Below are 57,671 nucleotides of genomic sequence, written 5' to 3' on the forward strand. Positions count from 1 at the left end.
TCCGCAACGAGCACTGGGACCCGAAGACCGACAGCGTCAGAAAGGCCTACCCCGACAAGTTCGTCGTGGTCATGGGCCTCAAGGGCGGCCAGATCGACGACCGGATCATCGCCGGCGAGGGCGCCGACGCCTCCGCCGTCCAGTACATGGACATGCGCCCCGAGAGCGCCCCCAAGGTGCTGCCGAAGCCGGAGGTCAAGGCGCGCCTGCTCGCCGAGTCCCAGGGCTGTACCGAGATGCTCTACCTGAACAACTCCCGCGCGCCGTTCAACGACCCCAAGGTCCGCGAGGCCATGCAGTACGCCGTCGACAAGGAGGCGGTGATCACCGCGGGCGGCGGCCCGGCGCTCAACGAGGTCGCCACCGCCTACCTGCCCCCGGCGCTCTCCGGCGGCAAGCAGGCCGACACCCTGAAGATCGCCCCGGCGGGAGACCCGGCCAAGGCCAAGGAACTCCTCAAGGCCGCGGGCAAGGAGTCCCTCAAGGTCTCCCTCGCCGTCTCCACCGGAGACAAGGGCAAGGCCGAGGCCATCCAGCAGGGCCTGTCCCGTGTCGGCATCGAGGTCGTCGTCGACACCATCGACCCCGGTGCGTACTACGACGTCATCGGCGACCTCTCCACCACCCCCGACATGACGCTCACCGGCTGGTGCCCCGACTACCCCTCCGGCTCCACCTGGATCCCCTTCGTCTTCGACGGACGCACCATCAAGGAGAAGGGCAACCAGGGCAACAACAGCCAGTTCCGCGACGAGGCCACCATGAAGCGGATCGACGAGATCAACGCCATGGCCGACGCCAAGCAGGCCAACCAGGCCTGGATCGACCTCGACGCCGAGATCATGAAGAAGTCCCCGGCCGTCCCGGTGCTTCTGGAGCGCAAGCCGCTGCTCGTCGGCCCCAACATCGCGGGCGCCTACGGCCACCCCGTGTGGACCGGAACCATCGACTACGGCACGGTCGGTCTCAAGGACCCCTCGAAGAGCCAGGGCTGAGGGATACGGACCCCGACACCATGACCACCACCGCACCCGGCGCCGGAGGCGAGGCCGCCAAGACCCCGACCCCGGCCCCGGCCCCGGCCCCGGCTCCGGGTCGGCCCCCGGCCCCCGGCGCCGCCGAGGACGGTCCCGCCGCGGCGGCGGCCACCGGCAGCAGCCCCTGGCAGCTCGCCCGGCGCGAGCTGCGCCGCCGCCCCGCCGTCCGCGTCAGCCTCGGCGTCGTCCTCCTCTTCGTCCTGATGGCCGTCACCGCCCCCTGGCTGGGCGCGCTCGGCGGCTGGTCCCCCCAGGAGTTCGACAAGAGCGCCATCGACCCCTACCTCGGCGGCCAGCCCCTCGGCTCCCTCGGCGGGATCAGCCCCGACCACTGGCTCGGCGTCGAACCCGTCACCGGCCGCGACCTGTTCGCACGCGTCGTCCACGGCGCCCAGGTCTCGCTCCTCATCGCCTTCGCCGCCACCGCCATCGTCGTCGTCGCGGGCACCGCCGCCGGGATCGCCGCGGGCTACTTCGGCGGCCGCACCGACACGGTCCTGTCCCGCCTCATGGACCTGACCATGTCCTTCCCCTCCCTCATCTTCATGATCGCGATGCTGTCGGTGGCCAAGGACGTCAACAGGATCGTGCTCATGACCGCCGTCATCGGCCTCTTCGGCTGGCCCGGCGTCGCCCGCGTCGTCCGCGGCCAGACCCTCTCCCTCAAACACCGCGAGTACGTGGACGCCGCCCGCGTCGGCGGCGCCGGCTCCTGGCGGATCCTGACCCGCGACATCCTCCCGGGCGTCTCGGGCCCGGTCATCGCCTACACCACCCTGCTCATCCCCGGCATGATCAGCACCGAGGCCGCGCTCAGCTACCTCGGCGTGGGCGTCCGCCCGCCGACCCCGTCCTGGGGGCAGATGATCGCCGAGTCCGTCGCCTTCTACGAGACCGACCCCATGTACTTCGTCATCCCGAGCACCTTCCTCTTCCTCGCGGTACTCGCCTTCACCCTGCTCGGCGACGCCCTGCGCGACATCCTCGACCCGAGGGGCGGCCGCAGTTGATCCTCTACCTCGCGCGCCGGCTGCTCGCCCTCGCGGGCGTCCTGCTCGCCATCGCCGCCGTCACCTTCCTCATCTTCTACGTCCTGCCCACCGACGCGGCCGCGGCCGCCTGCGGCAAGACCTGCAGCGCCGAACGGCTGGCCGACGTACGCGCGTACCTGGGCCTCGACCGGCCGGTCTGGCGGCAGTTCGCGGACTTCCTCACGGGCATCTTCACCGGCCGCACCCTCGGCACCGGCCAGTACGCCGTCCAGTGCGACTTCCCGTGCCTGGGTTACTCGTACGAGAACTCCCTGCCCGTGTGGGACCTGCTGATGGACCGCCTCCCGGTCTCCGCATCCCTCGCCGTCGGCGCCGCCGCGCTGTGGCTGCTCCTCGGCCTCGGCGCCGGGGTCACCGCCGCCCTGCGCAAGGACACCGCCACCGACAAGGCCCTGATGGTCGGCGCGGTCGCCGCCGCGTCACTGCCCGTCTACTTCACCTCCGTGATGCTCATCTACGGGGTCATCCGGGTCGCCGGGCTGCTGCCCTACCCCACCTACCAGGCCTTCACCGACAACCCGCTCGCCTGGGCGGCCAACCTGCTGCTGCCCTGGACCGCGCTCGCCCTGCTGTACGCGGCCATGTACGCCCGCCAGAGCCGCGGCTCGATGATCGAGGCGATGGCCGAGCCGTACATCCGTACCGCCCGCGCCAAGGGCATGCCCGAGCGCACGGTCGTCGTCAAGCACGGGCTGCGCTCCGGGATGACCCCCATCCTCACCATCTTCGGCATGGACCTCGGCGGGCTGCTCGCCGGCGCCGTCATCACCGAGTCCATCTTCGGACTCCCGGGCATCGGGCGGCTGTTCTACGGGGCCCTGGTCAGCTCGGACCAGCCGGTGGTCCTCGGGGTCACGCTGCTCGCCGCCTTCTTCATCGTCGTCGCCAACCTCGTCGTCGACCTCCTGTACGCCGTCATCGACCCGAGGGTGAGGTACTGATGGGCGCCCCCTTGCTGGAGGTGCGCGACCTGCGCGTCACCTTCGCCACCCCGCGCGGCCCCGTACGGGCCGTCGACTCGCTCGCCTTCACCGTCGAGGCCGGGCGCACCCTCGGTATCGTCGGCGAATCCGGATCCGGCAAGTCCGTCACCTCGCTCGCCGTCATGGGCCTGCACCGGGGCGCCGAGGTTGGCGGTTCCATCGCGCTCGCCGGGCAGGAGCTCACGGGCCTGTCCGAGAAGGAGCTGTCCCGGCTGCGCGGCCGGAAGATGGCCATGATCTTCCAGGACCCGCTGTCCAGCCTGCACCCCTACTACACGGTCGGCGAGCAGATCGCCGAGCACTTCCGCGTGCACTTCAAGGCCGGCCGGGCCGCGGCGCGCAAGCGGGCCGTCGACATGCTCGGCGAGGTCGGCATCCCGGAACCGGCCCGCCGGGCGGGGGAGTACCCGCACCAGTTCTCCGGCGGCATGCGCCAGCGCGCGATGATCGCCATGGCCCTGGCCTGCGAACCCGACCTGCTGATCGCCGACGAGCCCACCACGGCCCTCGACGTGACGGTGCAGGCGCAGATCCTGGAGCTCATCGCGCGGCTCCAGCAGGAGCGCGGCCTCGGCGTGGTGATGATCACCCACGACCTGGGGGTCGTCGCCCGCGTCGCCCACGAGGTGCTGGTCATGTACGGCGGCCGGGCCGCCGAACAGGCCGGTGTCGACGAGCTGTTCGCCGACCCGGCGCATCCGTACACCCGGGGGCTGCTCGACTCGCTGCCCCGGCTCGACGACGCCGACGACGAGCCGCTGCGGGCGATCCCCGGCTCCCCGCCCTCCCTGCTCACGCCCGCCCCGGGGTGCGCGTTCGCCCCCCGGTGCGGCCTCGCCGCCGCGGTCACCCCGGACCAGCGCAGCCGCTGCGCCGGCGAACGCCCCGAGCTGCGGCCCCGCGGCGGCGGCCCGCGCAGCGCCGCGTGCCATTTCGCGGGGGCCGGCGCCCCGGTGTCCGGCGCGGTGCCCGCCGCCGCGTCCGCCGCGTCCGCCGGGTCCCCGGCATCCGCACCGACCGCACCGACCGCACCGACCGCACCGACCGCTCCGGAGGCGACCCGATGACCGTAGAGGCCCGCCGCCCGGACACCGCCGCCCGGGCGGAGGGGGCCGGGACGGACCCGGCCCCGCCCGGGCCGCTGCTCTCCGTACGCGACCTGACCATGGCCTTCCCCGGCAGACGCTCCGCGTCCGGGCGCCGGGGGGCGCCCGTGCGCGCCGTCGACGGGGTCTCCTTCGACCTCGCGGCCGGCGAAACACTCGGCCTGGTCGGGGAGTCGGGCTGCGGGAAGTCCACCACCGGCCGGATGCTGGTGCGGCTGCTGGAGCCCACGTCCGGCGGCATCACCTTCGACGGACGCGACATCACGAGGCTGTCGCAGCGCGGGCTCCGCCCGCACCGGCGCCACCTCCAGATGGTCTTCCAGGACCCGCACTCCTCCCTCAACCCCCGCCAGACGGTGGCCCGGATCATCTCCGACCCGCTGCTCGTGCAGGGCTGGTCGGCCGCCGACGCACGCCGCCGGGCGGCCGAGCTGATGGACCTGGTCGGGCTGATCCCGGAGCACATCGACCGCTACCCGCACGAGTTCTCCGGCGGCCAGGCCCAGCGCATCGGGATCGCCCGCTCGCTGGCCACCAGCCCCCGGCTGATCGTCGCCGACGAACCGGTCTCCGCCCTCGACGTCTCCGTACAGGCGCAGATCGTCAACCTGATGGAGCGGCTGCGCCGCGAACTGGGCCTGGCGTACGTGTTCATCGCGCACGACCTGTCCGTGGTCAAACGCGTCAGCGACCGGGTCGCCGTCATGTACCTCGGCCGGATCGTCGAGATCGGCGAGAAACGCGCCCTGTACGAGAGCCCCCAGCACCCGTACACCCGGGCGCTGCTGTCCGCCGTACCGCTGCCGGACCCGGCGGCGGAGCGGCGGCGCGAGCGGATCGTGCTGCTCGGCGACCCGCCGAGCCCGGCCGCCCCGCCCCCGGGCTGTACGTTCCACCCGCGCTGCCCGAAGGCGCAGGACGTCTGCCGCACGGACCGCCCGCTGCTGCGGATCGCCGCCTCCCGCGAGGTGGCCTGCCACTTCCCCGGTGACTGACGGGGATCCAGGGGAAGAAGGAGGACCCCGGGCCGACACGATCGGCCCGGGGTCCTCCCGCTGTCCGGCCGGCTCCGCGCCGATGGCATGATCACGGCGTGACCAGCGAAACCACCCGGCCGGGCCCCGTGAAATTCGTCCTCTTCGACGTCGACGGCACGTTGATCGACGCGGTGGCGAACCAGCGCCGGGTCTGGGCGGCGTGGGCGCGGCGCCACGGACTCGACCCCGACGAGGTCCACCGCGTGGCGCTGCGGACCCGCCCCCTGGAGACCTTCGCCGAGGTGGCGCCCGGGCGGGACCCGCAGGCGTGCCTGGCGGCGCTGCACGAACTGGAGGACGAGGACGTACGCTCCGGCGTCTACGCCGCCTTCCCCGGCGCCCCCGAACTGCTGGCCGGCCTGCCCGCCGGGTGCTGGGCCCTGGTGACCTCGAACTACGAGCACCGGGTGCGCGGGCGGTTCGCCCGGACCGGCCTGCCGGTTCCGGGCGTGCTCGTGGACGCCGGGGCCGTGGCCGAGGGCAAGCCTTCGCCGGTCCCGTACCTGCTGGCGGCGGAGCGCCTCGGTGCCAGGCCGCAGGATTGCCTGGTCATCGAGGACGCGCCGTCCGGGGTCGAGTCCGGGCTGCGGGCCGGCATGACGGTGTGGGTGGTCAACACACCGGCCCCGGTGGACGGAGCGCACCGCCACTTCGCGAGCCTGCACGAGGCGGCGGCGGCGATCCTCGCCTTCGCGGCGGGATCGCCCACGGCATAGGGGGTGTCCCCCCGGACCTGTCCGGAACCGTGTCCGGGCGCGCCCCTCAGGCCAGTTCGCGGCGGAAGAACTCCAGCTCCAGCGCCGTGATCTTCTCCCGGGTCCCGTTCGGGGTCATGTGGGTGACCCCGGGGAGGGCCAGGAGCTGGTGGGGACGGCCCGCGTCGGTCAGCGCCCGCGAGAGCCGCAGGGTGTGCGAGGGGTGGACGTTGTCGTCGGCCAGACCCGTGATCAGCAGCAGCGGCCGGGCCAGGTTCGGGGCGTCGGGGACCAGTGAGTCCCGTTCGTAGACGTCCGGGTGGTCCTGGGGGAGGCCCAGGTACCGCTCCGTGTACGCCGTGTCGTACCGGCGGAAGTCGGTCGGCGCGGCTCCGGCGGCCGCCGCGTGGAAGACGTCCGGGCGGCGCAGCACCGCCATCGCGGAGAGGTACCCGCCGTACGACCAGCCGCGCACCCCGACCCGGCCGAGGTCCAGGTCGCGGTGGCGGGCGGCGAGCGCGTGCAGGGCCGCGACCTGGTCGTCCAGCGTGACCTCGGAGAACCCGCGGTACATGGCGTGCGTGAAGGAGGGGGACACGTACGGGGTTCCGCGGTTGTCGACGGTCACGACCGCGAAGCCCCGGTCGGCCCACCACTGGCGCTGCTGCCAGCGGCGCGGTTCGGCGGACACGTCCTGGTAGCCGGGGCCGCCGTAGCTGTCCATCAGCACGGGCAGCCGTCGGCCGGGGACGTGGCCGCGGGGGAGCACGAGCGCGGTGGGGATGCCGTGCTCGGTGACCCGCTCCAGTACGGGGACCACCCGGTGGGGCAGCGGAGCGGACAGGTCGCCGGGTGTGAACCGGCGCCCGTCGGCGGTGTGTACGGTCCGCCGGATCCCGTCGGCGTCGGCGCAGGTCAGCAGCAGGGCCCCGGCCGAGGCCTGGACGCCGTGCACCCCGGGTCCGTCGGCGAGCGGGGTCAGTTCCCCGGTGGCGGGGTCGAGGAGCAGCACCTGCTGCTCGGCGGGGTCGCGCTGCCCGGCCTCGATCAGCAGCCGGCCCTGGTGGAGCCCGGCCACCCTGCGGACCTGGATCCCGTTTCCGGTCAGCAGTTCCCCGTCCACGGCGAGGGCCCGGGCGGCGCCGCCGGGGGTGTCGGCTGCGGTGAGCATCCGTCCGTCGGCGAGCCGGGCCGGGGTGCCGGGCAGCAGCGGGTCGACCCAGTGGGGGTGCTCGGTGCGCGACAGCTCCCGGGTCCGGCCGGTGGCCGGGTCGGCGGTGAGCAGCAGCACGTTCTGCTGGAGCCGGTCCTGGACGGTCAGCAGGATCTCCGCCGGTGACTCCCAGCCGGCGTCGGATACGTACGGGTACGCCGCCGCGTCCCAGTCGAGCCGTACCCGGGGGCCGTCCGGGCCGAGGATCCACAGCTGGACCTCGGCGTTGGGGCCGCCCGCCTCGGGGTACGCGAAGTCCTCGGCCGGGAGCTCGGGGTGCGCGGGATCGGCGAAGTGGCGCCGCTGGAGGGCGGCTTCGTCCACGCGGGCGGCCAGCAGGGTCTCCCCGTCGGGGGACCACCAGTGTCCCCGGTCCCGGCCCAGCTCCTCGGCGGCGGCGAACTCCGCGAGGCCCCAGCGGGCCCCGTCGGCGGGGCTGATCCGGCCGCCGGGGTGGGTGTGGAGGGCGTCGCCGGTGACGTACGCGGTGCGGGAGCCGTCGGCGTCGAGGCGCGGGTCGAGGGCGGGCCCGGCGGCCGGGATCTCCTCGGCCGGCTGCGCCTTCCCCTCGGCGACACCCTCGCAGCTCACCCGGTACAGCCGGCCGTACAGCGGGAACACGGCGCTGCGGCCGTCGCCGGAGAGTGCGTACGAGCCGATCCCGGCGGCCACGAGCCGGGTCCGCTCCCGCAGCCGGCGCTCGGCGACCGGCAGGGCGCCCGGCTCGGGGGACAGCTCGCGGGGGTCGGCGAGCCGGATCTCGGCGCCGGTGGCGGTGTCCAGGACCCAGAGGCTGTCGAAGGCGTCGGTGGGGCCGGTGGAGCGGAGGAACCAGAGCAGCCGGCCGTCGTCCCCGAAGGAGAACGCGCGCGGGGCGCCGTACGTGAAGCGGCCGGTGCTCGCGGAGAGCCTGAGGAAGTCATCCATGATCGTAGTGTGTAATGTGAAATGGCACACTGTACATGTCATGCAGCCTAGGCCATTCGAGTGGTGTACCCCCCGCACCAGGTTTAGCGTCGAGAAGGTGGACGGGAACGCAACGCCGACCGGTAGCGGGACAGACGGCAAGGTCCGAGGAAGCGGCAACGGCCTCGCGCTGTTCGTCATCGCGTCCTGCCAGCTCATGGTCGTTCTCGACATCACCATCGTGAACATCGCGCTTCCGCACATCCAGACGGCCCTCGGCTTCTCCACCGAAAGCCTGTCCTGGGTCGTCAACGCCTACACCCTCACCTTCGGCGGACTCCTCCTCCTCGGCGGGCGCACCGGCGACATCCTCGGCCGCAAACGCGTGTTCATCTTCGGCATCCTGCTCTTCGGCCTGGCCTCACTGCTCGGCGGCCTCGCACAGAACGAAGGCCAGCTGATGGCCGCCCGGGCCCTGCAGGGCGTCGGCGGAGCCATCGCCTCCCCGACCGCCCTGGCCCTGATCACCACCACGTTCCGGGAAGGCCCGGCGCGCAACCGGGCGTTCGGCGTGTTCGCCGCCGTGTCGGCGGGCGGCGGCGCGATCGGACTGCTGGCCGGCGGCATCCTCGTCGAATGGCTGGACTGGCGCTGGGTGCTCTTCGTCAACGTCCCGATCGCCGTGGCCATCGCGGTGATGGCCGTGCGGGTCATCCGCGAGTCCGAACGCCACCCCGGACACTTCGACCTCGCCGGCGCACTGCTGTCCACCCTGGGCATGGTCGCCCTCGTCTACGGCTTCATCCGCGCCTCCCAGGAGGGCTGGACCGACCCCGTCACCCTCGGATCGTTCGGGGCGGCCGTGGTCCTGCTCCTGCTGTTCATCCTCAACGAGCGGCGCTCGCCGCAGCCGATCACCCCGCTGCACATGTTCGCCGACCGCAACCGGGCCGGCTCGTACGGCATCATGCTCTTCCTCGCCTGCGCGATGTTCGGCATGTTCTTCTTCCTGACCCTGTTCGTGCAGAACGTGCTGGGCTTCAGCCCGATCCAGGCCGGCCTCGCGTTCCTGCCGGTGAGCGCCGTCATCGCCGTCGGCGCCGGCATCACCTCCCAGCTGCTGCCCAAAGTCGGTCCGAAACCCTTCATGGTGGCGGGCGCCCTGTGCTCCGCGGCCGGCCTTGCCTGGCTGACGCAGACCGACGTCCACTCGACCTACCTCGGCAGCATCCTGGGCCCGGTGCTCGTGTTCAGCCTCGGCATGGGCATGCAGTTCGTCTCGCTGACCCTGATGGCCCTGTCCAACGTCGCCGACCGGGAGTCGGGCGCGGCGTCCGGACTGCTCAACACGACGCAGCAGGTGGGCGGATCGCTCGGCCTGTCGATCCTGGTCACGGTCTTCGGCACGGCCAGCCGCAACGAGGCCCACGACCAGGTCCCGGTCTTCCTGAGCCAGGCCAACCCGGCCCAGAAGGCCCTCTTCCTGCGCACCGGACAGCTCCCGGACCCGTGGGGCGACCAGGTGCTCAGCTCCGGCGTGAGCGCCGCGTTCATCGTCGCGGCCGGCTTCGCCCTGGTCGCGGCGCTCATCGCCCTGTTCGTGATCCAGGTCCGCCCCTCGGACCTGGAACGCCTCAAGGGGAACCACACGCCGGCTGCGGTCTGACGCCGCCGGCGGTCTTGCCGCCGGCCGGCCCCGGCGGCCGTCTGCCCCTCGGCGGCCGGCTACCCCTCGGTGCCGCTGATCCGGCAGCGGATCGGGCCGTCCGCCCGGAGGGTGATCCCGGCGGTGACGGGGACGTGCGTGTCCACGGCCTCGAACTCGTACGCGCGCAGGATCATCGCCAGCGCGATCACCGACTCCAGCATCGAGAAGTGCTGCCCGATGCAGGCGCGCGGGCCGCCGCCGAACGGGAACCAGGCGTAGCGGGGCCGGCCGGCCTCCGCCTCCGGAGTGAACCGGTCCGGGTCGAAGCGGTTTGGGTCGGGCCAGTGGCGGGGGTCCCGGTGGGTGACCCACGGGGCCAGGATCACGTCCGCGCCCGCCGGGATGGTCAGGCCGCCGACCTCGGTGGCCGCGACCGCGCTGCGGCCGATGACCGGGGCCGCCGGGTAGAGCCGCATCGCCTCCTTGAGGACCTGCGTGAGGTACGGGAGCCGGTCCAGGTCGGCGGCCTGCGGCGTACGGTCGCCCAGGACGCGGGAGATCTCCGCGCGGGCTCGCGCCTGCTGCTCGGGGTGGCGGGCCAGCAGGTGCAGCGAGAAGGCGAGCGAGGTGGCGGTCGTCTCGTGCCCGGCGAGCAGGAAGATCAGCACCTGGTCCCGCAGCTCGGCGGCGTCGAACTCGCCGTCGTCGGTGCTGGAGGCGGCGGCGAGCAGGCTGAGCAGATCCTCGCCCGCGGCCGCACCGCCGGCGCGCCGGGCGGCGATGATGGTGTCGCACGCCGCGTACAGCTCGTCCATCGCGGCGGCAGCCCGCTTGTTGCCCGGGGTGGGCCAGCTGCGCGGGAAGTTGGCGGGGGAGTAGCCGCGGCGCAGCACGTACTCCGTGATGACCGGAAAACACCGGTCGACGACGTCGACGGTGGCCTCGACGTCGGTGCCGAAGAGGATGCGGGCGACCGCGCGCAGGGCGAGCCGCATCATCTCCTCGCCGACGTCGACCACCGCGCCCGGGGCCTGCTCCCAGCCCGCGACGACGGCCCGGGTCTCGGCGGCGACGGCTCCGGCGTATCCGTCGACGCGGCGTTTGGTGAACAGCGGCTGGACGAGCCGCCGCTGGCGCAGGTAGTCCTCGTCCTGGCTGGTCAGCAGGCCGTTGCCGAAGGAGTCCCGGAGCTCCTGGTAGAAGGCGTTGTCCTTGCGGAAGTTGGCCGACTCCGAGGCCAGGACCTGCTGCGCGCCCTCGGCGGAGAACACGCCGTAGAGCTCGGCGCGCAGCCCGGGCGGGCCGGCGGTGATCCGTACGACGTCGCCGTGCCGGTGCCGGGCGCGCAGGTAGGTCCCGAGCGAGTCCGATTTCAGATCGAAGAGGGAGCCGAGCAGCGGCACCCCGCCGAGCGTCGGGACCTCCGTACCGCTTCCGGATCCCGTCCCTGTTTCCACTGCCATGGCCGCCCCCTCGACACCGTACCGACGCCCCCGATTCTGCCCGCCCGCCGCCCGCCGCGCCGAGCACGCCCGTCACGACCGGCGGGATCCGGCCGCCCGGCGGGCGCCGGCTACTTGTCGCAGGCGATCCCGTCCTTGTCCCGGTCGAGGGCCTCGCGGTACCCGGGTTGGCCGCGCCGCATGGGCGCCGCCCCCGCGGCCTTGGCGTCGGCGCAGCTCTTGTAGTAGGCGCTGCTGCTTCCGCCGACACCGCCGACACCGCCGGTGGAGCCGCCGTCAGTCGGGGGTGAGGTCTTCGGCTTCGGCTTCGGCGGGGCGGGGGTCTTGGAGGGGGAGAGGGCGCCGCCGGCCTTGTCCGGGCAGGCCTGGCCGGGCGCGGCGAGCGAGAGCTCGACGGTGGACGCCGGGTCCAGGGGAGCCCCGGCCGCCGGAGTCTGGAAGCAGACCGCCCAGCCTTCGTGGTAGGCGGCCAACGGCACGTCGGAGTAGGCGCTGCGCGCCTCGACGGGCTCGCCGACCAGCTTCTTGGCGGCGGCTTCGGCATCGGCGAACTTCTGCCCGACGAAGGAGGGCATGGCGGCCGCACTGGCAGAGGGCGAGGAGGCGCCGCCCGAACCGGCCCCCACCGCACCCGCCTTCGGCGCCGGACCCCCGCACCCGCTCCCGAGCGCCACCACCGCCCCCAGCACCGCTGCCACGGCAAACCCCCGGCGACGCACCATGAATGACCCCCCAAGATCAACACTTCGCGGAACCGCCGCAGCGTACGCAGTTCACCCACCCCGAACGAAGCACTTTCACGCCACCTTCGGGCCGTGTGCGCGATGTTCCGTGTGGGCGCCGGCGCTGCGCATGCGCTGCGTGGCATTGACCGGGGAGGCATCTCCTGGTGAGCGCTGAGCCTCCTCGCTCGACCGCATCGAGGTCCGGTGTCCACCACCCTGTTGCAGCACTAGGAGGTCTCCATGTAGGCGACGGTGCCCGCTCGGCGGGCCGCGTCGATCTCCTTGAGGCGGGCGAAGTTGCGGGGCGTCATGATGGCCTCCCACTCGGCCACGGTGTGGAGGCGGAACCCGGTGTGCTCGGCGGGGTCGAGGACGATGCCGCCGATCTGTTCGTCGGTGAGCGTGCCGCCGTCGAAGATGAACCCGATGTGGTTCGCGGGCCACTCCTCGCCCCGGTGCCGGATGAAGTGCGTGCCCAGCAGCTTCGGTTCCCCGCCGAAGGCGATGCCGGTCTCCTCCAGGCACTCCCGTACCGCGCACTGCCAAGGGGTCTCGCCGGGATCCATGTTCCCGCCGGGCCACTGCCACGCCTCGGTGGCGTACGAGGCCCGCAGCTGCACCGGCCGCCCCGCGGTGTCGGTGAAGTAGAGGCAGGCGTAACTGGTGGCCCGGGCAATGGTTTTGACGTACTCCACCATGGCTCAGGAGGTGCGCCGTACCTCGCTGCTCGGCTCCGTGGGCATGCTCCGGGTCCTCGGCGGCGTGTTCCGTGAACTCCGGGCGGGCGAGCACCCGGTCGAGCTCGACGATGTCACTGACTTCTTCAAGCGTCTCGACGCGCATATGGGCGCGCCGGTGCCTGAAACCAGCATCTGGCGTACCACCGCGGCTGACGTTGACTTCGAGCCGAACGCCGCTGCGCCGATCATGCGTACCCAGAACATCGTCCACCTGGTGAGCGTCATCACAGGCTGGTACAAGAAGGCCCCTGCCGCAATGTAGCTGTCGGTTCAACAGGGGCGCCGCTCCTCATGCGGACGGCCGGCGTCATTCCGCCGCGTGAGCGGTTCGCTCGGTCACGCGAGCACGGGATGCACGCCTTACGGCACTTCTACGCGTCCGCCCTGCTCGATGCGGGGGAGCCTCATGCCCGACAGTCAGGCGAGAGCGCGAAGGGCCGTCGACGGGGTCTTCCGCGGGGGCGGAGACACCGGCGACGGCCCACAGGCGGCCCAGGAGGACGGGATCCGTCCTGACCTGCGGCGTACTTAAATGTCGCGGAAGATTTCGATCTGGGCGCCTACCGAGTTGAGACGTTCCGCGAGTTCTTCGTAGCCGCGGTTGATGACGTAGACGTTGCGCAGGACCGAGGTGCCTTCGGCCGCCATCATCGCCAGGAGGACGACCACCGCCGGGCGCAGGGCCGGCGGGCACATCATCTCCGCCGCGCGCCAGCGCGTCGGGCCCTCGACCAGGACGCGGTGGGGGTCCAGGAGTTGGAGGCGGCCGCCGAGGCGGTTGAGGTCCGTCAGGTAGATGGCGCGGTTGTCGTACACCCAGTCGTGGATCAGCGTCTGGCCCTGGGCCGCGGCCGCGATGGCCGCGAAGAACGGGACGTTGTCGATGTTCAGCCCGGGGAACGGCATCGGGTGGATCTTGTCGATCGGGGCTTCGAGCTTCGACGGGCGGACCGTCAGGTCGACCAGGCGGGTACGGCCGTTGTCCGCCGTGTACTCCGCCGAGCGGTCGTGGTCGAGGCCCATCTCCTCCAGCACCGCGAGCTCGATCTCCATGAACTCGATCGGCACCCGGCGGATCGTCAGCTCCGACTCCGTGACCACCGCGGCGGCGACCAGGCTCATCGCCTCGACCGGGTCCTCGGAGGGGGAGTAGTCCACGTCCACGTCGATGTTCGGGACGCCGTGCACCGTGAGGGTCGTCGTGCCGATGCCGTCCACGCGCACGCCGAGTGCCTCCAGGAAGAAGCACAGGTCCTGGACCATGTAGTTGGAGGAGGCGTTGCGGATGACCGTGGCGCCGTCGTGCCGGGCGGCGGCCAGCAGTGCGTTCTCGGTGACCGTGTCCCCGCGCTCGGTCAGCACGATCGGGCGGCCGGGGGAGACGCCCGCCTCGACCTTCGCGTGGTAGATGCCCTCGGTCGCCGTGATGTCCAGGCCGAAGCGGCGCAGGGCGATCATGTGCGGCTCGATGGTGCGGGTGCCGAGGTCGCAGCCGCCGGCGTACGGCAGACGGAACTGGTCCATCCGGTGCAGCAGCGGGCCCAGGAACATGATGATGCTCCGGGTGCGGCGCGCCGCGTCCGCGTCCATGGCGTCCATGTCGAGGCGGGCCGGCGGGACGATCTCCAGGTCCACGCCCTCGTTGATCCAGCGGGTGCGGACGCCGATGGAGTTCAGGACTTCGAGGAGCCGGTAGACCTCCTCGATGCGGGCGACGCGGCGCAGCACCGTGCGGCCCTTGTTGAGCAGGGAGGCGCACAGCAGCGCCACGCAGGCGTTCTTGCTCGTCTTGACGTCGATGGCGCCGGACAGCCGGCGGCCGCCGACGACCCGCAGGTGCATCGGGCCGGCGTAGCCCAGAGAGACGATCTCGCTGTCGAGAGCTTCACCGATTCGGGCGATCATCTCAAGGCTGATGTTCTGATTGCCGCGCTCGATCCGGTTCACGGCGCTCTGGCTGGTGCCCAGTGCGTCCGCGAGCTGACTCTGTGTCCAGCCCCGGTGCTGCCGGGCGTCACGGATGAGCTTGCCGATGCGTACGAGGTAGTCGTCTGCCATGGATGCACCGTATCTCAGATATGAGATGGCTCCTGCGTCGGGTGTGGCAGACGGGTGTTACCGACCGTCAGATCCACTGATGGTCGGATCCACCCGACTCTCCGCGCATCATTTCAATTGCGGACATCTGCCTCTATTGAGGCGGTTAGTGGGCGCAATTGTGGTGGCGGCCGCCGTGCACCGCCGCGTACGTCGACGGGCGCGGTCCGGACACCGCCCGGGCCGCCCGCGCTGCCGCGGCCCGGCCCGCCGCCGAGTCCGCGTCGTGCACCACCCGGCCGCCGACCAGGGTCATCCGTACGCCGGTCCCGCTGATGTCGGCCACCGGACAACGGGTCACATCCCGGTCCAGCAGCACCAGGTCGGCCGCCTTGCCCGCCTCCACCGTCCCCGTCAGCCCCTCCTGCCTCAGCTGCCACGCCGTCCCGGCGGTGTGCATCCGCAGCACCGAACTGCGGCTCAGCCCCTCCAGTTCCCGGTACAGCTCGCCCGTCCCGTACGCGCCCTGCCGGTCGATCGCGGTCCGCAGCTGGTTCCACACCTGGAGCGCGTCCACCGGCCAGTCCGAGCCGCCGGTCAGCCGGGCCCCCGCCCGCTCCAGGCTGCGCGCCGGGTACATCCACCGGTGGCGCTCGGGCCCGATGTACGGAAGCAGCGCGTCCATCGTCCAGGTGTCCTGCGCCGCCCACTGGAGCTGCATGCACGCCGCGACGCCCAGTTGCGCGAAGCGCCGCAGGTCCGCCGGGTCCACGATCTGCAGGTGGGCGATCGCGTTGCGCGCGTCCCGCTGCCCGGTCACCCGGCGGGCGTACGCGTACCCGTCCAAAGCGGTCCGTACCGCCCGGTCTCCGAGTCCGTGGGCGTGCAGCTGCCAGCCGGCCTTGTTGAACGCGGCCGTCAGCCGGCCGTAGTCGGCCGCGGAGGTGTAGAGCTCGCCCCGGTTCGCCGTCGGCTTCCCGTTCCCGTCCAGGTACGGCTGCAGCAGCGCGGCCGTCTGCGCCGGGTACTCGATGACCCCGTCCAGGAACACCTTGACCATCCCGAACCGCAGGCCCCGTACCCCCTCGAACTCCTTGCGCAGCCCGCGCGCGTACGCCAGCGAGCCCGCCGGGTCCTTGGTCTGTCCGCCGTCGAGCCGGATCGCCGGCACGATCCGCTGCGGCAGCTTCCCGGCCGCGGCCAGGGCCTGGTACAGCTCCAGCTCGTGCCGCCCGACCAGGGCGTCCATCATCGTGGTGACCCCGGAGGCGGCCGCCAGCTCCAGCACCTTGGCGCAGGCCGCGACCAGTTCGGCCCGGGAGGGCTCCGGGATGTGCCGCTTCACCAGGTCCTGCGCGTCGTCCTTCAGGACACCCGTCGGCTGCCCGTCCGCCCCCTTCACGATCCGGCCGCCGACCGGGTCGGGCGTGGCCGCGGTGATCCCGGCGATGTCCAGGGCCCGCCGGTTGACCCAGAGGTTGTGCCCGTCGCCGCCGACCAGCGCGACCGGTCTGCGGGTGGCCAGCGCGTCCAGCATCGAGTGGTGCGGCACGCTCCCGGTCGGCAGCAGCCCGACCGGATTCCAGTCCTCCACCACCAGCCAGCGGTCCGGCTCCGCGTCCGCGCCCCCGGTGTCGGCGAGGAAGCCGGCCAGCAGCTCCCGCAGCTCGGGCAGCGTGGTCTCCGCCCCCTCCAGCGAGGGCCGCAGCGACCGGTCGCCGGCGCCCAGCGGGTGTACGTGACCGTCGTGGATGCCGCTCATCACCGTGTTCCCGCGGGCGTCGACGACCTCGGTGTCCCGCCCGATGTGCCGGCGCACCGCCGAGCCGCTCCCGGTGGCCAGGATCTTCCCGTCCCGCCCGACCGCGACCGCCTCGACCGGCGCCCCGCCGCCCGCGGCCCCGGTGAACACCCGGGCGCCGTGGATCACCAGGGCCGCCGAACCGCGCGAGCCGGATCCGGCTCCGGAGCCGGGCGAGGCGGCCGACGCGGGCGCCGCGCCCAGCAGGCCGGCCGCACCCGCCGCCCCGACGGCCCCGAGCAGGCCCCGCCGGGAGAGGGGTGAGGAGAAGGAAGCAGAGGTCATGGCCACTCCAAACGTCGGTGTGGCCAGGACACTGTTTGATTAACCCCTTAACCAGAACCCGCCGCCGCCGACGAAATCCGCACCGCCGTCCGTACGATGACCCCGTGCCCGGCCCCGGACCGACCATCGCCGACATCGCGCGCGCCGCGGAGGTGTCCACCGCGACCGTCTCGCACGCGCTGGGCGGCACCGGCCGCGTCGGCGAGTCCACCCGCCGCCGGGTCCGCGAGGTGGCGGCCGCCCTCGGCTACAGCGCCCGCCGCGGCCCCCGCACCCGTACGCTCGGCCTCGCCGTCACCACGTACGCGGGCTCCGCCTGGAACTACGTCGAGATCGCCTACTTCTCCCGGCTGCTGACCGCCGCCACCGCGGCCGCCCACGCCCGCGGCTACGCGCTCACCCTGCTGCCCGCCGACCGGGGCGCCGAGCCGCTGTGGCACACCCTCGCCGTCGACGGGATGCTGCTCCTCGACAGCCCGGCCGGCGATCCGGTGCTCCGCGCCCTGCGGGCCCGCGGCCTGCCGGTGGTCTTCGACGGCAGGCCCCCGGACCCGCGGCCCGGCGACGTGTGGGTGGACAACGACCACGAGGCCACCACCCGCGAGGTCCTCGACCACCTCGCGGCCGCCGGGGCCGCGCGGATCGCGCTGCACTCCGCGTACGGCCGCGAGTACTACACCGGGGCCGTCACCTCGGCCTACAGCCGCTGGTGCGCCGAGCGCGGGGTGGCCGAGCAGGTGGTCCCCTTCGACCCCGAGGACACCGCGGGCCACGCCTTCGACCCCGTCCTCGCCGGGCCCGGCCGCACCCGCCCCGACGCCGTGTACTGCGTGTACGACCCCGGCGGCCGCCAAGTGCTGGCCGCCGCCGCCCGGCACGGGCTGCGGATACCGCAGGAGCTGCTGCTCGTCTGCGCGAGCGAGGACCCCGCGTACGCGGGGGGCGACCCGCCGGTGAGCACCGTGACCCTGCGCCCGGAGGTGATCGGGGAGAGCGCCGTCGCCGCGCTGGTCGCGCTGCTGGAATCCCCGGAAGCGGCGGAGCCCGGCCAGCTGACCGTCCCGGCCGCGCTGACCGTACGTACGTCTTCCCGGCCGGCGCGCACGCCTTCCCGTTCGGCGCCGCGTACGGCTCCCCGCGCGGTTCCGGGCACGCCTTCGCTGTGATCTGGCCCATGCCGTGCATGACCAGGGCGCGGCAATGCACTAGAGTTATCTCGACATCGAGATATCTGCCGAAGGCGTACCGCAGCCGCCCCTGCTGGTAAGGCTCACCTAACTTAGCCTTACCTTAGCGGATTGGCCACAGGGCGTGGCGGCAGGATTGCGGTAAAACGCGCGAATTTCATGCATGAAGGAGACTGTCGTGTCGGCGAACAGCTTCGACGCCCGCAGCACGCTGCAGGTGGGCGACGAGTCGTACGAGATCTTCCGGCTGGACAAGGTTGAGGGCGCTGCCCGCCTTCCCTACAGCCTGAAGGTGCTGCTGGAGAACCTGCTCCGCACCGAGGACGGCGCGAACATCACCGCCGACCACATCCGGTCGCTCGGGAACTGGGACTCGCAGGCCCAGCCCAGCGAGGAGATCCAGTTCACGCCGGCCCGCGTGATCATGCAGGACTTCACCGGCGTTCCCTGCGTCGTGGACCTCGCCACCATGCGCGAGGCCGTGAAGGCCCTCGGCGGCGACCCGGCGAAGATCAACCCGCTCTCGCCCGCCGAGATGGTCATCGACCACTCGGTCATCGCCGACAAGTTCGGCACGAAGGACGCCTTCGCGCAGAACGTCGAGCTGGAGTACGGCCGCAACAAGGAGCGCTACCAGTTCCTGCGCTGGGGCCAGACCGCCTTCGACGACTTCAAGGTCGTCCCGCCGGGCACCGGCATCGTCCACCAGGTCAACATCGAGCACCTGGCCCGCACGGTCATGGTCCGGGGCGGCCAGGCGTACCCCGACACCCTCGTCGGCACCGACTCGCACACCACCATGGTCAACGGCCTGGGCGTGCTGGGCTGGGGCGTCGGCGGCATCGAGGCCGAGGCCGCGATGCTCGGCCAGCCGGTCTCCATGCTGATCCCGCGCGTCGTGGGCTTCAAGCTGACCGGCGAGCTGCCCACCGGCACCACCGCCACCGACCTCGTGCTGACCATCACCGAGATGCTCCGCAAGCACGGCGTCGTCGGCAAGTTCGTCGAGTTCTACGGTGAGGGCGTCGCCGCCACCTCGCTGGCGAACCGCGCCACCATCGGCAACATGTCGCCGGAGTTCGGCTCCACCGCCGCGATCTTCCCGATCGACGGCGAGACCCTGAAGTACCTGCGCCTGACCGGCCGCGACGCCCAGCAGGTCGCGCTCGTCGAGGCGTACGCCAAGGAGCAGGGCCTCTGGCTCGACCCGGCCGCCGAGCCGGACTTCTCCGAGAAGCTGGAGCTCGACCTCTCCACGGTCGTCCCCTCCATCGCCGGCCCGAAGCGCCCGCAGGACCGCATCATCCTGGCCAACGCCGCCGAGCAGTTCGCCGTGGACGTACGCAACTACGTCAGCGACGACGAGGAGGCCGGCAAGGAGTCCTTCCCGGCGTCCGACGCCCCGGCCGCCGTCAACGGCGTGCCGACCCGCCCGACCCAGGTCACCCTGGCCGACGGCACGTCCTTCGAGATCGACCACGGCGCCGTCACCGTCGCCGCGATCACCTCCTGCACCAACACCTCGAACCCCTACGTCATGGTCGCCGCGGCGCTCGTGGCCAAGAAGGCGGTCGAGAAGGGCCTGTCCCGCAAGCCGTGGGTCAAGACCACCCTGGCCCCGGGCTCGAAGGTCGTCACCGACTACTTCGACAAGGCCGGCCTGACCCCGTACCTCGACAAGATGGGCTTCAACCTCGTCGGGTACGGCTGCACCACCTGCATCGGCAACTCCGGTCCGCTGGACGAGGAGATCTCGAAGGCGATCAACGAGCACGACCTCGCGGTCACCTCGGTCCTCTCGGGCAACCGCAACTTCGAGGGCCGCATCAACCCCGACGTCAAGATGAACTACCTGGCCTCCCCGCCGCTGGTCGTCGCGTACGCCATCGCGGGCTCCATGAAGGTGGACGTCACCAAGGACGCCATCGGCATCGACACCGAGGGCAAGCCGGTCTTCCTCCAGGACATCTGGCCGTCCGAGGCCGAAGTCAACGACGTCGTGGCGAACGCCATCGGCGAGGACATGTTCAGCAAGTCCTACCAGGACGTCTTCGCGGGCGACGCCCAGTGGCAGGCGCTGTCGATCCCGACCGGCAACACCTTCGAGTGGGACCCGCAGTCCACCTACGTCCGCAAGCCCCCTTACTTCGAGGGCATGACGATGGAGACCACCCCGGTCTCCGACATCGCCGGCGCGCGCGTGCTGGCGAAGCTGGGCGACTCGGTCACCACCGACCACATCTCCCCGGCGGGTGCGATCAAGGCCGACACCCCGGCCGGCAAGTACCTCACCGAGCACGGCGTCGAGCGCCGCGACTTCAACTCGTACGGTTCCCGCCGCGGCAACCACGAGGTCATGATCCGCGGTACCTTCGCCAACATCCGCCTGCGCAACCAGATCGCGCCGGGCACCGAGGGCGGCTTCACCCGCGACTTCACGGTCGAGGGCGCGCCGGTCGCGTTCATCTACGACGCCTCCCAGAACTACCAGGCCGCCGGCATCCCGCTGGTCATCCTGGCGGGCAAGGAGTACGGCTCGGGCTCGTCCCGCGACTGGGCCGCCAAGGGCACCGCGCTGCTCGGCGTCAAGGCCGTCATCGCCGAGTCCTACGAGCGCATCCACCGCTCGAACCTGATCGGCATGGGCGTGCTCCCGCTGCAGTTCCCGGAGGGCGCCTCGGCGGCCGCGCTGGGCCTCACCGGCGAGGAGACCTTCTCCTTCACCGGTGTGGAGGAGCTGAACAACGGCACCACCCCGCGCACCGTCAAGGTCACCACCGACACCGGTGTGGAGTTCGACGCGGTCGTCCGCATCGACACCCCCGGTGAGGCGGACTACTACCGCAACGGCGGCATCATGCAGTACGTGCTCCGCAACCTCATCCGAGGCTGAGGGTCTTAGCACCACCAAAGGGCCGTATCCCCGTCAAGGGGATGCGGCCCTTTTCGCTTTTTCCGGCCGGGACCAGGTTTCGAGGAGGTCTCAACTCGGAAAAGCTGACGGACAACCGTGTGCATGATCTTGCTCACATGAACGGAAGTGGACTATACCTGTGCCTCGTCCGGATCATCGCGTTACGAGCGGCACCGGACCGGGGGATGGCGGGGACCTGCGGTGATGTCCGTATGTGCGGTGACCACGGGCATTCGTCGAGTCCCGACCTCCTTCACACTTCTGACGAAGGCGAGGACATGAGCATGGGATCCACTGGTGAGGGCATCGGCCGCCGTGACCTGATCAAGCGCTCCGCGGCACTGGGACTGATCTCGGTGCCCACGATGAGCTTCCTGTCCGCCTGCGCCTCCGGCGGCGAGGACACCTCCACGAAGGGGCCCGACAAGGGTGCGGTGACCAAGGAGAACCCGTTCGGCGTCGCCAAGGGCGGGAAGCTCGACGTCGTCGTCTTCAAGGGCGGGTTCGGCGACGACTACGCGAAGGCATGGGAAGCCGCCTTCGACAAGAAGTGGGGTACCACCAGCTCCCACCTGGGCACCCAGGAGATCGCCGCCAAGCTCCAGCCCCGCTTCAACGGAGGCAACCCGCCGGACGTCATCGACGACTCCGGCGCCCAGCAGATCAAGGTCGACGTCCTCGCCAAGGGCGGCCAGCTCGCCGAGCTCACCCCGGTGCTCGACGCACCCTCGCTCGACGACCCGGCCAAGAAGGTCCGGGACATGCTCATCCCCGGCACCGTCGAACAGGGCACCCAGGGTGGAAAGTTCGTCGCCCTCTACTACGTCTACACCGTGTTCGGCTTCTGGTACTCGGGCAAGCTCTTCAAGGAGAAGGGCTGGGCCGAGCCGAAGACCTGGGACGAGTTCCTGGACATCTGTACCAAGGCCAAGGCAGCAGGCATCGGCGGACTCGCCCACCAGGGCAAGTACCCGTACTACATCAACGTCGTCATCATGGACCTGATCGCCAAGAAGGGCGGTCTGGAGGCCATGAAGGCGATCGACAACCTGGAGCCGAACGCCTTCGAGGGCAACCCCGCCGCCCTCGCCGCCGTCGAGGCGGTGTACGAGGTCGTCGAGAAGGACCTGCTGATGGCCGGCACCAACGGCCTCACCCACACGGAGTCCCAGACCGCCTGGAATCAGTACAAGGCGGCCTTCATCCCCTCCGGCTCCTGGCTGGAGAACGAACAGCTCAAGCAGACCCCGGACGACTTCGACATGAAGTTCCTGCCGATGCCGACCCTCGCCGACAGCAAGCTGCCCTTCGAGGCCATCCGGGCCGGCGCCGGCGAGCCCTTCATCGTCCCGGAGAAGGCCGCCAACAAGGCCGGCGGCCTGGAGTTCCTGCGTTCGATGCTGTCCCGCGAATGGTCGACCCTCTTCGCCCAGCAGGCGAACTCCCTCACCGTGGTCAAGGACGGCGTCGACCCGAACGTCAAGCTTCGCCCGGGCACGGCGTCGGCCGTCGCGGCCGTCAAGACGGCCGGGACGAACACCTTCAGCTACCTGTACCCCGACTGGTACAGCGAGATGGACACCGAGATCCAGAACGCGTCCAATGAGCTGATGGCCAAGCGGATCCAGCCAAAGGAATGGATCAAGCGGGCCCAGGCTGCGGTAGACAAGGCTGCCAAGGACCCGAACGCCAAGAACAACCACCGCAGCTGACATCGTCCAAGGGGCGGACACCATGAGCCAAGTAGCCCAGGGCAAGGGAAGGATCGGCTTCATCGCCGGCTTCCTCGTCCTGCCGCTCGCGCTGTACCTGACTTTCGTCATCTGGCCGTACATTCAGACGTTCGGCTACTCCTTCACCAACTGGTCTGGACAGTCGCCCACGTTCGACTTCGTCGGCCTGGACAACTACTCCGCGCTGATGGAGGACGAGGTCTTCCGCGGAGCCCTGTGGCACAACCTGCTGCTCCTGGTGTTCGTCCCGACCATCACCATCCTGCTGGCCCTCTTCTTCGCCTTCATGGTGAACGCGGGAGGGCGCAGCGGGGCGGGCGGGGTCCGCGGCGTCCGCGGCTCCTCCGTCTACAAGATCGTCTACTTCTTCCCGCAGGTGCTGTCCCTCGCCATCCTCGCCGTGCTGTTCGGCGCGGTGTACCGCAGCGACGAGGGCGGCCTGCTGAACGGATTCCTCACCAAGCTGGGCCTGGTGGACCCGGCCCACCCCGTCGAATGGCTCAATCAGCCGAACCTCGTGCTGTGGTGCCTGCTCCTGGTGGTGGTCTGGCACGGAGTCGGCTTCTACCTGGTCCTCTTCTCGGCCGCCATGCAGTCCGTGCCCAAGGACATCTACGAGGCCGCCCTGCTCGACGGAGCCGGGCGCGCCCAGACCTTCCTCAGGGTCACGCTGCCCCTGCTGTGGGACTCCGTACAGACCTCCGCGGTCTACCTGGGCATTGCCGCCATGGACATGTTCGTACTGGTGTCGACCATGACTTCCGGCCAGTTCGGCGGCGGGCCCGACCACCACAGCGAGGTCATGGCCACGGTGCTGATGCGCAACTTCCTCTACTTCGGCAAGAGCGGCTACGCCTGCGCCATGGGAGTGGTCATGCTCGTCCTGACCATGATCCTCTCCGTCGTCACGCTGCGCGCCACCCGCCGCGAGCGCATCGAGTTCTGAGAGGAGCTCCCCGATGACTGCAGAGTCCACAGTGATCAAGGCGCCGGGCGAGGCCTCGGCCGAGCGGTCCGGCGACAGCGGCCACCCCGAGGAGGGTGCGAAGAGCGCCTCCGACGGCATGGTGCTGAACGTCTTCTCCCACGGGTTCCTCGCCGTCTGGGCGATACTGATCGTCCTGCCCCTGATCTGGCTGGCGCTCGGCTCGTTCAAGACCGACGCCCAGATCGGCGGCTCGGCCCTCAGCTGGCCGTCCAACTGGCACTTCGACGCCTTCTCCCGGGCCTGGGACAAGGGCATCGGCGACTACTTCGCCCACACGCTGATCGTGATGGTGTTCTCGGTCCCGCTGACCATGCTGCTCGGCTCGATGGCGGCGTACGTGCTGGCCCGCTACCCGTTCCCGGGGAACCGGCTCTTCTACTACTTCTTCGTCAGCGGGGCCATGTTCCCCGTGTTCCTGGCGCTCGTCCCGCTGTTCTTCATGGTCAAGCGCCTGGACATGCTCAACACGTACCAGGGTCTGATCCTGGTGTACGTCGCCTACTCGATGCCCTTCACCGTCTTCTTCATGCATTCGTTCTTCCGCACGCTGCCGACGGCCGTGCACGAGGCGGCGGTGATCGACGGGGCCTCCGACACCCGGATCTTCTTCCAGGTGATGCTGCCGATGGCCAAGCCCGGCCTGATCAGCGTCGGGATATTCAATGTCCTGGGCCAGTGGAACCAGTACATCCTGCCCTCCGTGCTGATGCAGCCGCAGACCGGATCGGACCCCGAGCGCTACATGCTCACCCAGGGCCTGATCCAGCTGCAGTACCAGATGGGGTACGAGACGGACCTGCCGGTGCTGTTCGCCGGCGTGACCATCGCGATGATCCCGATGCTGGTGGTCTACCTGTCCTTCCAGCGGCAGATCCAGGCCGGCCTGACCTCGGCCACCCTCAAGTAGCGCCCCGCTCATCCGGAGGAGGCCGACGGGTCGGGCACGACCGACCAGCTGACCGCCGAGACGGAGGGGTCGAGCGAGAGGTTGCTGACCGCTTCCTCCAGCATCCGGCCCCCTGCCGCCCCTTCGGCGGTCAGCAGCGCGGACACCGTCACCAGGCCGGCCTTCGGGCCGTCCTGGCTGCGGATCGAGCGCAGCGTGTAGCCCGGCCGGCCGAGCGCGTCGACCAGCCGGTGGCGGATGTGGGCCTCCTCCGCTTCCAGGCACACGGCCTCGAAGTGGAAGTCGGTGGCCACCTCCGCCCCGCCGCGCGGTTCGCGGTCGAGGCGCCGGCCCAGCGGGCGCAGCAGGAGGTTGGCCCCCACCACGCCCGCCGTGCCGAAGGCGGCCAGGACGAACATCCCGGTGCCGGCCAGGCAGCCCACGGCCGCCGAACACCACAGGGTGGCGGCCGTGTTCAAGCCCCGTACGCTCAGCCCGTCGCGCATGATCACTCCGGCGCCGAGGAAGCCGATGCCCGACACGATCTGGGCGGCGACCCGGGAGCCGTCGTACTGGACCTCCGAGACGGCGCCGATGAACCCGTACTGCGAGAGCAGCACGAACAGCGCCGCACCACCCGCCACCAGGGCGTTCGTCCGCAGTCCGGCCATCCGGGCGCGCCACTGCCGCTCCAGGCCGATCGCCGCTCCGAAGCCGAGCGCGGCGGCCAGGTGTCCGGCCATTTCCCATTCGTTGAGCAGCATCGGCTCTCCCCCCTCCTCTGCGATGCCGTCTACAGCCAGGTGCCGAATGTGCGGATGTACAGGGTCTTCAGGAGCTGCGTGAGCGTGCAGTACGCCAGCAGCACGCCGATCAGCCACGGGAAGTAGCCCGCCGGCAGGGGCACGAAGCCCAGTGAGGCGGCCAGCGGCGAGAAGGGCAGGTACAGCCCGGTCAGCACCGCGAGCACGGTCATCACCATCACCGGCCAGGAGGCGCGGGACTGGATGAAGGGGATCTTCCGGGTACGGATCATGTGGACGATCAGGGTCTGCGAGAGCAGCCCCTCGATGAACCAGCCGGACTGGAACAGCGCTTGGTGCGCCTCGCTGTTGGCCGCGAACACGTTCCACATGATCACGAACATCGCGATGTCGAAGATCGAGCTGATCGGGCCGATGCAGACCATGAACCGGCCGATGCCCTTGGCGTCCCAGTTGCGGGGCTTGCGGAGGTACTCCTCGTCCATCCGGTCCCACGGCGTGGCCAGCTGGGCGATGTCGTAGACCAGGTTCTGCACCAGCAGCATGATCGCGAGCATCGGCTGGAAGGGGATGAACGCGCTCGCCACCAGGACCGAGAAGACGTTGCCGAAGTTCGACGAGGCCGTCATCTTGACGTACTTGATCGTGTTGCCGAAGGTGGTCCGGCCCTGGATCACGCCCTGCTCCAGGACGGTCAGGTCCTTCTCCAGCAGGATGATGTCCGCCGATTCCTTGGCGATGTCGACCGCGGTGTCGACGGAGATGCCGACATCGGCGTCGCGCAGCGCGGCGGCGTCGTTGATGCCGTCCCCGAGGAAGCCGACGGTGTGCCCCTCGGCCTGCAGGGCCCGTACGATGCGGGCCTTCTGGACCGGGTTCACCTTGGCGAAGACCGTCGTACGGGCGGCCAGCGCGCGCAGCGCCGTGTCGTCGAGGGGGTCGATCTCGGTGCCGAGCACCACGTGCCCGACGTCGATGCCGACGTCCGCGCAGACCCGGGCGGCCACGAGGCCGTTGTCGCCGGTAACGACCTTGACCGCGATGCCCTTGTCGGCCAGGGCCTGCAGGGCCCGGGCGGCGTCGGCCTTCGGCGGGTCGAGGAAGGCGAGGAAGCCGACCAGGGTCAGCCGGTCCTCGTCCGCGACGGAGTAGGTCTCGCGCGGGGTGCTCATCGTGCGGGTGGCGACGGCGAGGACGCGCAGGCCCTGGCGGTTGTTCTCCTCGGCGATGCGGGTGACGTGGGCGCGCAGCTGCGCGGTGAGCTCGACCTTCTCGCCGCGGTCCCGCATGTGGGTGCACAGGTCCAGGACCTCTTCCACCGCGCCCTTGGTGATCATGACGTGCTCGGGGCGGCCGACCTCTCCCACGATGCTGTTGCGGTCCAGGACCACGGACATCCGGCGGCGGGCGAAGTCGAAGGGGATCTCGTCGACCATCGAGAACCGTGCGTCGACGACAACCTCCTCGGCCTCGTCCACGCGGTTGATGACCGCCTGGTCCATCAGGTTCTTCAGGCCGGTCTGGAAGTGCGCGTTGAGGTACCCGTACTCCAGGACCTCGTCGTCCTCGTTGCCGTGCACGTCCAGGTAGCGGTCCAGGACGATCCGGTCCTCGGTGAGGGTGCCGGTCTTGTCCGTGCAGAGGACGTCCATGGCGCCCAGGTTCTGGATCGCGTTGAGGCGCTTGACGACGACCTTGTGCCTCGACATGGCGACCGCGCCGCGCGCCAGGTTGGCGGAGACGACCATCGGCAGCATCTCGGGGGTCAGGCCGACGGCGACGGCGATGCCGAAGAGGAAGGCCTCGTCCCAGTCGCCCTTGGTGAGACCGTTGATCGCGAACACGACCGGGACCATGACCAGCATGAAGCGGATCAGCAGGAAGCTGACCTTGCGCACGCCGTTGTCGAAGTTGGTCTGCGGGCGCTCGCCGACCAGTGAGCCGGCCATCGAGCCGAAGTAGGTGTCGGCGCCGGTGGCGACGACCACGCCGGTGGCCGTGCCGGAGGTGACCGACGTGCCCATCAGGCAGAGGTTGTCGGCCTCGACCGGGTCGGCGGTCTCGAACTGGCCCCGGTCGTCCGTACGCGTGTCGGCCTTGGCGACCGGCAAGGACTCCCCGGACAGCGCGGCCTGGCCGACCATCAGGTCCTTGGAGGTGATGAGCCGCAGGTCGGCCGGGATCAGGTCGCCGGCGGCCAGCTTCACCACGTCGCCCGGGACCACCTGGTCCATGGGCACCTCGAAGGTGGTCGGCGCCGAGCCGCTGCCGGCCCGGCGCTGCACCGCGCAGGTGGTGGTGACGAGCTTCTTCAGCGCGTCGGCGGCCCGGCCGGAGCGGAACTCCTGCCAGAAGCGCAGCAGCCCGCTGATCCCCACCATCACGGAGAGGATGACGACGCCCGGATCGGCCGGGTCCTGCCACCACATGACGGCGGCGAGGAAGACGAGGACGCCGATGAAGGGGTTCCAGAACGCCTTCGCCAGCTGGAACCACCAGCGCGGGGCACGCTCGTGGGCGACGACGTTGGCGCCGTGCCGCTCCAGGCGCAGGGCCGCCTCGGCGTGCGTGAGGCCGCTGCGGGTGGCGCTGAGCTCCTGGAGGACTTGTACGCCGGGTCGGGCGCTGAAGCCCGTGAGCTGCTCGCCGGCGAGCCGGGTACGGGTCTCCAGCTCCGCGGCCTTGCGCTCGCGGCGGCCCTTGCCCGGCGGTGCGAGCTTGGTCGGGGTACGGGGGGTGAGCATGGTCATGACGAGTACCTCCCTCCACGGCGTCCGGGCAGCACGAAGCCGCGCGGTCACGTGGAGTGATCATGGGTCGGCGCAGGACGGCGCGAATGGCCGTCGGGCACGCCGATGGGCATGGATGACGCATGCCGGGCGGGGGCGCCGGGGCATGCGGAAAGAAAGGAAGGGGGAGAAGAATGAAGAGATCAGCTGATCAGGTCAGCCGACGAGAGCGCTGCAAGGACTTCGATCGGGACTCATCCCGAACACCTCCTTGCGTAGCGCCGTCATCACGGGGCACCCGATCCGGCCGGAAAGCCGCAGAGAACCGGTTGCCTCAGCGACCGTAACACGATCCAGAGGGATGTCTCTCATACTTATGACCGGTAGTGGCCGATTCGTTCCGTGTCAGCCTCTTGACGTCTGGAGGGCCAAAGGCTCGACTTAAGGTTCACAAGTTGGAGAGACGCCGGGGTCTCGGAGCACCAAGCCGCGACCGCCGGCTCGGGGGGCGACGGTCAGCCGTCGCTAATGGGCAGGAGTGGATGAGTCGTGCAGACTCCCGGATCGCAGTCTTCACTGCACCGCGCGAATCTCGAACGGGTCGTGCGGGCGGTGCGGCTCGCGGGTTCGCTGACCCAGGCGGAGATCGCCCGGTCCACCGGACTGTCGGCGGCCACGGTCTCCAACATCGTCCGAGAGCTCAAGGACGGTGGGACCGTCGAGGTCACGGACACCTCGGCCGGCGGCCGGCGGGCGCGCAGCGTCTCGCTCAGCGGTGACGCGGGCATCGTGATCGGCGTGGACTTCGGCCACACCCACCTGCGGGTGGCCGTCGGCAACCTCGCCCACCAGGTCCTGGCCGAGGAGTCGGCCCCGCTGGACGTGGACGCCTCCTGGGCGGACGGCTTCGACCGGGCCGAAGCCCTGGTCGGAGAGCTGATCGCGGGCATCGGGGTGGGCCTGGAGAAGGTCATCGGCGTCGGGCTCGGCGTGCCCGGCCCCATCGACGTGGAGTCCGGGACCCTGGGCTCCACCGCGATCCTGCCGGGCTGGGCCGGCATCAACCCGCGCCAGGAGCTCTCGCAGCGCCTCGGCGTGCCCGTGTACGTGGACAACGACGCCAACCTCGGAGCGCTCGGGGAGCTGGTGTGGGGGAGCGGCCGGGGGGTCAAGGACCTCGCGTACATCAAGGTGGCGAGCGGCGTCGGCGCCGGCCTCGTGATCAACGGGCAGATCTACCGGGGGCCCGGCGGCACCGCCGGCGAGATCGGGCACATCACCCTGGACGAGTCCGGCCCGGTCTGCCGCTGCGGCAACCGCGGCTGCCTGGAGACCTTCGCGGCGGCCCGGTACGTACTGCCGCTGCTGCAGAGCACGCACGGGCCCGAGCTCACCATGGAGCGCGTGGTCGAACTGGCCCGGGAGGGCGACCCGGGCTGCCGGCGCGTGATCGCCGACGTGGGCCGCCATGTGGGTAGTGGTGTCGCGAACCTGTGCAACGTCCTCAACCCCAGCCGCGTGGTGCTCGGCGGTTCGCTGGCGGAGGCCGGTGAACTGATCCTGGCCCCCATACGAGAGTCCGTGGGGCGGTACGCGATCCCCAGCGCGGCACGCCAACTCTCCGTGCTCACCGGGTCGTTGGGCGGCCGGGCCGAGGTGCTGGGCGCACTGGCCCTGGTGCTGAGCGAGATGGGCGATTCGACCCTTCTGGCCGGTTCACCGACCCTCAAGCTCTTGCCTTCAGTTAGATAACGGATGGCACCGTTGTCATCTCGTTAAGGATTCACTCCTTGACGGCAAACTGCGGCCGAGGTTGACTCACGTCCACCTCGGCCGCAATGTTGCGGCCTCGTCAGGGAGGTTCAGGAAATGAACACGCGTATGCGCAGAGCCGCCGTTGCCGTTGCCGCCACCGCCATGGCCGCTTCCCTTGCCGCCTGTGGCAGCGCCAAGGAGGCCGGCGAGAAGCCGAAGGAGTCCGGCTCCGCCGCCGCGGGTGGCGCGATCAAGATCGGTCTGCTCCTGCCGGAGAACCAGACCGCGCGTTACGAGAAGTTCGACAAGCCGCTCTTCGAGAAGAAGGTCGCCGAACTCACCGGCGGCAAGGGCGAGGTGGTCTACGCCAACGCCAAGCAGGACGCGACCACGCAGAACTCCCAGGTCGACACGATGATCACCAACAAGGTGAACGTCCTCGTCGTCGACGCGGTGGACTCCAAGGCCATCGCCGGCTCGGTCAAGAAGGCCAAGGAGGCGGGCATCCCCGTCGTGGCCTACGACCGCCTCGCCGAGGGCCCGATCGACGCCTACACCTCCTTCGACAACGAAGAGGTCGGCAAGGTTCAGGGCAAGGCCCTGCTGGAAGCCCTGGGCGACAAGGCCGGATCCGGCCAGATCGTCATGATGAACGGTTCGGTCACCGACCCGAACGCCGCCCTCTTCAAGAAGGGTGCGCACTCCGTCCTCGATGGCAAGGTGACCATCGGCAAGGAGTACGACACCAAGGAGTGGAAGCCGGAGAACGCCAACACCAACATGGCGGGTGCGATCTCCGCGCTGGGCAAGGACAAGATCGTCGGCGTCTACTCCGCCAACGACGGCATGGCCGGCGGCATCATCACCGCCCTCAAGGCCGCAGGCATGGACCCGCTGCCCCCGGTCACCGGCCAGGACGCGGAACTCGCCGGCGTGCAGCGCATCGTCGCGGGCGAGCAGTTCATGAGCGTCTACAAGCCGTACGCCCCCGAGGCCGAGGCCGCCGCGAAGATGGCCGTCGCGCTCGCCAAGGGCGAGAAGCTCGACGGTGTCACCACCTCCAAGGTCGACAGCCCCACCACCAAGGGCATCCCGTCGGTCCTGGTCCCCGTCGTCTCGCTGACGAAGAGCAACATCAAGGACACTGTCATCAAGGACGGTGTCTACACGGCCGACGAGATCTGCACCGACAAGTACGCGGCCGCCTGCACCACCCTCGGCCTGAAGTAGGCCCTCCGGGCCCACCCGGGCCCCCCGGGCCTCACCCAGGCCCCGTCGTCCCGCCGGCCGGAGGCCCGCACCCGCGGCCTCCGGACACCGGGACCCCCGCGCCTGCCCGGCGCCCCGCCCCCTCCTTCCCCGCCACCCGCGGGGCGCCGGGCAGAAACGATTTCCCCCACCCCACCCCGCTCCTGCACTTATTGCACGACATCCCCGCCGGTCAGGCGGCGAAGGAGATGGTTCATGTGTCCGCTGCGCCCGTGCTGGCGTTGCGAGGGGTCTCGAAGCGATTCGGTGCCGTCCAGGCGCTCACCGACGTAGAGCTCGAGATCCATTCCGGCGAGGTGGTCGCCCTGGTCGGCGACAACGGCGCCGGCAAGTCCACGCTCGTCAAGACGATCGCCGGCGTCCACCCCATCGATGACGGAGTCATCGAGTGGGAGGGCAAGCCGGTCTCGATCAGCAAGCCCCACGACGCCCAGAACCTGGGCATCGCGACGGTCTACCAGGACCTCGCGCTGTGCGACAACATCGATGTCGTCGGCAACCTGTTCCTGGGTCGCGAGCTCAAGCGACGCGGTGTCCTGGACGAGGTGGAGATGGAGCGCCGCGCCCGCGAGCTCCTGACCACCCTGTCCATCCGGATCCCCAGTGTCCGCATCCCCATCGCCTCGCTCTCGGGCGGTCAGCGCCAGACCGTGGCGATCGCCCGTTCGATGCTCGGCGAGCCCAAGCTCGTCATCCTCGACGAGCCCACGGCGGCCCTCGGCGTCGAGCAGACCGCACAGGTCCTCGACCTGGTGGAGCGGCTGCGCGAGCGCGGCCACGCCGTCATCCTCATCAGCCACAACATGGCCGATGTGAAGGCCGTCGCCGACAAGGTGGCGGTCCTGCGGCTGGGCCGCAACAACGGCGTCTTCAACGTCAAGGACACGTCGCAGGAAGAGATCATCTCCGCCATCACGGGTGCCACGGACAACGCCGTGACCCGCCGCGCGGCCCGCACCGGGGAGGCCGGCAAGTGAGCACCGAACACCACACCTCGGCGGAAGAAGTGGCCAAGCTGGCCAACCCGTCCGCCCCGGCGGACGCCATTCCCGCGGTGGACCCGCGCCTGCTCGTGCGCGAGCAGGGCCTGTCCGGCTACGTGAGCGAGTTCGGCCGCAAGATGAAGGCCGGCGACCTGGGCTCCGTCCCGGTCGTCATCGGCCTGATCGTCATCTGCGGCATCTTCCAGGGGCTGAACGCGAACTTCCTGTCCCCGGAGAACCTGACCAACATCGCGATCACGATGGTCGCCACCGGCATGATGGCCGTGGGCATCATCTTCGTGCTCCTGCTCGGCGAGATCGACCTCTCGGTCGGCTCCGTCAGCGGTGTCTCGGGCGCCCTCTTCGCCGTCCTGGCCGTCACCCACGGGGTCAACCAGTGGGTGGCGATCCTGACGGCGGTCGCCGCCGGTGCCCTGATCGGCGCAATCCACGGCTTCTTCTTCGCCAGGATCGGCGCACCGGCCTTCGCGGTCACCCTGTCGGGCCTGCTCTTCTGGTCCGGCGCCATGCTGCAGATCCTCGGCAGCAACGGCACGATCAACATCGACCCCGACGGTCCGGTGGGCCAGCTCACCACGTACTTCTTCACGGACGTGGCGGCCGGCTACGCCCTCGCCGCGGTCGCGGTGATCGGGTACTTCCTGGCCAGCTACTTCGACAACCGGCGCCGCGAGGCCGCGGGGGTCCCGTCCCGCCCGGTGAGCGAGATCGCCCTGCGCACGGGCCTGCTGGCCCTGTTCACGTTCGGTCCCGCCGCGGTGTTCAACCAGTACAAGGGCCTCCCGCTCGCGGTGGTGCTCTTCGTGCTCGTGCTGGTCGGCACGGACTTCCTCCTGCGCCGTACCTCGTTCGGCCGCAGCATCTTCGCGCTCGGCGGCAGTGTCGAGGCCTCCCGGCGCGCGGGCATCAACGTCACCGGGATCCGCATCACGGTCTTCGCCATCGCGGGCACCTTCGCCGCCGTCGGCGGACTGTTCTGGGCCTCCAAGATCGCGGCGGCCAACCAGAGCGCCGGCGCCGGCGACCTGCTGATGAACGTGATCGCGGCGGCCGTGATCGGCGGCACCAGCCTCTTCGGTGGCCGGGGCCGGACCTGGAACGCCCTCCTCGGCGTCATGGTCATCACCTCGATCCAGTACGGTCTGGCTCTCCAGGGCATCGCCACCCCGATCCAGTACATGATCACCGGTGCGGTGCTGCTGGCCACCGTGGTGATCGACTCGGTCACCCGCAAGACCCAGAAGACGGCCGGACGCGCCTGACGCCGCGCCCGACGCGGTAAGAACGGTCACAGTGCCCGGCGCCACTTCGTGTGGCGCCGGGCATCCGTGCGTACATATGTGCGTACGACTGTGCGGATATACGCCCGTTTGGGATGTGTGACCGAGCGGTGGCGTGTAGATGTATGACAAAGGCGTGACCCACCAGGGACGGCCCGATGACCACCGCCGCGAGCGGAACATTAGACTCGACAGACCAGCAAGCAACTGCAAGGAGGCACGGGTGCTGCTGACCCGCATCAAGGGACCGCGCGATCTGGACCGGCTCAGCCAGGAGGAGCTCGAACAGCTCGCCGCCGAGATCAGGTCCTTCCTCGTCGACGCCGTCTCCAAGACCGGCGGGCACCTCGGCCCCAACCTCGGGGTGGTCGAACTGACGATCGCCCTGCACCGGGTCTTCGACTCGCCCAAGGACAAGGTCCTCTTCGACACCGGCCACCAGGCCTACGTCCACAAGCTGCTCACGGGCCGCCAGGACTTCGGCGGCCTGCGCAGCAAGGGCGGCCTGTCCGGCTACCCCTCGCGCGCCGAGTCCGACCACGACGTCATCGAGAACTCGCACGCCTCCACCGTCCTGGGCTGGGCCGACGGCCTGGCCAAGGCCAACGAGGTGCTCGGCCGCGAGGACCACCACGTCGCCGCCGTCATCGGCGACGGCGCGCTGACCGGCGGCATGGCCTGGGAGGCGCTGAACAACATCGCCGCCGCCAAGGACCGCCCGCTGGTCATCGTGGTCAACGACAACGAGCGCTCGTACGGCCCCACCATCGGCGGCCTCGCGAACCACCTGGCCACCCTGCGCACCACGGACGGCTACGAGCGCTTCCTGGCCCGCGGCAAGGAGCTCCTGGAGCGCACCCCGGTCGTCGGGAAGCCGCTCTTCGAGACCCTGCACGGCGCCAAGAAGGGCCTCAAGGACTTCATCGCCCCGCAGGGCATGTTCGAGGACCTGGGCCTGAAGTACATCGGCCCGATCAACGGCCACGACATCGAGGCCCTGGAGTCCGCCCTGCAGCGCGCCAAGCGCTTCAGCGGCCCGGTCATCGTGCACTGCCTCACCCAGAAGGGCCGCGGCTACACCCCGGCCCTGGAGCACGAGGCGGACCGCTTCCACGCGGTGGGCGTCATCCACCCGGACACCGGCCTGCCGGTCAAGACCGCCGCCGCCAGCTGGACCTCCGTCTTCGCCGACGAGATGGTCAAGCTCGGCCACGAGCGGGCGGACATCGTCGGCATCACCGCCGCGATGCTCCACCCGGTCGGCCTCAACAAGTTCGCCGAGGCCTTCCCGGACCGGATCTACGACGTCGGCATCGCCGAGCAGCACGCCGCCACCTCGGCGGCGGGCCTGGCCACCGGCGGCGTCCACCCGGTCTTCGCGGTCTACGCCACCTTCCTCAACCGCGCCTTCGACCAGGTCCTGATGGACGTCGCCCTGCACAAGTGCGGGGTCACCTTCGTCCTGGACCGCGCCGGTGTGACCGGCGACGACGGGGCCTCCCACAACGGCATGTGGGACATGTCCATCCTCCAGGTCGTCCCGGGCCTGCGCCTGGCCGCCCCGCGCGACGCCGAGCAGCTGCGCGCCCAGCTGCGCGAGGCCGTCGAGGTCAAGGACGCCCCGACCGTCGTGCGCTACTCCAAGGGCGTCGTCGGCCCGGCCGTCCCGGCCGTCGGCCGGATCGGCGGCATGGACGTACTGCGCGCCCCGGGCGCCGAGGTCACCCGTCCGGACGTACTGCTCGTCTCGGTCGGCGCGCTCGCCCCGATGTGCCTGGAGATCGCCGACCTGCTCGACAAGCAGGGCATCTCCACGACCGTCGTCGACCCCCGCTGGGTCAAGCCCGTGGACGAGGCCCTGGCCCCGCTCGCGGAGCGGCACCGCGTGGTCGTCACCGTCGAGGACAACGGCCGCACCGGCGGTGTGGGCTCCGCCGTCGCGCAGGCCCTGCGCGACGCGGGCGTCGACGTACCGCTGCGCGACTTCGGCATCCCGCAGCGCTTCCTCGACCACGCGCTGCGCAAGGAGATCATGGCCGAGATCGGTCTGACCGCTCCGGACATCGCCCGGCAGGTCACCGGGCTGGTCGCCAAGCTGGACGGGCGCTACGACAGCGAGCCGGCCGCCGCCGTCGACTAGCTCCGGCCGCATCCGGTCACGACCGATCGCGCGGTTGCACGTCACGGGCCGGGAGATCACCCTTGAAGGGTGGGCCTCCCGGCCCGTTCGTGTGCGTCGTCACCTGTCGGAGGTGCGTCGGTGAGCAAGGACCTGAACAGCGTCTTCCGCACCAAGACGGTGGAGCAGTCCATCCGTGACACGGAGGAGCCGGAACACGCGCTCCGGAAGTCGCTCTCCGCCTGGGACCTGACGGTTTTCGGTGTGGGTGTCATCATCGGCACCGGCATCTTCGTCCTCACGGGCATCGCGGCCCGGAACAACGCCGGACCCGCCACGTCCCTCGCCTTCGTGGCGGCGGGCATCGTCTGCGCTCTCGCGGCGCTCTGCTACGCCGAGTTCGCGTCCACCGTTCCGGTGGCCGGATCGGCGTACACCTTCTCGTACGCATCGATCGGTGAGCTGCCGGCCTGGATCATCGGCTGGGACCTGGTGCTGGAGTTCGCGCTCGGCACCGCCGTCGTCGCCGTCGGCTGGTCCGGCTACGTGCGCCACCTGATGCACACCAATCTGGGCTGGGACCTGCCCACCGCGCTGTCCGGACCGGACGCGGGAGGAAGCTTCGACCTGCTGGCCTTCCTGCTGATCCTGGTGCTGACCGCGATCCTGGTCGCCGGGACGAAGCTCTCGGCGCGCATCACAGCGATCGTGGTCGCCATCAAGGTGTTCGTGGTCCTGCTGGTCATCATCGCGGGCCTGTTCTTCATCAAGGCCGACAACTACTCGCCGTTCATCCCCCCGGCCCAGCCGCAGGAGGCGGGCAACGGCCTGCACGCGCCCTTGGTCCAGCTGCTGTTCGGCTACGCGCCCACCAACTTCGGCGTCATGGGCATCTTCACCGCGGCCTCCCTCATCTTCTTCGCCTTCATCGGCTTCGACGTCGTGGCCACGGCGGCCGAGGAGACCAAGAACCCGCAGCGCGACATGCCGCGCGGCATCCTCGGCTCGCTGCTGATCTGCACCTTCCTCTACGTCGCCGTGACGCTGGTGGTCACCGGCATGCAGAAGTACTCGGAGATGTCGCCGACCGCGCCACTCGCCGAAGCGTTCAAGTCGGTGAACCAGCCGTTCTTCTCCGGCGCGATCAGCCTCGGGGCGGCCGTCGGCCTGATCACCGTGTGCATGATCCTGCTGCTCGGCCAGACCCGCGTGTTCTTCGCGATGAGCCGTGACGGACTCCTGCCGCGCGTCTTCTCCGTCACGCACCCCAAGTACCGCACCCCCTACCGGGCGACCCTCCTGCTCGGCGGGATCATCGCCGTCGTCGCGGGCTTCACCAGCCTGGAGAAGCTCGCGGAACTGGTGAACATCGGCACCCTGTTCGCCTTCGTGCTCGTCGCCCTCGGCGTGATCATCCTGCGCCGGACCCGCCCCGACCTGCACCGGGCCTTCCGCTGCCCGGGGGTGCCGGCGATCCCGATCCTGTCGATCGCGGCCTCGTTCTGGCTGATGCTCAACCTGCCGGCCGAGACCTGGATCCGCTTCGGCATCTGGATGGTCATCGGCTTCGTCGTCTACTTCCTCTACGGCCGCAGCCACAGCCGCCTCGGCCGGGAAGGCGTGGACGCGAAGTACTAGCCCGCACGGCCCTCCGAGCGGCCGGAACACCGTCCGGTCGATGGGCCGGCGCACGAATGACGGGCCGTACGGGAGGCTCTCCCGTACGGCCCGCTCGTCGTGCGGCGCGCGCTGTCAGCCCTTGGCGGGGGAGTTCTTGGCCTCCGCCGGGATCTTCTGGTCGGTGCGCAGCGCTTCCCAGAGCGTGCCCGCCTGCGGTTCCGCGACGATCACGCGGTTCGGGTCCACCTTGTCGTAGGCGACCGGCAGCATGATCGTCTCCATGGTGTCCGGGTCCACGCCCTTCATGCTCTGGGCGAAGTCGGCCAGGGAGGTGAGGGAGGCCAGGTCGGAGTCGGTCGTCAGCGACTTCGTACCGGCGTCGGCCAGCTTGTAGAGCCGGGCCGGGTTGCCGAGGGCGTCCTGCTTCTTGATCTCCGACAGCATCGCCATCATGAACTTCTGCTGGAGGCCTATGCGCCCGAGGTCGCTGCCGTCCCCGTAGCCGTAGCGGGTACGGACGAACTTGAGCGAGTCGGTGCCGTTCAGCCGGTGCGTGCCCGCGTCGAGCTTGAGCCCGCCCTTCGCCCCGCTCATCGGCTTGTCCAGGGTGACGGTGACCCCGCCGAGCGCGTCCACCAGCCCCTTGAACCCGGCGAAGTCGACCTCGACGAAGTGGTCCACGCGGATGCCGGACATCTGCTCCACGGTCTTGACCACGCAGGCCGGACCGGCCAGCGAGTAGACCGAGTTGAACATGACCCGGTTCGCCGCCTTGACGGTCTTGCCGTCGCCGTCCTTGCATTCGGGCCGGCTGATCAGGGTGTCGCGCGGGATGCTCACCGCGGTGGCCTTGGACCGGCCCTCGGGTATGTGCACCAGCATGGCGGTGTCCGAGCGGGCCCCGCTCACATCGCCGTGGTCGAGGTCCCCGTTGGCCCCGGCGCGTGAGTCGGAGCCGAGTACGAGGACGTTCTGCGCGCCCGCGACCACCTTCTTCGGGCGGTTGTCGCCGATGGCCTGGTCGAGGTCGACGCTGTCGATGTTGCCGTTGAGGTGGCTGTACGCCCACCAGCCGCCGCCGGCGGCGGCGAGGATGAGCAGGGCCACCGTCAGCAGCACGATCCGCAGGGCACGCTTGCCGCCGCGCCGCCGCCTGCGCCGGGAGGGAGGAGAGGTGGCAGAGGGCAGGTCGGTCATGGAAGCAGGGCCCTTCTATTATCGATGGGGTGCATCATAAGACACACTTTCGAGTGGCTGATTCTTTCCGGTGAAGAACGCAGCCGCTTGACCAGGACATTCTCGGCAGAAGGGTGAAGAGCGGCGTGGTCCGAGGCAAAAGCGGAATACGGGGCGCCAGTTCCGTTCGCGCGGCGCAGGACGCACCCCCGGGCGGACCAGGCTCCCGCCGTAGCTCGCCACCGGCCGGAAACTGGCTGTTCATGGGCGGCGGCCGCCTGACGGCCTACGCCTGCACCCCGCACGGCCTGGTGCGCTGGACCGAGGCCGCGGCGCCCCATACGGGGTGGACCGGCCCGGACACGTTCGAGATCGAGGGCTGGACGGGCCCCGCCGCGATGGCGCAGAGCTCCGAGGGGTACGTGCACTTCGTCGCCCTGCGGGCGGCCCAGGACGGCTCGGGGCGGCCGGAAATCATCGTCTCCACCCAGTTCCAGCCGGGACGCCCCATGACCGAATGGCACAGCCTCGGCGTCCCCGGGCTGCGCGGCGGCCCCGCCGACGACCGGCTCGCCGGCCCGCCGCGCATCGCCGTCAACCAGCGCTCCGGCTCCACGCACGTCCTGGTCTCGATGCGCCACGGCGGCGTCCTGCGCCGCAGCCGCAACGCCGAGGGCGCGTGGGGCGGTTGGAAGCAGGTGGCCCCGGAACCGTACGGGAGCGGGGTGACCCCGCTGATGCCCGCCGGCGGCCAGCTGGAGATGCTCGTCCTCGGGCCGGCCGGCGCGGACCGGTGGTCGGGCATCGGCCAGGGCCGCTTCGCGCTCGCGGACCGCATCCCCACGCCGGTCGTCCCCGGCAGCCCCGCCGTCTGCGAGACGGGCCCGCGCCGGGTGACGTACTTCTGGCGCTATCCGGGCGACGGCTCGCTCGTCGCCTGGCGGGCCGCCCGACAGGGCGTCCAAGGCGGCCTGATGGGCCTCGGCGGCGCGGGCGGCCGCGGAGCCCCGGGCGTCGTACGGGCAGCCGTCGGCGGCTACGACTGCACGGTGCTCGCGCAGAGCGGAGCCGAGGGCGACATCGAACTCACCGCCTACGTCACCGAGAACGAGGGCTACGGCACGTGGTGGGCCTCCCTCGGCGGCCACGGCGCCTACGCCCCCCAGGTGGCGGTCGACGCGGCGGGCCGCATCGTCGTGGCCGCCTTCGACACGGACGGCGCACTGATCTGCACCCGCCAGGACACCACCCAGCAGGGGCTGGTGTTCGGCCCCTGGGAGGCCGCCTGAGGCCTGGAGCCTCAGGCCTGCCGCGGCAGCGGCGTCCGCCGGGACACCTCGATGGTGAGACCGCCGGACTCCGTGTAGTACGGGGTGGCCGCCAGCTCCATGCCCCGCGCGTCCGGCGCCGATCCGATCGGCACCGGCATCCGGGCGGTGGTGTCCAGATCTGCGGCCCGCTTCGGTCCGAGCCGCACCTCCTGCGTGACGCCCTCGAACCCGACCGCGAGGTACACGTCCCAGGTGCCGGGCTCCAGCGGCCAGCCGCTGGAGGTCTGCGCCAGGTTGACCCGGGCCGAGAACCGGCCCATCGCCCGGGGCTTGCCCTTGGCGTTGGCCAGCGTGTCGTCGCGGCGGGCCGTCACCGCGTAGCTCTCCCGCGCGCCGCTCGTCCGCTCCCGCAGCACGACCCGGGTGGTGCGGTCCTTCGTCGACAGCTGCTCGTAGAAGGCGAAGCCGTCCAGCGTCAGCATCGGCCCGTCCCACCGGGCCTTCTGCAGCTGGTGGGTGACCGTCATGTCACCGGTGATGTCGAACAGTTCGTCCGGCAGGACGACCTGCGGATCGCGGAAGAACGGCAGCGTCGTGAACACCCGCCCGTTCTCCACCGTCTTGCGCACCACCGGCCGGTCCTTGTCCGCCTCGAAGGCGGCGATCCGCTGCGCCTCGGCGAAACGGCCCTGCGCGAGCAGGGCGAACCGTACGGCGATCATGCGCGGCAGCAGCGCCAGCGCGCCCGGGGAGGCCTGGGCGCGCAGCACCTCGGCCGCGGCCCACAGCGCCTGGTCCCGCTCCGCCGCGTCCGTGGCGGAGAGCAGTGCGGCCGCGGTCGCCTTGCCGAGCTCGACCTCCAGGTGGCGCGACTGGAGCTTGTCCCGGAGCGGCCCCTCCGGCAGCTGGGAGGCGACCAGCGCCAGCATCCGGGAGGCGAGGGCGACCCGGTCGGGGAGCGTCGAGCGCTCCGCCGGCGAGGGGCCCTTGACCACGCAGGTCGCGTCGCCGACGACCGAGACGTTGTCCGCCCCCATGAGGGCGCGGGCCGTGAAGGCCTGGCCGTCGCCGGTCACCATGTCGGTGGGGAAGGCCAGCCCGCGGCGCTGCAGCAGGCTGGTGCGGAACAGCTTGTCGGGCGTCAGCGACCAGTACGCGCGCGAGGCGTACAGGTCGGTGTAGGCCTGGTTCTTGCGGAACATCGAGGTCTCGACCGCATGGCGGCCCGAGCTCTCCGGCTTGCCCAGGACGACGTCGGCCTCGTAGGCGTCGGCCGCCGCGACCATCCGCTCCAGCGCGTCCGGCGCCAGCCGGTCGGTGGCCTCCAGGAAGATGACGTACCGTCCGCGCACCTGGCTGAGCGCCCAGTTGCGGGCCCCGGCCGGGCTGAGCCCCGGCGTGACCTGCCCCGCGCGCATGAACGATGCGTACTGGTGGGCCGCGCGGGCCAGCACGGACCCGCTCTCGTCCGTCGACCCGTCGTCGACCCCGATGACCTCCATCCGCTCCGTGCCGATGGTCTGTACGAGGACGGAGGCCAGACAGGCGTCGAGCGCGGCGGCCTGGTTGCAGACCCGGACGGCGACGGTCACGTCTTTGACGTCGCAGGGGCGCACGGCGGCGGTGTTCATGGTCCTGTGTTCCTCATCGGTTCCGCGCGGGCTGCTCGGGCCGGGGCCACGGCATCTCCCCGCTGAGTTCGGGCCACTGCCAGGGGCGGAAGGCCGTGTCCACGGGCTGCGCCGGGAAGGCACCCGGCGTCTGCTCCATGGAGCCCACGAAGACGTTCACGTGCGAGGTCTGCTGCTCGCCGGCCGGGGTGGCCACCGTGTACGTGAAGCGGTCGTAGCCCGTGAAGGAGGGCGCGGGGGTGTACGTCACCCAGCCGTCGTACGAAAGCTGCGCCTCACCGCCGCGGGGCTGGGTCACGGAGACGGCCGAGCTGCCCGCCGCGGCGCCCGACAGCACGTTGACCGTGCCCGGCCGGCCCGGCTCCGCCGCGATGCGCAGGCCCCGGGCCGCCGGCGGCCGCAGCGGCAGGGCGTCGGCGTCGAGCTTGCCCGTCCGGATCAGCTTGCGGCCGGACGCGTCCGGCACGGCGACCACGATCTGGGGCCGGATCCGGAGTGCGGTGGCCGTGTCGTGGACCCGCAGGTGCAGGACACCGGTGCCGGTCTCGCCGGCGTCGGCGCGGATGCGGAACCAGCGCTGCTGGGGGAAGTACTCAAGCCCCTGGACGGCGACGACGTCGGCGGAGCCGGCCAGCGGCGCCTCCAACAGGTAGGCGCAGCCGCGCGTGGCGCCCTGGTCGGGTGCCACGGACAGACCGAGCTGGAGCGTCTCGCCGGGTGCCACGCCGCGGCGCGGGTCGGCGGAGCTGTACAGGGCCGCGTAGGCCGCGCCCGGGGAGGGCTCGTCGCCGAGGGCCCGGCCCCGGCACAGGAGGTGATTCACGTGCTGGACTCCTCAGGCGCCGGGGAACCGGGACACACGGGACGTGGTGCGGTGCTTGAACGTCTCCTCGTCCAGCCAGCCCATCTCGTCGTACGAGAAGCGCGTGCGGTCGAGGTCCCGGCCCCAGTGGGCCGGGATGACGCCCTGTTCGAGCATGCTGCGGACGGCGAACCGGGCGCACTCGATCGCGCCCTCGGCCCGCAGGTGCACGTTGTCCCCGTCCAGGACGTCCTGGAGCAGGGGCTCACCGCGGCGCAGGTAGGTGAACACGGACTTGGTCGCCTCCGGGCCGAGCTCCTCCCACCACTGCAGGCTCTGCCCGTACATGTCCACGACCGGTACGTGCTCCTCCTCGGCCAGCTGCCGCGCGGCGACCGGGTAGTCGCCGAGGAACCGGGCCACGTTGCCGTGCCGGTCGATCCGCCGCCGCTCGTACGGCAGGTAGATCACCGGATGCCCCTGGCGTTCCCGCGCGCCGTCCACGTACGCCCGCATGTGTTCGAGGAACGTGGTGAACGGGTCGGTGTGCAGGCCCGGGTCGGGCTTCCAGTCGGTCTGGCCGAAGCCGAACAGCAGGTAGTCGCCGGCCTCCATGGTGTCGAGGATCCACTGGAGCCGGCCGCGTTCACGGAAGCTCTTGGAGCTTGCCCGCGCCCGGGCGCAGGCGACCACCTCCACCTCGTCCGTGAGGAAGAGCGGCAGCACCTGCGCCCACCCGGCCATGGGCAGGAAGCTGTAGGGGCGGCTGACCGCGTTGGAGCCGCCCACCACGAAGATCCTCGGGCGCCGGCCCTGCTGCTGTTGCCCCGGTGCGTACGTCACCCCTAGACCCCCTGGTCCTCCGTGCTCGCGATCAGTACGGATGCCAGCGCCTCCTCGAAGCCGGAGCGCTGGGCCGGGATCGCGGTCGGGTCCTGCTTGCGCACGTCGATGACGTGGCCGGTCATCTCGGACAGCAGGACGTCCAGGGAGGTCAGGGCGACCGACTCGGACGTGAGCAGCGAGGCCGAGGGCTCCTGGCCGAAGGCCTTGGTGCGCATCGGGGTGGCGGTGCGCTCCGGGTTCACGCAGTTGACGCGGATGCCGTCCTCGGCCCACTCGTCGGCCAGCGCCTGGGTCAGGTTGACCATGGCGGCCTTGGTCGAGGAGTACAGGCTGTACTCGGCGCGGCCGCGGGTGTAGCTGCTGGAGGTGAAGAGCAGCAGCTGGCCCTGGGTCTCGCTGAGGTACTTGTACGAGGTCCGGGCGATGTTGACCGGCGCGAGGTAGTTGACGTCGAGCGCCTCGCGGATCGTCTCGTTGTCGGTCTCGTCGAGGCGCCCGACGCGCAGCACGCCCGCGGTGTTGACGACGTAGTCGATGCGGCCGGTCTCGGCGTAGGCGCCCGCCAGTGCCTCCTCGACGTGGTCGAGGTTCTCCACGTGCGTGCCGGTGGTGGAGCGGCCCAGCGCGAAGACGCGGGCGCCGAAGCCCTCGGCGATGCGGGAGATGTCGGCGCCGATGCCGTACGAGCCCCCGAAGACCACCATCGTCCTGCCGGCCAGCTGCTCGCGGTACGCGGCCTCGCCGGCCTGGGCGGGCGCGGCGTGGGAGGCGAGCTGGAACAGCTTGTCGGCGATGAAGACGTCGACCGGCTGGGTGACCTTCATGTTGTAGTCGTCGCCGGTGACGATGTGCACCGGGACGTGGGGCAGGTACTTGACGACGACGGAGCAGTCGTCGGTGGCCTGGAAGAAGGGGTCCGCGGCCGCCCGCTCGTACGCGGCGCGGATCGTGGAGAGCCGGAAGCCCTGCGGGGTCTGGCCGCGGCGCAGCCGGGAGCGGTCGGGGACCTCGGTGATGAACTCGCCGTCGTTGCCGTGGGTACGGGTCACGATGACGGTGTCGGAGGACGGGATGGCGACGTCGACGGCCTGGTAGCGCTCCAGGGACTCGACGCATTCGCGCACCACGCGCTGCGAGAGCAGCGGGCGGACCGCGTCGTGGAACAGCAGGTTGCAGTCCTCGCCCTCGCCGAGCCCGGCGGCCGCGGCCTCGATGGCGATCCGGGTGGTCTCGCTGCGGGTCGAGCCGCCCGCCAGGACCCGGGTGACCTTGCCCAGCTTGGCCCGCTCGACGATGCGGCGGGCGTCCTCCACGTACGCGGGCGTCATGAGGAGGATCACCTCGTCGACGTCCGGCGCGTTCTCGAAGACGTGGAGCGTGTGCTCCAGGATCGGCTTGCCGGCGATCTTGAGCAGCTGCTTCGGTATTTCGAGCCCGATGCGCTGGCCGGTGCCACCCGCGAGAACGACGGCGACGGTGCGGTGGGGGACAGGTCTGGAGGACAAGGCTCCTTCTTCCTGAGTGAGGGGTGCGGCACGGCGGTGGGGCGGGGCGGGGCGGCGGGCGGGGGTGGGGCGGTGCGACTCGACTGCCCGGAGGAGGCCCGTCTACACGGGGTGGGGGACCTGGTCCGGGTATTCGATGGGGAAGTCGCGCAGCCCCCGCCGGTAGAGGTTGTTGGCGGCCGCGTTGAAGCGGACGATCGAGGGCGGGTACTCCTCGCCCAGGAGGTATTCCTTCAGCTGCTCGCGGTAGGGCGCCATGAAGTCCTCGCGCGGGTTCAGCGTCGCCTCGATGGCCTCGGCCAGGCCGTTGCAGTCGCCGTCGAGCAGGTAGGAGGCGTACGCCGTCCGCTGCTCGTTGCGGAACTGCTCGTCGGGCAGCCCGTCGAGGTTGAAGATGGCGTAGGGCTTCAGGGTCGCGACGAAGTCGGAGACGACGCTGGACATGTCGCCGATGAGCAGGTCGGACTGGTTGAAGCAGTCGTACAGGGCCGGGATCCGCTCGGTCACCACGTGGTGTGCGGCGTCGGGGAGCGCGTTCCAGTACAGGGCGCCCGCCTGGTTGCGGCTGCGCCGGATGCGCGCGGTCCGCTCCTCCTCGGTGAGGTCCGGGTACTTGGAGCGGACGCCGCGCTCGGAGAGGTCGGCGATGCGCTGGTCGATCCGGGCGAGCTTCTTGGCGGCGGCCTTGGAGTCGGTGAGGTTGCGGCCGAAGCGCCGGGCGTTGTCCTCTTCGAGGAGGGCGATGACGCGGCGGTGCGCGGCGGCGGCATCGGCGGAGCGCGAGCCGGTGAGCGGGTGCGGCTTGTAGATGATGCGGATGTCGCGCTCGTAGTCGAGCAACGCCTTGATCAGCTTCTCGCCGGCCGGGATGACCGAGGTGTAGCAGGAGTCGTCGGTCCAGCCCTCCCAGGTGGGGGCGTAGATGACGGTGGGGACGGGGGCGGCGACCTTGCCGGTCCAGCGGTGCAGGGGCATCAGCTGGGGGCGGCCGACCTCGACGATCTGGTGGTGCGACACGGCGTGCTTGATGCGCTCGTAGCGGTCGCGGCCGGCCCGGCCGGCCACCCAGATCTCGTCGAAGACCTTGCTGACCCGGTTGCTGCTCGCGAGCTTGTCGCTGTCGCCGTGGCCGATGAAGACGTGCTTGACCTCGGCGCGCTGCAGCATGTGGACGTTCTTGCCCGCGTTGCCGGGGTAGAGGGCGACACGGAGTTCGTTCATCTCGATACGGGCTAGATTGTCCGCTTTCGGGATGCAGATCACGGGGACCGAGGTCGCGTCCAGGTAGCGCAGGGTGGCCCGCTCGCGCAGCACGATGATGGGCCGCAGCTCCAGTGACTCCAGCGACTCCAGCCACATGTTCACCTGGTACATGAAGTCTTTGGAGACCGCCGCGAAGGTGAAGTAGAGCGCGACCTGGGGTCGGTATTCGGCCAGCTGGTGGTTGAGCTCCTCGATGGCCTCGTCGGTGGTGGGCAGCTTGAGCGCGTTGCGCGCGTCGGGCACCAGCACCAGCAGCGAGAAGTAGGCGAGGAAGACGGTGGTGATCATGCCGTACGTGACGAAGCGCCAGTCGTCCGTCGCGATGGTGGCCAGCGCCCCGGCCACCAGCGGGATGTCCAGGTGCAGCGTCTTGCGGACGTGCTTGTTCATCAGGAACGGGTGCGGCATGCGGCGGATGCCGAGCGCCTCCAGGTCCAGCCCGCGCGTGGTGAACGGCAGTTCGTTGCGCATCTTGCGGACGTGCTTGAGGAGCGCGCCGTACGCGAGCTGCAGGATGAACAGCAGGAGCAGGCCGATGGTGGTCATCTGCGCCACGAACGACTCGATGTCGGCGATGGCTCCGCACAGCCCCAGCAGCAGGAACTGCCGGATGAGGAAGCGCATCGTCAGGCCGAAGCGCGAGTCGCGCAGCTTCTCCAGCGTCGGCGAATCCGTGTTGTGGAGCATCAGGTCGGCGACGTAGCTGAGCGCTGCGCAGCCGGAGAACAGGGGGAGGGAGACGAACGCGACGGCGATCAGCATCCCGACGAAGCTGAGGATGAGCCCGGAAGTGATCAGAACGCCGAGCGCGGCGCGCAGCCGCTTGGAGCCCATCGTGCGGTTCCTCCCCCGTGGAGGTATAAGGATTCTGTGAAGTGTCGCAGTAGTATAAGCAGCAACATTGATGGCCGAGGAACGCAGGGTTAACCAAGGGCCAATGCCGTCAGGCCGTGAAGCGATACAACGCCAGCTCACGCCGGTCCTGCGTCTTCACGGAAAAGCCGATGCACAATGCCGGCCGTCCGCCGGCCATGGAGACCGCGATTCCCTCCGGCTCCCGGTACACCAGATCCGCGGCCACGGTCACGTGATGACGGCCCTGCGCCTTCCCCGTGCGCACGTCAATTGCGGAGACGTAGGTATTTCCGCCCGACTTCCGCGGATTGTCCCCGTTCTTGCCGGTGTACGGGCCACCGGTCAGTACGTAGACGTGGTCCCCGTACAGGGCGCACCCCTGGAACCACTCCTCCTGCTTGACCTGTACCCCGGCCTTGAGGGTCTGTGCGGCGTCGAAGCGCCCGTCCAGGAAATCCGCCGTCCCGTACACCGAGAACCGGTGCACGCCGTCCTCCTCATGGCTCACCAGCACCCGCCCGCCGGGCAGGTCGAGCGCGGGGGAGACGTCGGTGGATCCGGGAACCGGGTCGAAATGGCGGACGGACTCGTCCGAACTGTCGAGGACCGAGCCGTCCTTGAACGGCACCCGGACCACGGTGCGGCCGTAGCCGCTCTTGGCATCGGCGCGGCCCTCCACCCATATGTACGTGCGCGGGCCCGTCGGCTCGACTCCGCAGGAAATTCCGTGGCCGAAGCCGCGCAGATACATATGCCCGAGCGTTTTCCCGGAACTGCTCAGCCGGGTCAGGCACATATCGCCGGAAGTCTTCCGATCGCCCGAGTCGAGCGGGTCCTCCTCGCCGTCGAGCCGGATACCGCCCTCGACGGTCTGCAGTACGTAGACCTGGCCGTTCGTATCGTCGAACGCGAACGATTGCGGGCCCGTCGCATTGAACAGCGGAGTCGGGGCGAGCAGTTGCGCGCCGGTCCGCATGTCGAACGCGCCGGCCGTCGGGCCCGCGGCGACCGGGCCCGCGTCGTCCTGCTCGTCCGGCTCGCCGGCCCCGGCGCCCAGGGCCCAGGACAGACCGCCCGCCGTGAGGCCGGCGGCCACCGCACCGCCCGCGAACAGCAGGTTCCGGCGGCTGAAATGTGTCGTGCCATCCGCCATAACCGTATTCTGCCAGCCCGGACGGGAGGGTTCCGCGGCGGGCCCCGTCTTGTCCCGCGAAACGGCGGACGCCCGCCCCCGCGAGGGGGACGGGCGTCCGGGACGTTCAGGCGTACGGTCCTCAGACCGGGACGCTCGCCAGGCCCGGGGCGAGGAACTTCTTGCCGTTCACGCGCTCCGAGACACCCTCGCGGTCCAGGTACGGCGTGACGCCGCCCAGGTGGAAGGGCCAGCCGGCGCCCGTGATGAGGCAGAGGTCGATGTCCTGGGCCTCGGCCACGACACCCTCCTCCAGCATCAGGCCGATCTCCTGCGCCACCGCGTCCAGGACGCGGTCGCGGACCTGCTCCTCGGTCAGGACGACATCGCCCTGGACCAGGAGCGCGGCGACCTCGGGGTCCAGCTCCGGCTTGAAGCCGTTCTCGGCGGAGTAGACGTAGAAGCCGCGCTTGCCGGCCTTGACGACGGCCGCCAGGTTCGGGGAGACGGTGAAGCGCTCCGGGAAGGCGCGGTTCAGCGTCTCGGACACGTGCAGACCGATCGCCGGACCCACGAGCTCCAGCAGCACCAGCGGGGACATCGGCAGGCCGAGCGGCTCGATGGCCTTCTCCGCCGTGACCACCGGGGTGCCCTCGTCGATGACGTTCTGGATCTCGCCCATGAAGCGGGTCAGGATGCGGTTCACGACGAACGCCGGGGCGTCCTTGGTGAGGACCGCGGTCTTCTTCAGCTTCTTGGCGACACCGAAGGCCGTGGCCAGCGAGGCGTCGTCGGTCTGCTCACCGCGGACGATCTCCAGCAGCGGGAGGATCGCGACCGGGTTGAAGAAGTGGAAGCCGACAACGCGCTCCGGGTGCCGGAGCTTGGAGGCCATCTCCGACACCGACAGCGAGGAGGTGTTGGTGGCGAGGATCGCGTGCGCCGGGGCGACCGCCTCGACCTCCGCGAACACCTTCTGCTTGACGGACATCTCCTCGAACACGGCCTCGATGATGAAGTCCGCGTCCGCGAAGCCCTCGGCCTTGTCCAGGACGCCGGTCACCAGGGCGGTCAGGCGGTTGGCCTTGTCCTGGTTGATGCGGCCCTTGCCGAGCAGCTTCTGGATCTCGGCGTGGACGTAGCCCACACCCTTGTCCACGCGCTCCTGGTCGATGTCGGTGAGGACCACCGGCACCTCGAGGCGGCGCAGGAACAGCAGCGCCAGCTGCGAGGCCATCAGGCCCGCGCCGACGACGCCGACCTTGGTGACCGGACGGGCCAGGGACTTGTCCGGGGCACCGGCCGGGCGCTTGGCGCGCTTCTGGACCAGGTTGAAGGCGTAGATGCCCGAGCGCAGCTCGCCGCCCATGATGAGGTCCGCCAGCGCGGTGTCCTCGGCGTCGAAGCCGGCCTGGAGGTCCCCGTCCTTGGCCGCGGCGATGATGTCCAGCGCGCGGTAGGCGGCCGGAGCGGCGCCGTGCACCTTGGAGTCCGCGATGAAGCGGCCCTTGGCGACGGCCGCGTCCCAGGCCTCGCCGCGGTCGATCTCGGCGCGGACGACCTCGGTGGTGCCGTTCAGGACGTTCGCGGTCCACAGGAGCGACTGCTCCAGGAAGTCCGCGCCCTCGAACAGCGCGTCGGCGATGCCCAGGTCGAAGACCTGCTTGCCGCGCAGCTGCTTGTTCTGGTTGAGCGAGTTCTCGATGATCACCGAGACCGCGCGCTCCGCGCCGATCAGGTTCGGCAGCAGGGCGCAGCCGCCCCAGCCCGGAACCAGGCCGAGGAAGACCTCGGGGAGCGAGAAGGCCGGGATGGCCTTCGAGACGGTGCGGTAGGTGCAGTGCAGACCGACCTCGACACCGCCGCCCATCGCCGCGCCGTTGTAGTACGCGAAGGTGGGGACGGTCAGCGCGGAGAGGCGCTTGAAGACGTCGTGGCCGCCCTTGCCGATGGCGAGCGCCTCGTCGTGCTGCTTGAGCAGCTCGACACCCTTGAGGTCGGCGCCGACCGCGAAGATGAACGGCTTGCCGGTGATGCCCGCGCCGACGATGGAGCCCGCGAGGGCCTCCTGCTCGACCTGGTCGATCGCCGCGTTCAGGTTGGCGAGGGACTGCGGGCCGAAGGTGGTCGGCTTGGTGTGGTCGAAGCCGTTGTCCAGCGTGACGAGCGCGAAGCGCCCGGCGCCGAACGGCAGGTCCAGGTGGCGGACGTGCGCGGACGTGACGACCTCGTCCGGGAACAGCTCGGCCGCGCCCTTCAGGAGCTCAGCGGTGGTGCTCACTTGGAGTCTCCCTCGGCGTTGAAGTTCGGGTTCTCCCAGATGACCGTGGCGCCCATGCCGAAACCGACGCACATGGTCGTCAGGCCGTAGCGGACGTGCGGCTGCTCCTCGAACTGGCGGGCCAGCTGCGTCATCAGACGGACGCCGGAGGAGGCCAGCGGGTGGCCGAACGCGATCGCGCCGCCGTACTGGTTGACGCGGGCGTCGTCGTCGGCGATGCCGTAGTGCTCCAGGAACGCGAGGACCTGGACCGCGAACGCCTCGTTGACCTCGAACAGGCCTATGTCCTCGATGGACAGGCCGGCCTGCGCGAGGGCCTTCTCGGTGGCCGGGATCGGGCCGTAGCCCATGACCTCCGGCTCGACACCCGCGAAGGAGTACGAGACCAGGCGCATCTTGACCGGGAGGTTGTTCTCGCGGGCGAAGTCCTCGGACGCGATGATCGCGGCGGTGGCACCGTCGTTGAGACCGGCGGCGTTGCCCGCGGTGACCCGGCCGTGCGTACGGAACGGGGTCTTCAGGCCGGCCAGGTTCTCCAGCGTGGTGCCCGGGCGCATCGGCTCGTCGGTGGTGACCAGGCCCCAGCCCGTCTCACCGGCCGCCTCGTTGGTGTTGCGCACCGAGATCGGGACCAGGTCCTGCTGGATCTTGCCGTCGGCGTACGCCTTGGCGGCCTTCTCCTGCGAGCGCACGGCGTACTCGTCGGCGCGGAGCTTGGTGATCGTCGGGTACCGGTCGTGCAGGTTCTCTGCGGTCATGCCCATGAACAGGGCGGACTCGTCGACCAGCTTCTCGGAGACGAAGCGCGGGTTCGGGTCGACGCCCTCGCCCATGGGGTGGCGGCCCATGTGCTCGACACCGCCGGCGAGGGCGACGTCGTACGCACCGAAGGCCACGCCGCCCGCGACGGCGGTCACGGCGGTGAGCGCGCCGGCGCACATGCGGTCGATGGAGTAGCCCGGGACGGACTGCGGGAGGCCCGCGAGGATGCCGGCGGTGCGGCCCAGCGTCAGGCCCTGGTCGCCGATCTGCGTGGTCGCGGCGATGGCGACCTCGTCGATCTTCTTGGGGTCCAGGTCCGGGTTGCGGCGCAGCAGCTCCCGGATGGCCTTCACGACGAGATCGTCGGCGCGGGTCCCGTTGTAGATGCCCTTCGGGCCCGCCTTGCCGAACGGGGTGCGGACGCCGTCGACGAAGACGACGTCCCTGACGGTACGAGGCACGTTGGCTCTCCTCCAGGTGCGGGTGTGCACTGCTGCGCGGGGGCGGTCGGCCGGTGGCTGAGCGCCCGCTCACCCGGTCATGCTACTTGCCGGTAACCGGCGTGCACACCCCCTCCGGGAGGAGCGGCGAACGTCACACCGGCACGCCCGGCGTGAGCCCCCTTGCGCCCTGCCGCGCGCCCGGCCGTTCGGAGCGCCCCGGGCTACCCGAACGGGTCGGGCCACCGGCCCCGCGGTCGCGTCGATGGCGCCGGACGACGCTCTTCCGGATTCTGGTCGGGTTCCGGGTCCCCGCCCGGTCCCCGACCGGCGAAGCGGAGCGAAGCGATGGCGGCACCTGTTCTCAAGAACCACTACGTCGACCACAAGTCGACCATCCCGGCGAACGCCGGCGATCTCGTCAAGCTCCACGTGCGGGAGCGCAACGGCACGCACACGGGCCAGCCGCGCAGGCCGGTCCTGATGCTGCACGGCAGAAGCGTGCCCGCCATGGCGGGCTTCGACCTGCAGTACAAGAAGTACAGCTGGGCGGAGGAACTGGCGAAGGCGGGCTTCGACGTCTTCGTGATGGAACTCCAGGGCTCCGGGCTGTCGACCCGCCCGAAGATGGACGACTGGAAGAACGTCAGCCCCACGGTCGCGCAGCGGCAGCTCCTCGTGCCCCACCCGAACGCGAGCACGGACCTGACACCGCCGGTGTACACCGCGCAGCTGAACAACTCCCAGAGCGACTGGGACGAGGTCGACAGGGTGGTCGACTTCGTCCTGCACGAGACCGGTGCCTCCAAGGTCGACCTCATCGGCTGGTCGGCGGCCTCCCAACAGTTCGGGCCCTACGCCATCCAGCACCCCGGCAAGGTGCGCAGTCTCTTCCTCCTGGCTCCGATCTTCCCGCCGTTCGGCAGGGCGAGCGCGCCCGGGACCGCCTTCGGCGCGCCGGTGACGCTGCCCGTGTCCAAGCCGGAGGCGACCTTCGGCTACCCGATGACCGTCGGTACGAAGGCCGGCGTCGACACAGCGTGGCAAAAGGACCTGAAGTGTCCCGGGCAGCGCGAGTCCGGGATGGTCGACGAGGTGTGGAAGGCGATCATGCAGGTCGACCCGGTCGGTGCGACCTGGGGATCCGCGGTGGGTGGTCCCGGCGGGCCCGCGCAAGGACTCAACCGCATCCGGAACTCGTACTGGTGGGGATGGAACTCCACCACCGTGCCGCTGAACAAGACGCTCGGCGGGACGGTGCCCGTGTGCATCGTGTACGGGGAGAACGACTCGATCGTGAACACCTCGCCGGACCTGGGCCTGCTGTACTTCTCGGTACCGGAGCTGTACAAGGCCATCGACGGCCCGAAGAAGCTGATGTTCCGCATCGCCTGCGCGGGGCACCAGGCGCCCTGGGAGCGCGTGGCGAACGACCTGCACACCATGTCCGAGCACTGGCTCAAGCTCGGCAAGGTCGAAGGCGCGGAGACCGGGAGCTACTACAGGGACGAGGACGGGGCCCTCACTCCCCTGGAGTGAGGGCCCCGCGCCGGATTCCGGCGGGCCGGACGGTCAGACGGTCGCGGCCAGCGCCCTCACGAGAGCCGGCGTCACCTGCTCGATCTGCCACGGGCGGGCGCCGTAGCCCGCGAGGGCCTGCGCCACCGTCTCCGGCTCCAGCCGCTGCGGCGGCTCCCAGCACAGCCGGCGGACCGTGTCCGGAGTGATCAGGTTCTCCTGGGGCAGGTGCAGCCCCTCCGCGAGCGCCGAGACGGCGGTCCGCGCCGCCGCCAGCCGCGCCGCGGCGGCCGGGTCCTTGTCCGCCCAGGAGCGCGGCGGCGGCGGACCCGCCGGGGTCGCCCCCGGCTGCGGCAGCTCGTTCTCGGGCAGGGCCTTCGCCCGCTCCACGGCGGCCATCCACTGCTCCAGCTGGCGCCGGCCCATCCGCTGCCCGTACCCGGGCAGGGCGGACAGCGCGTGGACGTTCGCCGGCAGTGCGAGGGCGGCCTCGACGATCGCGGCGTCCCCCAGCACCTTGCCGGGCGACACGTCGCGCCGCTGCGCGATCCGGTCCCGGGACTCCCACAGCTCCCGTACGACGGCCATCTGCCGGCGCCGGCGCACCTTGTGCATACCGGACGTACGGCGCCACGGGTCCTTGCGCGGCGGCGCGGGCGGGGCGGCGGCGATGGCGTCGAACTCCTGCCGGGCCCATTCCAGCTTGCCCTGCCGGTCCAGTTCCTTCTCCAGCGCGTCCCGCAGGTCCACCAGCAGCTCCACGTCGAGCGCGGCGTAGCGCAGCCACGGCTCGGGGAGGGGGCGGGTGGACCAGTCGACGGCGGAGTGGCCCTTCTCCAGCGCGTAGCCGAGCACACCCTCGACCATCGCGCCCAGTCCGACCCGGGGGAAGCCTGCGAGGCGGCCGGCCAGCTCCGTGTCGAACAGGGAAGTGGGCACCATGCCTATTTCGCGCAGGCACGGCAGGTCCTGGGTGGCGGCGTGCAGGATCCACTCGGTACCGGACAGGGCCTCGCCCAGTGTGGACAGGTCGGGGCAGCCGACCGGGTCGATCAGCGCGGATCCTGCGCCCTCGCGGCGCAGCTGCACCAGGTAGGCGCGCTGGCCGTAGCGGTATCCGGAGGCGCGCTCGGCGTCGACGGCCACGGGTCCGGTGCCCGCGGCGAAGGCCGCGACCACCTGGGCGAGGGCGTCCTCGTCGGCGACCACCGGAGGGATCCCCTCACGGGGCTCGAGCAACGGAATCGGCGCCTTTTCGACGTCGTCCGGGGGGCCGCCCCCGGTGGTGGTGCGCAGGTCTGCTGCGGTCTCTTGGGCGTCGGTCACCGCTCAAGGGTATCCGTGGATACGACGCACCCGTCGCCGGAACGTTCCGGCGACGGGTGCGGGGCGCGGGCTCGGGTGTTTCCCCGGCTTTTCCCGGGGTTTCCCCGGGGGTCGCCGGGAGGGTGTCAGTGGATGATCCCGGTGCGCAGGGCGACGGCGACCATTCCGGCGCGGTCACCGGTGCCCAGCTTGCGGGCGATGCGGGCGAGGTGGGACTTGACGGTCAGGGCGGACAGGCCCATCGAGACGCCGATGGCCTTGTTGGACTGGCCCTCCGCCACGAGGCGCAGGACCTCGACCTCGCGGCCGGAGAGCTCTCGGTAGCCGCCCGGGTGGCTCGGGGCACCCGGGGGGCGGCGGTGCATACGGGCGGCGGCGGCGCCGATGGGGGCGGCGCCGGGCCGGGTGGGGAGCCCGATGTTGGTCCGCGTGCCGGTGACGACGTAGCCCTTGACGCCGCCCGCGAGGGCGTTGCGCACGGCGCCGATGTCGTCGGCGGCGGACAGGGCCAGGCCGTTCGGCCAGCCGGCGGCCCGCGTCTCGGAGAGCAGGGTGAGACCGGAACCGTCGGGCAGGTGTACGTCGGCCACGCAGATGTCGCGCGGGCTGCCGACGCGGGGGCGGGCCTCCGCGATGGACGACGCCTCGATCACGTCACGTACTCCGAGGGCCCACAGATGGCGGGTCACGGTGGAACGGACGCGCGGGTCGGCCACGACGACCATGGCCGTCGGCTTGTTCGGGCGGTAGGCGACCAGGCTTGCGGGCTGCTCGAGAAGAACGGACACCTAGGCCTCCTGGGGGAGTGGCGGGACGGCCGGCTCGGGGAAGGAAGCCGGTGCGAACCGTGCGGATGGTCACTGACTCCTTCGGCACGTCACCCGCCCGGCTTTAGGGAATGATCACGATTTGGTGAGTAACAATTCGGGCAATTCGGACGCACGATCGATCATCGGGTGATCAGAAGCCCACAACGGGCGCCCGGTTCCGACACCGCGCCGCAGGTGCTCGATCGGCCGTTCTACGGGGCGCAGCGCATTCGGCGGCCCGGTGCCCTCGGCGGACGGCGGCCGCACGCGTGCCGCCGTACGGGGGTGCGGCTACGGGTGGTGCGGACCCCGCCGCTGTGGCAGGGACACCACGCCCGTCCCCGAGTCCGTCGGCCCGACCGGCGGCAGCCCGGCGATCTGGCACAGCAGCTCGCACCACGCCGACAGGTGCGCCGAGGTGTCCGGGACCCCGCCGACGCCCTCGCGCGGCGTCCACGAGGCTCTGATCTCGATCTGCGTGGCCGGCCGCCGTTCGGCGAGCCCGCCGAAGTAGTGCGAGCTCGCCATGGTCACGGTCCCGCTCGCCTCCCCGTACGCCAGGCCGCGCGCCTCCAGCGCCCCCGTCAGCCAGGACCAGCACACCTCGGGCAGGAGGGGGTCGGCGGCCATCTCGGGCTCCAGCTCGGCCCGTACGAGCGTCACCAGGCGGAAGGTCCCGTGCCAGGCGTCGTGCCCGGACGGATCGTGGAGCAGGATGAGCCGGCCGTCGGCCAGATCGTCCTCGCCGTCGACGACCGCGGCCTCGAGGGCGTAGGCGTGCGGGGCCAGGCGCTGGGGCGGTCTCGTGGGGTCGATCTCGATCCCCGGGCGCAGCCGCGCCTTCTTCAAGCCGTCGACCGCGCGTCGGAACGGGAGCGGGACGGAGCTCTCCTCCGCGCTGTCCACACCGTCAGCGCCATCTGAAAATCGTCCCTGAGCCGCAGCCATGCGGGGAAGACTAGGCGGAACGAGCGTCCGCGCGGCGCAGGGACACCCGCGCCGGGCCGCGCACTTCTTCATACGTGCGAAGATTTGGCGCGTGAGCGCCAACGACCTTCCCCTCGCGCACGGCTCCGCCGGCGCTGGGGAGACCCCATTCACGGGCCAGCCGAGTCAGACGTACGATTCCGCCTTCCTGAAGGCGTGCCGGCGGGAGCCGGTGCCGCACACCCCGGTGTGGTTCATGCGGCAGGCAGGGCGCTCGCTCCCCGAGTACCGCAAGGTGCGCGAGGGGACCCAGATGCTGGAGTCGTGCATGCGGCCCGACCTGGTCACGGAGATCACCCTCCAGCCGGTCCGCCGTCACAACGTCGACGCGGCGATCTTCTTCTCCGACATCGTGGTCCCGCTCAAGGCCATCGGCGTCGACCTCGACATCAAGCCGGGCGTCGGCCCGGTCGTCGCCCAGCCGATCCGCCGCCGCGAGGACCTCGCACAGCTGCGCGACCTCACCCCGGAGGACGTCTCGTACGTCACCGAGGCGATCGGCATGCTCACGGGTGAACTCGGGTCCACGCCGTTGATCGGTTTCGCGGGTGCGCCTTTCACCCTCGCGAGCTACCTGGTCGAGGGCGGCCCGTCGAAGAACCACGAGCACACCAAGGCCCTGATGTACGGCGACCCGGAGCTCTGGGCCGACCTGCTGGACCGCCTCGCGGAGATCACCTCCGCCTTCCTGAAGGTCCAGATCGAGGCCGGCGCCTCCGCGGTGCAGCTCTTCGACTCCTGGGTCGGCGCGCTGGCCCCGGCGGACTACCGCCGCTCGGTGATGCCGGCGTCGGCGAAGGTCTTGCAGTCCGTCGCCTCGTACGGGGTTCCGCGCATCCACTTCGGCGTCGGCACGGGCGAGCTGCTCGGCCTGATGGGCGAGGCCGGCGCGGACGTGGTGGGCGTGGACTACCGCGTCGCGCTCGACGAGGCCGCCCGCCGCGTCGGCCCCGGCAAGGCGCTCCAGGGCAACCTGGACCCGGCGGTGCTCTTCTCGACCGAGGAGGCCGTGCGGACGAAGACGGACGAGGTCCTCGCGGCGGCCTCCGGCCTGGAGGGCCACATCTTCAACCTGGGCCACGGCGTCCTCCCCACCACACCCCCGGACGCCCTGACCCGCCTGGTCGACTACGTCCACACGAAGACGGCCCGCCAGGGAGTGTCGTCAAAGTAGCGTCGGCCGCCCGAAAGGGCGGGCCCCGATCCGCCGGACAGGCACCTACCCCGCCGCCCGCACCGCCGAGACGGCCTTGCGGGCGGCGACCAGGACGGGGTCCCAGACCGGGGAGAAGGGCGGGGCGTAGCCCAGGTCCAGGGAGACGACCTGGTCCACCGTCATGCCGGCCGTCAAGGCCACCGCCGCGATGTCCACCCGCTTCGCGGAGCCCGCGCCGCCGACGATCTGGACTCCGAGCAGGCGGCCGGTGCGCCGTTCCGCCAGCATCTTCACCGTCATGTCCGCGGCCGTCGGGTAGTAGCCGGCCGTCGTCGTCGAGCTGATCGTCGCCGTCACGAAGCGCAGGCCCGCCGCCAGGGCGTCGCGCTCGCGCAGGCCGGTACGGGCGATCTCCAGGTCGCAGACCTTGCTCACCGCCGTGCCGACCACCCCCGGGAAGGTGGCGTAGCCGCCGCCCACGCCCGAACCGATCACCTGGCCGTGCTTGTTGGCGTGCGTGCCCAGCGGGATGTGCCGCATGCACCCCGCCACCAGGTCCAGGACCTCCACGCAGTCGCCGCCCGACCAGATGTTCTCGTGGCCCCGGACCCGCATCGACAGGTCCGTCAGGATGCCTCCGGACTCGCCGAGCGGCAGCCCCGCCTCGCGGGCCAGCGCCGTACGGGGCTCCACGCCGATGCCGAGCACCACCACGTCCGCCGGGTACTCGTCCCCCGCCGCCGTGGCCACCGCGCGCACCGCGCCCCGGTCGTCCGTGAGGATCTTCGTGACCTCCGCGCCGGACACCGTGAGGATCCCCATCCGGTTCATCGCGGTGTGCACGAGGGCGCCCATGTCCGGGTCGAGCGTGGCCATCGGCTGCGGTCCGCGGTGCAGGACCGTGACCTCGTACCCGCGCGCGACCAGCGCCTCCG

43 protein-coding genes (2 of these 43 cut by a window edge) are annotated in these 57,671 nt (G+C 70.8%); 22 read left to right on the forward strand and 21 right to left on the reverse strand.

Features of this window, described 5'->3' with window-relative positions; all coding sequences use genetic code 11:
- The 6 genes from ACFXGI_RS14355 to ACFXGI_RS14380 all read left to right on the forward strand — a co-directional run.
- Positions 1-995 carry the 3' portion of an ABC transporter substrate-binding protein gene (locus ACFXGI_RS14355; RefSeq protein ID WP_384705868.1) on the forward strand. 748 nt of this gene lie to the left of the window's left edge, so the window shows 995 of its 1,743 coding nt (coding positions 749-1,743); its start codon lies off the left edge, out of view; its stop codon occupies positions 993-995.
- A 20-nt stretch (positions 996-1,015) separates the two neighbouring features.
- Complete coding sequence (locus ACFXGI_RS14360) at positions 1,016-2,047, forward strand: ABC transporter permease (RefSeq protein WP_384705869.1); 1,032 nt, start codon at positions 1,016-1,018, stop codon at positions 2,045-2,047.
- Positions 2,044-3,030: an ABC transporter permease gene (locus ACFXGI_RS14365; RefSeq protein ID WP_384705870.1), complete on the forward strand. Its 987-nt coding sequence runs from the start codon at positions 2,044-2,046 to the stop codon at positions 3,028-3,030. The genes ACFXGI_RS14360 and ACFXGI_RS14365 overlap by 4 nt, the downstream gene beginning before the upstream one ends.
- Positions 3,030-4,139, forward strand: coding sequence for an ABC transporter ATP-binding protein (locus ACFXGI_RS14370; protein WP_384705871.1), 1,110 nt, complete (start codon positions 3,030-3,032; stop codon positions 4,137-4,139). Before ACFXGI_RS14365 ends, ACFXGI_RS14370 begins: the two co-directional genes overlap by 1 nt.
- A 98-nt stretch (positions 4,140-4,237) precedes the next feature.
- A complete protein-coding gene (locus ACFXGI_RS14375) occupies positions 4,238-5,173 on the forward strand; it encodes an ABC transporter ATP-binding protein (protein ID WP_384705975.1) in 936 nt (311 codons plus the stop codon).
- Between the two features lie 98 nt (positions 5,174-5,271).
- Positions 5,272-5,931: an HAD family hydrolase gene (locus ACFXGI_RS14380; protein ID WP_384705872.1), complete on the forward strand. Its 660-nt coding sequence runs from the start codon at positions 5,272-5,274 to the stop codon at positions 5,929-5,931.
- 46 nt (positions 5,932-5,977) lie between these two features.
- Here ACFXGI_RS14380 and ACFXGI_RS14385 read toward each other — a convergent pair whose 3' ends face one another.
- The gene (locus ACFXGI_RS14385; RefSeq protein WP_384705873.1) at positions 5,978-8,050 is read right to left on the reverse strand and encodes a prolyl oligopeptidase family serine peptidase; all 2,073 of its coding nucleotides are present in this window, start codon (positions 8,048-8,050) and stop codon (positions 5,978-5,980) included.
- A gap of 97 nt (positions 8,051-8,147) precedes the next feature.
- On the opposite strand from ACFXGI_RS14385, the gene ACFXGI_RS14390 reads away from it, so the two are divergent.
- A complete protein-coding gene (locus tag ACFXGI_RS14390; protein WP_384705874.1) occupies positions 8,148-9,695 on the forward strand; it encodes an MFS transporter in 1,548 nt (515 codons plus the stop codon).
- A 59-nt stretch (positions 9,696-9,754) separates the two neighbouring features.
- Here the strand turns inward: ACFXGI_RS14390 and ACFXGI_RS14395 are convergent, their stop codons facing one another.
- From ACFXGI_RS14395 to ACFXGI_RS14405, 3 genes are all read right to left on the reverse strand, one after another.
- Positions 9,755-11,140 carry a cytochrome P450 gene (locus tag ACFXGI_RS14395; protein ID WP_384705875.1) on the reverse strand — a complete coding sequence of 462 codons (1,386 nt, stop codon included), beginning with the start codon at positions 11,138-11,140 and terminating at the stop codon, positions 9,755-9,757.
- 110 nt (positions 11,141-11,250) lie between these two features.
- Positions 11,251-11,838 (reverse strand): excalibur calcium-binding domain-containing protein, encoded by a 588-nt coding sequence (locus ACFXGI_RS14400; RefSeq protein WP_384705876.1) that lies wholly within the window; start codon positions 11,836-11,838, stop codon positions 11,251-11,253.
- A 254-nt stretch (positions 11,839-12,092) separates the two neighbouring features.
- Positions 12,093-12,563 carry an NUDIX domain-containing protein gene (locus tag ACFXGI_RS14405; RefSeq protein WP_384705877.1) on the reverse strand — a complete coding sequence of 157 codons (471 nt, stop codon included), beginning with the start codon at positions 12,561-12,563 and terminating at the stop codon, positions 12,093-12,095.
- On the opposite strand from ACFXGI_RS14405, the gene ACFXGI_RS14410 reads away from it, so the two are divergent.
- Entirely contained in the window at positions 12,562-12,867 is a 306-nt protein-coding gene (locus ACFXGI_RS14410) for a hypothetical protein (RefSeq protein ID WP_384705878.1), read from the forward strand. The two genes, ACFXGI_RS14405 and ACFXGI_RS14410, sit on opposite strands and share 2 nt — an antisense overlap.
- Positions 12,868-13,133: 266 nt before the next feature.
- Here ACFXGI_RS14410 and ACFXGI_RS14415 read toward each other — a convergent pair whose 3' ends face one another.
- Together ACFXGI_RS14415 and ACFXGI_RS14420 are read right to left on the reverse strand one after the other, a co-directional pair.
- Positions 13,134-14,663 (reverse strand): UDP-N-acetylglucosamine 1-carboxyvinyltransferase, encoded by a 1,530-nt coding sequence (locus ACFXGI_RS14415; protein ID WP_351782796.1) that lies wholly within the window; start codon positions 14,661-14,663, stop codon positions 13,134-13,136.
- A 145-nt stretch (positions 14,664-14,808) separates the two neighbouring features.
- Positions 14,809-16,728 carry an amidohydrolase gene (locus ACFXGI_RS14420; RefSeq protein ID WP_384705879.1) on the reverse strand — a complete coding sequence of 640 codons (1,920 nt, stop codon included), beginning with the start codon at positions 16,726-16,728 and terminating at the stop codon, positions 14,809-14,811.
- Between the two features lie 104 nt (positions 16,729-16,832).
- On the opposite strand from ACFXGI_RS14420, the gene ACFXGI_RS14425 reads away from it, so the two are divergent.
- From ACFXGI_RS14425 to ACFXGI_RS14445, 5 genes are all read left to right on the forward strand, one after another.
- The gene (locus tag ACFXGI_RS14425) at positions 16,833-17,894 is read left to right on the forward strand and encodes a LacI family DNA-binding transcriptional regulator (RefSeq protein WP_384705880.1); all 1,062 of its coding nucleotides are present in this window, start codon (positions 16,833-16,835) and stop codon (positions 17,892-17,894) included.
- 184 nt (positions 17,895-18,078) lie between these two features.
- The gene (gene acnA, locus ACFXGI_RS14430; RefSeq protein WP_384705881.1) at positions 18,079-20,808 is read left to right on the forward strand and encodes an aconitate hydratase AcnA; all 2,730 of its coding nucleotides are present in this window, start codon (positions 18,079-18,081) and stop codon (positions 20,806-20,808) included.
- 305 nt (positions 20,809-21,113) lie between these two features.
- Positions 21,114-22,541, forward strand: coding sequence for an N-acetylglucosamine/diacetylchitobiose ABC transporter substrate-binding protein (gene ngcE / locus ACFXGI_RS14435; RefSeq protein WP_384705882.1), 1,428 nt, complete (start codon positions 21,114-21,116; stop codon positions 22,539-22,541).
- A 22-nt stretch (positions 22,542-22,563) separates the two neighbouring features.
- A complete protein-coding gene (locus ACFXGI_RS14440; protein WP_384705883.1) occupies positions 22,564-23,508 on the forward strand; it encodes a carbohydrate ABC transporter permease in 945 nt (314 codons plus the stop codon).
- A gap of 13 nt (positions 23,509-23,521) precedes the next feature.
- Positions 23,522-24,457, forward strand: coding sequence for a carbohydrate ABC transporter permease (locus ACFXGI_RS14445; protein WP_384705884.1), 936 nt, complete (start codon positions 23,522-23,524; stop codon positions 24,455-24,457).
- 8 nt (positions 24,458-24,465) lie between these two features.
- Here ACFXGI_RS14445 and ACFXGI_RS14450 read toward each other — a convergent pair whose 3' ends face one another.
- Together ACFXGI_RS14450 and mgtA are read right to left on the reverse strand one after the other, a co-directional pair.
- Positions 24,466-25,200, reverse strand: coding sequence for an MgtC/SapB family protein (locus ACFXGI_RS14450; protein WP_384705885.1), 735 nt, complete (start codon positions 25,198-25,200; stop codon positions 24,466-24,468).
- 29 nt (positions 25,201-25,229) lie between these two features.
- Positions 25,230-27,950 carry a magnesium-translocating P-type ATPase gene (mgtA, locus tag ACFXGI_RS14455; protein ID WP_384705886.1) on the reverse strand — a complete coding sequence of 907 codons (2,721 nt, stop codon included), beginning with the start codon at positions 27,948-27,950 and terminating at the stop codon, positions 25,230-25,232.
- A gap of 528 nt (positions 27,951-28,478) precedes the next feature.
- Between mgtA and ACFXGI_RS14460 the strand changes: the two genes are divergently transcribed.
- The 6 genes from ACFXGI_RS14460 (at position 28,479) to ACFXGI_RS14485 (ending at position 36,994) form a co-directional block, all read left to right on the forward strand.
- Complete coding sequence (locus ACFXGI_RS14460; protein ID WP_030154513.1) at positions 28,479-29,681, forward strand: ROK family transcriptional regulator; 1,203 nt, start codon at positions 28,479-28,481, stop codon at positions 29,679-29,681.
- 117 nt (positions 29,682-29,798) lie between these two features.
- Positions 29,799-30,914, forward strand: coding sequence for a sugar ABC transporter substrate-binding protein (locus tag ACFXGI_RS14465; protein WP_384705887.1), 1,116 nt, complete (start codon positions 29,799-29,801; stop codon positions 30,912-30,914).
- A 227-nt stretch (positions 30,915-31,141) separates the two neighbouring features.
- On the forward strand, positions 31,142-31,930 hold the full coding sequence (locus ACFXGI_RS14470; protein WP_030863128.1) for an ATP-binding cassette domain-containing protein: 789 nt from the start codon (positions 31,142-31,144) through the stop codon (positions 31,928-31,930).
- A 29-nt stretch (positions 31,931-31,959) separates the two neighbouring features.
- Complete coding sequence (locus ACFXGI_RS14475; RefSeq protein WP_384705977.1) at positions 31,960-33,219, forward strand: sugar ABC transporter permease; 1,260 nt, start codon at positions 31,960-31,962, stop codon at positions 33,217-33,219.
- A 241-nt stretch (positions 33,220-33,460) separates the two neighbouring features.
- The gene (gene dxs, locus ACFXGI_RS14480; RefSeq protein WP_384705888.1) at positions 33,461-35,377 is read left to right on the forward strand and encodes a 1-deoxy-D-xylulose-5-phosphate synthase; all 1,917 of its coding nucleotides are present in this window, start codon (positions 33,461-33,463) and stop codon (positions 35,375-35,377) included.
- A 120-nt stretch (positions 35,378-35,497) separates the two neighbouring features.
- Entirely contained in the window at positions 35,498-36,994 is a 1,497-nt protein-coding gene (locus tag ACFXGI_RS14485) for an amino acid permease (RefSeq protein WP_384705889.1), read from the forward strand.
- A 114-nt stretch (positions 36,995-37,108) separates the two neighbouring features.
- On the opposite strand, the gene ACFXGI_RS14490 is transcribed toward ACFXGI_RS14485, so the two are convergent.
- Positions 37,109-38,173 carry an LCP family protein gene (locus ACFXGI_RS14490; RefSeq protein ID WP_384705890.1) on the reverse strand — a complete coding sequence of 355 codons (1,065 nt, stop codon included), beginning with the start codon at positions 38,171-38,173 and terminating at the stop codon, positions 37,109-37,111.
- Positions 38,174-38,415: 242 nt separating this feature from the next.
- Between ACFXGI_RS14490 and ACFXGI_RS14495 the strand changes: the two genes are divergently transcribed.
- A complete protein-coding gene (locus ACFXGI_RS14495) occupies positions 38,416-39,441 on the forward strand; it encodes a hypothetical protein (RefSeq protein ID WP_384705891.1) in 1,026 nt (341 codons plus the stop codon).
- A gap of 11 nt (positions 39,442-39,452) precedes the next feature.
- On the opposite strand, the gene ACFXGI_RS14500 is transcribed toward ACFXGI_RS14495, so the two are convergent.
- The 8 genes from ACFXGI_RS14500 to ACFXGI_RS14535 form a co-directional block, all read right to left on the reverse strand.
- The gene (locus ACFXGI_RS14500; protein ID WP_384705892.1) at positions 39,453-41,054 is read right to left on the reverse strand and encodes a glycosyltransferase family 2 protein; all 1,602 of its coding nucleotides are present in this window, start codon (positions 41,052-41,054) and stop codon (positions 39,453-39,455) included.
- A 13-nt stretch (positions 41,055-41,067) separates the two neighbouring features.
- A complete protein-coding gene (locus ACFXGI_RS14505; protein WP_384705893.1) occupies positions 41,068-41,877 on the reverse strand; it encodes an Ig-like domain-containing protein in 810 nt (269 codons plus the stop codon).
- Between the two features lie 12 nt (positions 41,878-41,889).
- Positions 41,890-42,699, reverse strand: coding sequence for a rhamnogalacturonan acetylesterase (locus ACFXGI_RS14510; protein ID WP_384705894.1), 810 nt, complete (start codon positions 42,697-42,699; stop codon positions 41,890-41,892).
- Positions 42,700-42,701: 2 nt separating this feature from the next.
- Complete coding sequence (locus ACFXGI_RS14515) at positions 42,702-44,207, reverse strand: SDR family NAD(P)-dependent oxidoreductase (protein WP_384705895.1); 1,506 nt, start codon at positions 44,205-44,207, stop codon at positions 42,702-42,704.
- A 102-nt stretch (positions 44,208-44,309) separates the two neighbouring features.
- A complete protein-coding gene (locus ACFXGI_RS14520) occupies positions 44,310-46,304 on the reverse strand; it encodes a hypothetical protein (RefSeq protein ID WP_384705896.1) in 1,995 nt (664 codons plus the stop codon).
- Positions 46,305-46,413: 109 nt separating this feature from the next.
- The gene (locus ACFXGI_RS14525; protein WP_384705897.1) at positions 46,414-47,478 is read right to left on the reverse strand and encodes a signaling protein; all 1,065 of its coding nucleotides are present in this window, start codon (positions 47,476-47,478) and stop codon (positions 46,414-46,416) included.
- 121 nt (positions 47,479-47,599) lie between these two features.
- Positions 47,600-49,738, reverse strand: coding sequence for a 3-hydroxyacyl-CoA dehydrogenase NAD-binding domain-containing protein (locus tag ACFXGI_RS14530; RefSeq protein WP_384705898.1), 2,139 nt, complete (start codon positions 49,736-49,738; stop codon positions 47,600-47,602).
- Entirely contained in the window at positions 49,735-50,961 is a 1,227-nt protein-coding gene (locus ACFXGI_RS14535; RefSeq protein ID WP_266997582.1) for an acetyl-CoA C-acyltransferase, read from the reverse strand. The genes ACFXGI_RS14530 and ACFXGI_RS14535 overlap by 4 nt, the downstream gene beginning before the upstream one ends.
- Positions 50,962-51,288: 327 nt before the next feature.
- On the opposite strand from ACFXGI_RS14535, the gene ACFXGI_RS14540 reads away from it, so the two are divergent.
- The gene (locus ACFXGI_RS14540; protein WP_384705899.1) at positions 51,289-52,479 is read left to right on the forward strand and encodes an alpha/beta fold hydrolase; all 1,191 of its coding nucleotides are present in this window, start codon (positions 51,289-51,291) and stop codon (positions 52,477-52,479) included.
- A gap of 33 nt (positions 52,480-52,512) precedes the next feature.
- Here ACFXGI_RS14540 and ACFXGI_RS14545 read toward each other — a convergent pair whose 3' ends face one another.
- From ACFXGI_RS14545 to ACFXGI_RS14555, 3 genes are all read right to left on the reverse strand, one after another.
- Positions 52,513-53,784: an HRDC domain-containing protein gene (locus ACFXGI_RS14545; RefSeq protein ID WP_384705900.1), complete on the reverse strand. Its 1,272-nt coding sequence runs from the start codon at positions 53,782-53,784 to the stop codon at positions 52,513-52,515.
- Between the two features lie 125 nt (positions 53,785-53,909).
- Positions 53,910-54,572: a response regulator transcription factor gene (locus tag ACFXGI_RS14550; RefSeq protein ID WP_007267191.1), complete on the reverse strand. Its 663-nt coding sequence runs from the start codon at positions 54,570-54,572 to the stop codon at positions 53,910-53,912.
- 312 nt (positions 54,573-54,884) lie between these two features.
- Positions 54,885-55,541 (reverse strand): DUF3000 domain-containing protein, encoded by a 657-nt coding sequence (locus tag ACFXGI_RS14555; protein ID WP_384705901.1) that lies wholly within the window; start codon positions 55,539-55,541, stop codon positions 54,885-54,887.
- Positions 55,542-55,632: 91 nt separating this feature from the next.
- Here ACFXGI_RS14555 and hemE point away from each other — a divergent pair, with 91 nt between their 5' ends.
- Positions 55,633-56,754, forward strand: coding sequence for a uroporphyrinogen decarboxylase (gene hemE, locus ACFXGI_RS14560; RefSeq protein ID WP_384705902.1), 1,122 nt, complete (start codon positions 55,633-55,635; stop codon positions 56,752-56,754).
- A gap of 45 nt (positions 56,755-56,799) precedes the next feature.
- On the opposite strand, the gene ACFXGI_RS14565 is transcribed toward hemE, so the two are convergent.
- On the reverse strand, positions 56,800-57,671 hold the 3' portion of the coding sequence (locus ACFXGI_RS14565; protein WP_384705903.1) for an FAD-dependent oxidoreductase. 517 nt of this gene lie beyond the right edge of the window; the window shows 872 of its 1,389 coding nt (coding positions 518-1,389); its start codon lies off the right edge, out of view — the gene reads right to left on this strand; the stop codon is at positions 56,800-56,802.

The sequence above is a fragment of the Streptomyces sp. NPDC059355 genome (assembly GCF_042752335.1).
Classification (GTDB): Bacteria; Actinomycetota; Actinomycetes; order Streptomycetales; family Streptomycetaceae; genus Streptomyces.

Coding starts and splice junctions, on each gene's coding strand:
- ACFXGI_RS14500 (WP_384705892.1), bottom strand. CDS start 41,054: ATGAACACCGCCGCCGTGCGCCCCTGCGACGTCAAAGACGTGACCGTC.
- ACFXGI_RS14525 (WP_384705897.1), bottom strand. CDS start 47,478: ATGGCGGATGGCACGACACATTTCAGCCGCCGGAACCTGCTGTTCGCG.
- ACFXGI_RS14410 (WP_384705878.1), top strand. CDS start 12,562: ATGGCTCAGGAGGTGCGCCGTACCTCGCTGCTCGGCTCCGTGGGCATG.
- ACFXGI_RS14465 (WP_384705887.1), top strand. CDS start 29,799: ATGAACACGCGTATGCGCAGAGCCGCCGTTGCCGTTGCCGCCACCGCC.
- ACFXGI_RS14445 (WP_384705884.1), top strand. CDS start 23,522: ATGACTGCAGAGTCCACAGTGATCAAGGCGCCGGGCGAGGCCTCGGCC.
- ACFXGI_RS14450 (WP_384705885.1), bottom strand. CDS start 25,200: ATGCTGCTCAACGAATGGGAAATGGCCGGACACCTGGCCGCCGCGCTC.
- ngcE (WP_384705882.1), top strand. CDS start 21,114: ATGGGATCCACTGGTGAGGGCATCGGCCGCCGTGACCTGATCAAGCGC.
- ACFXGI_RS14420 (WP_384705879.1), bottom strand. CDS start 16,728: ATGACCTCTGCTTCCTTCTCCTCACCCCTCTCCCGGCGGGGCCTGCTC.
- ACFXGI_RS14555 (WP_384705901.1), bottom strand. CDS start 55,541: ATGGCTGCGGCTCAGGGACGATTTTCAGATGGCGCTGACGGTGTGGAC.
- ACFXGI_RS14360 (WP_384705869.1), top strand. CDS start 1,016: ATGACCACCACCGCACCCGGCGCCGGAGGCGAGGCCGCCAAGACCCCG.
- ACFXGI_RS14385 (WP_384705873.1), bottom strand. CDS start 8,050: ATGGATGACTTCCTCAGGCTCTCCGCGAGCACCGGCCGCTTCACGTAC.
- mgtA (WP_384705886.1), bottom strand. CDS start 27,950: ATGACCATGCTCACCCCCCGTACCCCGACCAAGCTCGCACCGCCGGGC.
- ACFXGI_RS14405 (WP_384705877.1), bottom strand. CDS start 12,563: ATGGTGGAGTACGTCAAAACCATTGCCCGGGCCACCAGTTACGCCTGC.
- ACFXGI_RS14495 (WP_384705891.1), top strand. CDS start 38,416: ATGGGCGGCGGCCGCCTGACGGCCTACGCCTGCACCCCGCACGGCCTG.
- acnA (WP_384705881.1), top strand. CDS start 18,079: ATGAAGGAGACTGTCGTGTCGGCGAACAGCTTCGACGCCCGCAGCACG.
- ACFXGI_RS14540 (WP_384705899.1), top strand. CDS start 51,289: ATGGCGGCACCTGTTCTCAAGAACCACTACGTCGACCACAAGTCGACC.
- ACFXGI_RS14370 (WP_384705871.1), top strand. CDS start 3,030: ATGGGCGCCCCCTTGCTGGAGGTGCGCGACCTGCGCGTCACCTTCGCC.
- ACFXGI_RS14440 (WP_384705883.1), top strand. CDS start 22,564: ATGAGCCAAGTAGCCCAGGGCAAGGGAAGGATCGGCTTCATCGCCGGC.
- ACFXGI_RS14520 (WP_384705896.1), bottom strand. CDS start 46,304: ATGGGCTCCAAGCGGCTGCGCGCCGCGCTCGGCGTTCTGATCACTTCC.
- ACFXGI_RS14375 (WP_384705975.1), top strand. CDS start 4,238: ATGGCCTTCCCCGGCAGACGCTCCGCGTCCGGGCGCCGGGGGGCGCCC.
- ACFXGI_RS14415 (WP_351782796.1), bottom strand. CDS start 14,663: ATGGCAGACGACTACCTCGTACGCATCGGCAAGCTCATCCGTGACGCC.
- ACFXGI_RS14395 (WP_384705875.1), bottom strand. CDS start 11,140: ATGGCAGTGGAAACAGGGACGGGATCCGGAAGCGGTACGGAGGTCCCG.
- ACFXGI_RS14490 (WP_384705890.1), bottom strand. CDS start 38,173: ATGACCGACCTGCCCTCTGCCACCTCTCCTCCCTCCCGGCGCAGGCGG.
- ACFXGI_RS14470 (WP_030863128.1), top strand. CDS start 31,142: ATGGTTCATGTGTCCGCTGCGCCCGTGCTGGCGTTGCGAGGGGTCTCG.